56 protein-coding genes, 3 tRNA genes, 1 pseudogene and 1 riboswitch (1 of these 61 running past the window's edge) are annotated in these 55,800 nt (G+C 70.0%); of the genes and pseudogenes, 17 read left to right on the forward strand and 43 right to left on the reverse strand.

What is annotated here, in order from left to right:
• Positions 1–33: 33 nt before the first annotated feature.
• The 6 genes from SPF06_RS17585 (at position 34) to SPF06_RS17610 (ending at position 5,431) form a co-directional block, all read left to right on the forward strand.
• Positions 34–1,083: a LacI family DNA-binding transcriptional regulator gene (locus SPF06_RS17585; RefSeq protein ID WP_323280434.1), complete on the forward strand. Its 1,050-nt coding sequence runs from the start codon at positions 34–36 to the stop codon at positions 1,081–1,083.
• Between the two features lie 267 nt (positions 1,084–1,350).
• Positions 1,351–2,397, forward strand: coding sequence for a sugar ABC transporter substrate-binding protein (locus tag SPF06_RS17590; RefSeq protein WP_323280435.1), 1,047 nt, complete (start codon positions 1,351–1,353; stop codon positions 2,395–2,397).
• A gap of 102 nt (positions 2,398–2,499) precedes the next feature.
• Positions 2,500–3,564 carry an ABC transporter permease gene (locus SPF06_RS17595; protein WP_323280436.1) on the forward strand — a complete coding sequence of 355 codons (1,065 nt, stop codon included), beginning with the start codon at positions 2,500–2,502 and terminating at the stop codon, positions 3,562–3,564.
• A 6-nt stretch (positions 3,565–3,570) separates the two neighbouring features.
• Entirely contained in the window at positions 3,571–4,413 is an 843-nt protein-coding gene (locus tag SPF06_RS17600) for an ATP-binding cassette domain-containing protein (RefSeq protein ID WP_323280437.1), read from the forward strand.
• 184 nt (positions 4,414–4,597) lie between these two features.
• On the forward strand, positions 4,598–4,933 hold the full coding sequence (locus tag SPF06_RS17605; RefSeq protein WP_323280438.1) for a helix-turn-helix domain-containing protein: 336 nt from the start codon (positions 4,598–4,600) through the stop codon (positions 4,931–4,933).
• A gap of 120 nt (positions 4,934–5,053) precedes the next feature.
• On the forward strand, positions 5,054–5,431 hold the full coding sequence (locus tag SPF06_RS17610; RefSeq protein ID WP_323280439.1) for a hypothetical protein: 378 nt from the start codon (positions 5,054–5,056) through the stop codon (positions 5,429–5,431).
• A 29-nt stretch (positions 5,432–5,460) separates the two neighbouring features.
• On the opposite strand, the pseudogene SPF06_RS22165 reads toward SPF06_RS17610, so the two are convergent.
• Positions 5,461–6,009 (reverse strand): annotated as a pseudogene (locus SPF06_RS22165) (DNA-processing protein DprA); the annotation flags it as partial.
• Positions 6,009–7,586 carry a YifB family Mg chelatase-like AAA ATPase gene (locus tag SPF06_RS17615; RefSeq protein ID WP_428985792.1) on the reverse strand — a complete coding sequence of 526 codons (1,578 nt, stop codon included), beginning with the start codon at positions 7,584–7,586 and terminating at the stop codon, positions 6,009–6,011. The pseudogene SPF06_RS22165 and the gene SPF06_RS17615, both read right to left, overlap by 1 nt.
• Before the next feature lie 303 nt (positions 7,587–7,889).
• On the opposite strand from SPF06_RS17615, the gene SPF06_RS17620 reads away from it, so the two are divergent.
• Complete coding sequence (locus SPF06_RS17620; protein ID WP_323280441.1) at positions 7,890–8,948, forward strand: DUF998 domain-containing protein; 1,059 nt, start codon at positions 7,890–7,892, stop codon at positions 8,946–8,948.
• Positions 8,949–8,994: 46 nt separating this feature from the next.
• On the opposite strand, the gene SPF06_RS17625 is transcribed toward SPF06_RS17620, so the two are convergent.
• From SPF06_RS17625 to SPF06_RS17685, 13 genes are all read right to left on the reverse strand, one after another.
• Positions 8,995–9,354 (reverse strand): YraN family protein, encoded by a 360-nt coding sequence (locus tag SPF06_RS17625; protein ID WP_323280442.1) that lies wholly within the window; start codon positions 9,352–9,354, stop codon positions 8,995–8,997.
• 109 nt (positions 9,355–9,463) lie between these two features.
• The gene (locus tag SPF06_RS17630; RefSeq protein WP_323280443.1) at positions 9,464–9,787 is read right to left on the reverse strand and encodes a DUF2469 domain-containing protein; all 324 of its coding nucleotides are present in this window, start codon (positions 9,785–9,787) and stop codon (positions 9,464–9,466) included.
• Between the two features lie 7 nt (positions 9,788–9,794).
• The gene (rnhB, locus tag SPF06_RS17635; RefSeq protein ID WP_323280444.1) at positions 9,795–10,460 is read right to left on the reverse strand and encodes a ribonuclease HII; all 666 of its coding nucleotides are present in this window, start codon (positions 10,458–10,460) and stop codon (positions 9,795–9,797) included.
• 79 nt (positions 10,461–10,539) lie between these two features.
• Positions 10,540–11,295 (reverse strand): signal peptidase I, encoded by a 756-nt coding sequence (lepB, locus tag SPF06_RS17640; RefSeq protein WP_428985793.1) that lies wholly within the window; start codon positions 11,293–11,295, stop codon positions 10,540–10,542.
• On the reverse strand, positions 11,292–11,975 hold the full coding sequence (gene lepB / locus SPF06_RS17645) for a signal peptidase I (RefSeq protein ID WP_323280445.1): 684 nt from the start codon (positions 11,973–11,975) through the stop codon (positions 11,292–11,294). Before lepB (SPF06_RS17645) ends, lepB (SPF06_RS17640) begins: the two co-directional genes overlap by 4 nt.
• Before the next feature lie 54 nt (positions 11,976–12,029).
• The gene (gene rplS / locus SPF06_RS17650) at positions 12,030–12,389 is read right to left on the reverse strand and encodes a 50S ribosomal protein L19 (protein WP_323280446.1); all 360 of its coding nucleotides are present in this window, start codon (positions 12,387–12,389) and stop codon (positions 12,030–12,032) included.
• Between the two features lie 202 nt (positions 12,390–12,591).
• Positions 12,592–13,395 carry a tRNA (guanosine(37)-N1)-methyltransferase TrmD gene (trmD, locus tag SPF06_RS17655; protein ID WP_323280447.1) on the reverse strand — a complete coding sequence of 268 codons (804 nt, stop codon included), beginning with the start codon at positions 13,393–13,395 and terminating at the stop codon, positions 12,592–12,594.
• The gene (gene rimM, locus SPF06_RS17660; protein WP_323280448.1) at positions 13,396–13,971 is read right to left on the reverse strand and encodes a ribosome maturation factor RimM; all 576 of its coding nucleotides are present in this window, start codon (positions 13,969–13,971) and stop codon (positions 13,396–13,398) included.
• 160 nt (positions 13,972–14,131) lie between these two features.
• Positions 14,132–14,374 carry an RNA-binding protein gene (locus SPF06_RS17665; RefSeq protein WP_323280449.1) on the reverse strand — a complete coding sequence of 81 codons (243 nt, stop codon included), beginning with the start codon at positions 14,372–14,374 and terminating at the stop codon, positions 14,132–14,134.
• A 1-nt stretch (position 14,375) separates the two neighbouring features.
• Complete coding sequence (rpsP, locus tag SPF06_RS17670) at positions 14,376–14,783, reverse strand: 30S ribosomal protein S16 (RefSeq protein WP_323280450.1); 408 nt, start codon at positions 14,781–14,783, stop codon at positions 14,376–14,378.
• 185 nt (positions 14,784–14,968) lie between these two features.
• Positions 14,969–15,430, reverse strand: coding sequence for a hypothetical protein (locus SPF06_RS17675; RefSeq protein ID WP_323280451.1), 462 nt, complete (start codon positions 15,428–15,430; stop codon positions 14,969–14,971).
• Positions 15,431–15,568: 138 nt separating this feature from the next.
• Positions 15,569–16,456: a VOC family protein gene (locus SPF06_RS17680; protein WP_323280452.1), complete on the reverse strand. Its 888-nt coding sequence runs from the start codon at positions 16,454–16,456 to the stop codon at positions 15,569–15,571.
• A 65-nt stretch (positions 16,457–16,521) separates the two neighbouring features.
• Entirely contained in the window at positions 16,522–17,622 is a 1,101-nt protein-coding gene (locus SPF06_RS17685) for an amidohydrolase family protein (protein WP_323280453.1), read from the reverse strand.
• A gap of 32 nt (positions 17,623–17,654) precedes the next feature.
• Positions 17,655–17,762: riboswitch (TPP riboswitch) on the forward strand.
• 13 nt (positions 17,763–17,775) lie between these two features.
• Here SPF06_RS17685 and thiC point away from each other — a divergent pair.
• On the forward strand, positions 17,776–19,527 hold the full coding sequence (gene thiC / locus SPF06_RS17690) for a phosphomethylpyrimidine synthase ThiC (RefSeq protein WP_323280512.1): 1,752 nt from the start codon (positions 17,776–17,778) through the stop codon (positions 19,525–19,527).
• 66 nt (positions 19,528–19,593) lie between these two features.
• Here the strand turns inward: thiC and ffh are convergent, their stop codons facing one another.
• On the reverse strand, positions 19,594–21,174 hold the full coding sequence (gene ffh / locus SPF06_RS17695; RefSeq protein ID WP_323280454.1) for a signal recognition particle protein: 1,581 nt from the start codon (positions 21,172–21,174) through the stop codon (positions 19,594–19,596).
• Positions 21,175–21,247: 73 nt separating this feature from the next.
• Here ffh and SPF06_RS17700 point away from each other — a divergent pair, with 73 nt between their 5' ends.
• A complete protein-coding gene (locus SPF06_RS17700; RefSeq protein WP_323280455.1) occupies positions 21,248–22,774 on the forward strand; it encodes a glucose-6-phosphate dehydrogenase in 1,527 nt (508 codons plus the stop codon).
• Positions 22,775–22,825: 51 nt separating this feature from the next.
• On the opposite strand, the gene SPF06_RS17705 is transcribed toward SPF06_RS17700, so the two are convergent.
• The 4 genes from SPF06_RS17705 to SPF06_RS17720 all read right to left on the reverse strand — a co-directional run bounded on the left by SPF06_RS17705 (position 22,826) and on the right by SPF06_RS17720 (position 26,562).
• Positions 22,826–23,164: a P-II family nitrogen regulator gene (locus tag SPF06_RS17705; protein ID WP_323280456.1), complete on the reverse strand. Its 339-nt coding sequence runs from the start codon at positions 23,162–23,164 to the stop codon at positions 22,826–22,828.
• A complete protein-coding gene (locus tag SPF06_RS17710) occupies positions 23,161–24,561 on the reverse strand; it encodes an ammonium transporter (RefSeq protein ID WP_323280457.1) in 1,401 nt (466 codons plus the stop codon). The genes SPF06_RS17705 and SPF06_RS17710 overlap by 4 nt, the downstream gene beginning before the upstream one ends.
• A 280-nt stretch (positions 24,562–24,841) precedes the next feature.
• Positions 24,842–25,180: a P-II family nitrogen regulator gene (locus SPF06_RS17715; RefSeq protein ID WP_323280458.1), complete on the reverse strand. Its 339-nt coding sequence runs from the start codon at positions 25,178–25,180 to the stop codon at positions 24,842–24,844.
• A complete protein-coding gene (locus tag SPF06_RS17720) occupies positions 25,177–26,562 on the reverse strand; it encodes an ammonium transporter (protein ID WP_323280459.1) in 1,386 nt (461 codons plus the stop codon). Before SPF06_RS17720 ends, SPF06_RS17715 begins: the two co-directional genes overlap by 4 nt.
• Positions 26,563–26,762: 200 nt before the next feature.
• On the opposite strand from SPF06_RS17720, the gene SPF06_RS17725 reads away from it, so the two are divergent.
• Positions 26,763–27,974, forward strand: a complete 1,212-nt coding sequence (locus SPF06_RS17725; protein ID WP_323280460.1) for an MFS transporter — start codon at positions 26,763–26,765, stop codon at positions 27,972–27,974.
• Positions 27,975–27,983: 9 nt separating this feature from the next.
• Here SPF06_RS17725 and ftsY read toward each other — a convergent pair whose 3' ends face one another.
• From ftsY to coaD, 7 genes are all read right to left on the reverse strand, one after another.
• Positions 27,984–29,198: a signal recognition particle-docking protein FtsY gene (gene ftsY / locus SPF06_RS17730; protein ID WP_323280461.1), complete on the reverse strand. Its 1,215-nt coding sequence runs from the start codon at positions 29,196–29,198 to the stop codon at positions 27,984–27,986.
• A gap of 13 nt (positions 29,199–29,211) precedes the next feature.
• On the reverse strand, positions 29,212–32,808 hold the full coding sequence (gene smc, locus SPF06_RS17735) for a chromosome segregation protein SMC (RefSeq protein ID WP_323280462.1): 3,597 nt from the start codon (positions 32,806–32,808) through the stop codon (positions 29,212–29,214).
• Between the two features lie 81 nt (positions 32,809–32,889).
• A complete protein-coding gene (mutM, locus tag SPF06_RS17740; protein WP_323280463.1) occupies positions 32,890–33,849 on the reverse strand; it encodes a bifunctional DNA-formamidopyrimidine glycosylase/DNA-(apurinic or apyrimidinic site) lyase in 960 nt (319 codons plus the stop codon).
• Between the two features lie 2 nt (positions 33,850–33,851).
• Positions 33,852–34,577, reverse strand: a complete 726-nt coding sequence (gene rnc, locus SPF06_RS17745; protein ID WP_323280464.1) for a ribonuclease III — start codon at positions 34,575–34,577, stop codon at positions 33,852–33,854.
• 25 nt (positions 34,578–34,602) lie between these two features.
• Complete coding sequence (gene rpmF / locus SPF06_RS17750; protein WP_307965531.1) at positions 34,603–34,806, reverse strand: 50S ribosomal protein L32; 204 nt, start codon at positions 34,804–34,806, stop codon at positions 34,603–34,605.
• Between the two features lie 31 nt (positions 34,807–34,837).
• Positions 34,838–35,368 carry a YceD family protein gene (locus SPF06_RS17755; RefSeq protein ID WP_323280465.1) on the reverse strand — a complete coding sequence of 177 codons (531 nt, stop codon included), beginning with the start codon at positions 35,366–35,368 and terminating at the stop codon, positions 34,838–34,840.
• Between the two features lie 120 nt (positions 35,369–35,488).
• The gene (coaD, locus tag SPF06_RS17760) at positions 35,489–35,977 is read right to left on the reverse strand and encodes a pantetheine-phosphate adenylyltransferase (RefSeq protein ID WP_323280466.1); all 489 of its coding nucleotides are present in this window, start codon (positions 35,975–35,977) and stop codon (positions 35,489–35,491) included.
• Between the two features lie 51 nt (positions 35,978–36,028).
• On the opposite strand from coaD, the gene SPF06_RS17765 reads away from it, so the two are divergent.
• Both SPF06_RS17765 and SPF06_RS17770 read left to right on the forward strand, forming a co-directional pair.
• The gene (locus SPF06_RS17765; protein WP_323280467.1) at positions 36,029–37,225 is read left to right on the forward strand and encodes an aminotransferase class I/II-fold pyridoxal phosphate-dependent enzyme; all 1,197 of its coding nucleotides are present in this window, start codon (positions 36,029–36,031) and stop codon (positions 37,223–37,225) included.
• Positions 37,222–38,052, forward strand: coding sequence for a spermidine synthase (locus tag SPF06_RS17770; protein WP_323280468.1), 831 nt, complete (start codon positions 37,222–37,224; stop codon positions 38,050–38,052). The genes SPF06_RS17765 and SPF06_RS17770 overlap by 4 nt, the downstream gene beginning before the upstream one ends.
• Here the strand turns inward: SPF06_RS17770 and rsmD are convergent.
• The 4 genes from rsmD to thiL are packed head-to-tail and all read right to left on the reverse strand — an operon-like array spanning position 37,960 to position 42,878.
• Positions 37,960–38,610 carry a 16S rRNA (guanine(966)-N(2))-methyltransferase RsmD gene (gene rsmD / locus SPF06_RS17775; protein WP_323280469.1) on the reverse strand — a complete coding sequence of 217 codons (651 nt, stop codon included), beginning with the start codon at positions 38,608–38,610 and terminating at the stop codon, positions 37,960–37,962. The two genes, SPF06_RS17770 and rsmD, sit on opposite strands and share 93 nt — an antisense overlap.
• Positions 38,611–38,655: 45 nt before the next feature.
• On the reverse strand, positions 38,656–40,887 hold the full coding sequence (locus SPF06_RS17780; RefSeq protein ID WP_323280470.1) for an ATP-dependent DNA helicase RecG: 2,232 nt from the start codon (positions 40,885–40,887) through the stop codon (positions 38,656–38,658).
• Entirely contained in the window at positions 40,877–41,827 is a 951-nt protein-coding gene (locus SPF06_RS17785) for a DAK2 domain-containing protein (RefSeq protein WP_323280513.1), read from the reverse strand. Before SPF06_RS17785 ends, SPF06_RS17780 begins: the two co-directional genes overlap by 11 nt.
• Before the next feature lie 34 nt (positions 41,828–41,861).
• Complete coding sequence (gene thiL, locus SPF06_RS17790; RefSeq protein WP_323280471.1) at positions 41,862–42,878, reverse strand: thiamine-phosphate kinase; 1,017 nt, start codon at positions 42,876–42,878, stop codon at positions 41,862–41,864.
• A 54-nt stretch (positions 42,879–42,932) separates the two neighbouring features.
• Here thiL and SPF06_RS17795 point away from each other — a divergent pair, with 54 nt between their 5' ends.
• The gene (locus SPF06_RS17795; RefSeq protein ID WP_323280472.1) at positions 42,933–43,517 is read left to right on the forward strand and encodes a DUF3515 family protein; all 585 of its coding nucleotides are present in this window, start codon (positions 42,933–42,935) and stop codon (positions 43,515–43,517) included.
• Between the two features lie 33 nt (positions 43,518–43,550).
• Here SPF06_RS17795 and SPF06_RS17800 read toward each other — a convergent pair whose 3' ends face one another.
• The 6 genes from SPF06_RS17800 to leuC all read right to left on the reverse strand — a co-directional run bounded on the left by SPF06_RS17800 (position 43,551) and on the right by leuC (position 50,208).
• Positions 43,551–44,684 carry a D-alanine--D-alanine ligase family protein gene (locus SPF06_RS17800; RefSeq protein ID WP_323280514.1) on the reverse strand — a complete coding sequence of 378 codons (1,134 nt, stop codon included), beginning with the start codon at positions 44,682–44,684 and terminating at the stop codon, positions 43,551–43,553.
• Positions 44,685–44,712: 28 nt separating this feature from the next.
• The gene (locus tag SPF06_RS17805; protein ID WP_428985796.1) at positions 44,713–45,768 is read right to left on the reverse strand and encodes an NAD(P)H-dependent glycerol-3-phosphate dehydrogenase; all 1,056 of its coding nucleotides are present in this window, start codon (positions 45,766–45,768) and stop codon (positions 44,713–44,715) included.
• A 44-nt stretch (positions 45,769–45,812) separates the two neighbouring features.
• Positions 45,813–46,538 carry a lysophospholipid acyltransferase family protein gene (locus SPF06_RS17810; RefSeq protein WP_323280516.1) on the reverse strand — a complete coding sequence of 242 codons (726 nt, stop codon included), beginning with the start codon at positions 46,536–46,538 and terminating at the stop codon, positions 45,813–45,815.
• Positions 46,539–46,621: 83 nt separating this feature from the next.
• A complete protein-coding gene (gene murA / locus SPF06_RS17815) occupies positions 46,622–47,950 on the reverse strand; it encodes a UDP-N-acetylglucosamine 1-carboxyvinyltransferase (protein WP_323280473.1) in 1,329 nt (442 codons plus the stop codon).
• 171 nt (positions 47,951–48,121) lie between these two features.
• Positions 48,122–48,721 (reverse strand): 3-isopropylmalate dehydratase small subunit, encoded by a 600-nt coding sequence (gene leuD, locus SPF06_RS17820; protein ID WP_323280474.1) that lies wholly within the window; start codon positions 48,719–48,721, stop codon positions 48,122–48,124.
• Between the two features lie 44 nt (positions 48,722–48,765).
• On the reverse strand, positions 48,766–50,208 hold the full coding sequence (leuC, locus tag SPF06_RS17825) for a 3-isopropylmalate dehydratase large subunit (protein ID WP_323280475.1): 1,443 nt from the start codon (positions 50,206–50,208) through the stop codon (positions 48,766–48,768).
• Between the two features lie 120 nt (positions 50,209–50,328).
• Here leuC and SPF06_RS17830 point away from each other — a divergent pair, with 120 nt between their 5' ends.
• From SPF06_RS17830 to SPF06_RS17840, 3 genes are all read left to right on the forward strand, one after another.
• Positions 50,329–51,048 carry an IclR family transcriptional regulator gene (locus SPF06_RS17830; protein WP_323280476.1) on the forward strand — a complete coding sequence of 240 codons (720 nt, stop codon included), beginning with the start codon at positions 50,329–50,331 and terminating at the stop codon, positions 51,046–51,048.
• Positions 51,049–51,103: 55 nt separating this feature from the next.
• The gene (locus SPF06_RS17835; RefSeq protein ID WP_323280477.1) at positions 51,104–51,640 is read left to right on the forward strand and encodes a DUF1697 domain-containing protein; all 537 of its coding nucleotides are present in this window, start codon (positions 51,104–51,106) and stop codon (positions 51,638–51,640) included.
• A gap of 91 nt (positions 51,641–51,731) precedes the next feature.
• Positions 51,732–52,355: a VOC family protein gene (locus SPF06_RS17840; RefSeq protein ID WP_323280478.1), complete on the forward strand. Its 624-nt coding sequence runs from the start codon at positions 51,732–51,734 to the stop codon at positions 52,353–52,355.
• 87 nt (positions 52,356–52,442) lie between these two features.
• Here SPF06_RS17840 and SPF06_RS17845 read toward each other — a convergent pair.
• The 3 genes from SPF06_RS17845 to SPF06_RS17855 form a co-directional block, all read right to left on the reverse strand.
• A tRNA-Glu gene (locus SPF06_RS17845) sits at positions 52,443–52,515 on the reverse strand.
• Positions 52,516–52,579: 64 nt separating this feature from the next.
• A tRNA-Glu gene (locus SPF06_RS17850) sits at positions 52,580–52,652 on the reverse strand.
• A gap of 50 nt (positions 52,653–52,702) precedes the next feature.
• A tRNA-Gln gene (locus SPF06_RS17855) sits at positions 52,703–52,774 on the reverse strand.
• Between the two features lie 172 nt (positions 52,775–52,946).
• On the opposite strand from SPF06_RS17855, the gene SPF06_RS22170 reads away from it, so the two are divergent.
• Positions 52,947–53,126 carry a hypothetical protein gene (locus tag SPF06_RS22170; RefSeq protein WP_428985797.1) on the forward strand — a complete coding sequence of 60 codons (180 nt, stop codon included), beginning with the start codon at positions 52,947–52,949 and terminating at the stop codon, positions 53,124–53,126.
• On the opposite strand, the gene SPF06_RS17860 is transcribed toward SPF06_RS22170, so the two are convergent.
• From SPF06_RS17860 to SPF06_RS17870, 3 genes are all read right to left on the reverse strand, one after another.
• On the reverse strand, positions 53,123–53,917 hold the full coding sequence (locus SPF06_RS17860; protein WP_323280479.1) for an HAD family hydrolase: 795 nt from the start codon (positions 53,915–53,917) through the stop codon (positions 53,123–53,125). The two genes, SPF06_RS22170 and SPF06_RS17860, sit on opposite strands and share 4 nt — an antisense overlap.
• Positions 53,910–55,433 (reverse strand): glutamate--tRNA ligase, encoded by a 1,524-nt coding sequence (gene gltX, locus SPF06_RS17865; RefSeq protein ID WP_323280480.1) that lies wholly within the window; start codon positions 55,431–55,433, stop codon positions 53,910–53,912. The genes SPF06_RS17860 and gltX overlap by 8 nt, the downstream gene beginning before the upstream one ends.
• Before the next feature lie 66 nt (positions 55,434–55,499).
• Positions 55,500–55,800: the 3' end of a fumarylacetoacetate hydrolase family protein gene (locus SPF06_RS17870; protein ID WP_323280481.1), read on the reverse strand. 488 nt of this gene lie beyond the right edge of the window; the window shows 301 of its 789 coding nt (coding positions 489–789); its start codon lies beyond the right edge, outside the window — the gene reads right to left on this strand; it ends in the stop codon at positions 55,500–55,502.

Consider the following 55,800-nt stretch of genomic DNA (forward strand, 5'->3'; position numbering starts at 1 on the left):
GTGTCTCGCCCCGGCGAGTGCCATGATGATCGCGTGCCAGCCCGCCCGACCCCTGCATCCGCCATCACCCGCCCGACGATCTACGACGTCGCCCGCCGGGCCGGCGTCTCGAAGTCCCTCGTCTCGCTCGTGCTGCGCGGCGAGCCCCATGTGAGCGATGCACGCCGTCAGGCGGTGCTCGAGGCGATCGAGGAGCTCGGCTACCGTCCGAGCCGGGCAGCGAGCGCCCTTGCGAGCCAGCAGACCCGCTCTGTCGGGGTGCTGATCGACGACTTCCACAACCCCTGGTTCGTCGAGCTCCTTGCAGGCCTGCGCTCCGTCCTGGACCCGGCCGGGTACTCCGCGAGCGTCGCCGACCTCCAGCTCGAGGCGGCCTCGGGCCGGAACCCGGTGGACGGCTTCCTCGCCCAGCACGTCGATGCGCTCGTCATCGCCGCCGAGCCCGATCCGGGCCTGCTGCAGGGCGTTCGTGTGCCGGTGGTTGTGGCGGGTGTCCGCGAGCTTGGACCGGCGGTGCTGCCCGGGGCGGACGTGGTCGCGGGCGATGACGAGCGCGGAGGCGAGCTCGCCACTGCCCACCTGCTCGACCTGGGCCACCGGAACGTGGGGCACCTGACCGGCCGCGGCGGCCCCGCCGCCCACCGCCGGCGCGGCTACGAGAAGGCGATGGCGGCAGCCGGCCTGGAGCCCCTCGTCGTCGGAGCGGGCGGGGGGACCTCGGAGCAGGACGGCTACTCGGGCGCGCTCGAACTTCTGGACTGCCGTCCGCCGGTCACGGCGATTATTGCTGCGAATGATGTCATGGCCGTCGGTGCCCTGGCCGCCCTGCGGGAACGGGGGCTGAGGGCACCGGCGGACGTCGCCGTCGTCGGCTACGACAACTCCCCGCTGGCCGCCTACCACTACCTGGCCCTCACAAGCGTTGACCCCCGCAGCCGGGAGATCGGCGCCGAGGCCGCCCGCACGCTGCTCGCCCGCCTGCAGAACCCGGACGCGCCGAGACGCCATGCCCTCATCGAGCCCACGCTCGTGACCCGTCCGAGCACGGCAGGGACCCGGCGCAGACAACTCCACGAGCCCTAGCACGCCCCGCCCACCGCCCCAGGCGAACCCTCAAGCGGCGGACCCCCCACCACCCCCGCCCTTGCACAGGCCCGGCCCTCCGGCCGCCCACCCACGACCCCTTGCACCCCATCTGCACGCCTCTTTCTCAGAGCGCTCCAAATTGTATGGACAAAGTATTGACATCCAGCCGCCGCTTAGGTCATCGTGTGAGTGGCATCACACCGATGGCCATGATGTGGACCGCTCCATATCGGTGCGGTCGGCTCTGAGAAAAGGAAGTTGCTGATGACGATGAAGTCAATTGCCCGTGCGGCGCGGAACCGCCGGGTCCTGGCCGTGGCCGGGGTCCTCGCCGTGCTGGCGACGAGCGCGTGCTCCCAGTCCGGGAACTCCTCGGGCTCGACCAGCGGCGCCGCCGCCGGCGGCAGTGGCAAGGCCAAGATCTTCGTCATCGGCGGCAAGTCCGATGACCCGTTCTGGTCCAAGGTCAAGCGCGGCGTCGACGACGCGGCCAAGGTGGTCCAGGCCCAGGGCGGGTCGGTGACGTTCCTGGGCCCGCAGAACTACGACAACCTCGGCCCCGACGCGGCCAAGCTGATCGACTCGACGCTGAGCCAGGGCGCGACCGCGGTCATCGCCCCCGACTGGGTGCCCGACGCCGAGGACTCGGCCCTCAAGCACGTGACCGGCCAGAAGGTTCCGCTCTTCATCTACAACGCCGGGGGCCTCCCGGCCGCCGACAAGGTCGGGGCCGTCAACTACGTCGGCAGCGAGGAGTACACCGCCGGCAAGGCCGGCGGCACATACCTCGGGCAGCACGGCGCGAAGCACTCCCTGTGCGTGAACACCCTGCCCGGCTCGACGAACACCGAGGACCGCTGCCGCGGCATCGACGACGGCATCAAGGCCAACGGCGGGTCATCGACCGAGCTCCCGCTTCCCTCGTCCCAGTTCGGCAACCAGACCGCCGTGGCCCAGGCGATCAAGGCGGCGCTGCTGAAGGACTCGAGCATCGACTCGGTGGTCACGATCAGCACCTCCGACGCCGGCAGCGCGGTCAGCGCCGTCCAGCAGGCGAACCTCACGGGCAAGGTCAAGCCCGCGACCTTCGACATGGACACGGCAACCCTTAACAACATCAAGAACGGCACCACGCTGTTCGCGATCGACCAGCAGCCCTACATGCAGGGCTACCTCTCGGTGTCCATGGCCAACTCCTACGTCGCCTACGGCCTGAACCTCCCGCAGCGCCCGATCCTGACCGGCCCCGCGATCATCGACTCGCAGAACGTCGACCAGGCCCTCTCAGGCGAGCAGGCCGGCGTCCGCTAACGACGACGAGCCGGGCCCCGGAATGCCCCAGGGGCCCGGCTCCCGACCCCCGGACGCGTCAAAGCCGTCGCGTCCCCTGTACTTAAGGTGGTAGTCCAAACCATGGCAGTGAATACGACCCACGGCCCATCCGGGGTCTCCGCGAACCGCAAGACGCGGACCGCGTCGTCGCCGACCTCGCTCGGCTCGCTCCTCCGCCGGCCCGAGACCGGCGCGCTGATCGGGACCGTGGCAGTCTTCGTCTTCTTCGCCATCTTCGGCGGCGGACAGTTCCTCTCCAGCGGCGGCGCGGCCAGCTGGCTCAACGTCGCCGCCGAGCTCGGCATCGTCGCCATCCCTGTCGGGCTGCTGATGATCGCCGGCGAACTCGACCTCTCCGTCGGCTCGGTCATCGCCACGAGCTCGATGACCACGGCCATCGTCTCCGGCTACTGGGGCCTGCCCACCGCCGTCGGCATCATCGCCGCCCTCATCGTCGGAGGCGTCATCGGCTTCGTCAACGGGCTCCTGGTCACCCGCACCAACGTGCCCTCCTTCGTCGTGACCCTCGCGACCAACTTCGGCCTCGCCGGCACCACCCTCGGCTTCTCCCGCGTCATCACCGGCACCACGAGCGTCTCGCTCGCCCCCGAAGACTGGGCCAAGAGCATCTTCGGCACCCTCATCGCGGGCCAGTTCGAAGTCGCCATCTTCTGGTGGATCGCCGTCATCCTGGGCGTCGGATGGTTCCTGCACTTCGCCCCCCGCGGCAACTGGATCCTCGCCGTCGGCGGGGACACGATCAGCGCCCGCTCCACCGGCATCCCCGTGGAGAAGGTCAAGATCGGCCTCTACATGAGCTCCGCCCTCGGGGCCTCGCTCGTGGGCGTGATCCAGACCATCCTCTACAACGGAGCCCAGGTCGCCAACGGCCAGGCCTTCGTCTTCAACTCGATCATCGCAGTCGTCGTCGGCGGCGTCCTGCTCACCGGCGGCTACGGCTCGGTCGTCGGCGTCCTCCTCGGAACCCTCACCTTCGCCATCGTCAGCCAGGGCATCTACTACACCGGCTGGAACTCCGACTGGGCGGCCCTCATCCTGGGCATCCTTCTGCTCGTGGCGGTCCTGATGAACAACACCTTCCGGAAGATGGCCCTGTCCTCCGGCACCCCGAAGAAGAAGGCCTGACCCCCCATGACCGTTCCGTTCCTCAAGCTGACCGACATCTGCAAGTCCTTCGGCTCCACCCAGGTCCTCAACGACATCTCCCTCGAGGTCAAGCCCGGCGAGGTGCTCTGCCTCCTCGGCGACAACGGCGCCGGAAAGTCCACCCTCATCAAGGTCCTCTCCGGCTTCCACGAACCCACCTCCGGCACCATGGAGGTCGAGGGCGAGCCGGTGAAGTTCAAGAGCCCTCGGGACGCCAGCGACCGCGGCATCGCCACCGTGCACCAGTTCGGCGGCACCTTCCCCCTGATGAGCATCGGCCGATCCTTCTTCGTCGGCGCCGAGCCCAAGAGGGGTTGGGGTCCGTTCAAGCGCTTCGACAACAAGTTCGCCGGCGAGGTCGCCGTGCACGAGATGCGCAGCCTGGGCATCACCCGCATCACCGACGGCAACCGCCTCGTCGGCGGCCTCTCCGGCGGCGAGCGTCAGGCCCTGGCGATCGGGCGCGCGGTCTACTTCGGCGCCAAGCTGCTCATCCTCGACGAGCCCACCGCGGCGCTCGGGGTCAAGGAGGCCACCCACGTCCTGCGCATCATCATGCAGGCACGCCAGAAGGGCCTCGCCGTCATCCTCGTCACCCACAACGTCCTGCACGCGATGAAGGTCGGGGACCACTTCGCCGTCCTCATCCACGGCGCCCTCGCCGCCGACTTCCGCAAGGGCGAGCGCACCCGCGAGGAGATCACCGACCTCATGGCCGGCGGCGAGGCCATGGCCGAACTCGAAGCCGAAATCGCAGCCTACGAGACCGCCCACGAGGGCCACGCCCCCGAAGCCGGAGACCTCGAGAGGATGCTCAACGAGAAGTGAGCCGGCCCGTCCCGGAGCCGGGCCGGCAAACAGTCGGGCCCGGCTCCGAGAGACGGCCGCCGCAGAGGACGAGCCTGCAGCCATGAACCCCTTCCAGGACTCCGTAGGCCCCCGAAGAGGCAACCGGCCCAAACCCAGACTCCGGGTGACTACCCGTGGGCACGATGCAAGGAAGGAAGGCCGGATGCCCATTCTCGACCCGAGTCTGCTGGCCAGTCCCGCGAAGCTTCACCTGCTAGCCCTTCTCCTGGAGAGGATGGACACGGTCGGCGATCTGGCATCGGCGCTGGAGATCTCCCCGTCCAGTGTCTACCAGCACCTTGCCTGGCTCCACGGGCGGGGCTTTGTGACCAGCTCTGTCCAAGGGCGGAGGAAGACATTCGTCCTCGCCCCCACAGTCGATGAGAGAGCACTGCGGCACGCGCTGCTCAACGCAGCCCTGCAAGGCACCGCGATTCGCAGCGGCGGGGCCCATCTGGACCACCTCCGCGAGTGGGCATCGACTCCGAAGGCCTCCTGAGCGAGCCCCGACTGCGCACTTCGGCATTTCGCCCCATCCTCCGCGGCGCACGATCGGAAGCGCCGAGGCGGGGGCGGCGTATACCACTGCAACGAAGGCGATCGCCGAGGAAGGAGAATCGTGGATCCGACGCCGTCCGAAGCGACCAAGAGATCTCTGTACACACTGGAAGCGCTCATTCGCGTCGCGTCGACGGTCCATCGCGCCGCGGCTGCCGACCTCGAGCAGGCCCTGGCTCTCGGAAATCAGGACGAGGCCATCCCGGTGCTGCTCACTGGTGCCTCCATCCTGGCCCGGGCCGAGTTCGAAGACCGCCCAGAAGGCCTGAGCCTCGCAATCCTCGACCGCGCAGAGCAGATCCTGCACGACACCCTCCGACTTCCCCGAGACCGTACCGGATCCTTCGCTCCCGCATCCACCCTCGCCCCTCGTGGCCGGCCGGATGCAGCCGTCCCTCGGCGACCGCTAGCCATGCTGATGAAGCAACAACAGATTTGAGGTAAGTGAATGTTGACTCCCCCGCTCACGACCGTGATCCCGCGGTCCACGAGGCCCTTCGAGATCTCCCCGGCCACTTCGAGGCCGTACGCGGTGGCAGCCCGCGACCCAACCACGGCCACACTGCGCCTCAGCGCTGCGACGCGTTCTTCCCCGCGGACCCAGAGCGCGATCGGGGCTTGGACACCGAGGTCGTCGAATCCCTCCGGCCATTCCGCGTCCTCAGGGATGATGAGCCGACCTCCGAAGCGGGCGATGGTCTCGAGGTCGCGCTCCGGCGCGAGTTGGGGAACCCGACCTCGCCACCGCTCCTGAGCTGCCGAGACTCCTTCCCAGCGCTTGGCGCCGCACTCGACGGCCAGCTGCCCGATCTCGGCATCTCGGCCGGCCTCAAGGCGCGATCGGCCGGTCGCCACAGCAAAGGCGGCACCCGGACCGATCGTCGCCACGAGGGCGGCCCCGGTGACATCCCCCGGTTCGATGAGCCGGGTCAGCGCGGCGCGTGCGATCCGCACGTCCTCCAGTCCTTCGTCGATCGGAACCCCGAGGCCAGCTCCCCTGAACTGAACGCCTCCCATCAGCGACTCCCCTCGGTCGTCCGGAACAGCAATGCTTGGCCCACGTCGTCTCCGTCCGGCACGTCATGCCCAGCAAGGTCGGCGATAGTCCATGCGAGGCGAAGCACCCTGTCGTATCCTCGCGCCGTCAGAGTGCACCGCTCGAGCGCCTCCTCGAGCGTGCGGACGACCGATCGGGACGGCAGAAACGGCCCGCGGAGAAGGCGGCCGGGAATCTCGGAATTGGTGTGGAGGCCGTAGGGAGCGAGCCGTTCGGCCTGCCGCGCACGAGCCGTCTTCACGCGGGCCGCGACCACCGCTGAAGATTCGTGAGGTTCGTTCGCGGCCAGATCGTAAGGCGACGGCGGCCGCACGCCCACCTGGATGTCGACGCGGTCGAGGAGCGGCCCCGAGAGCCGGGCAAGATAGCGACGACGCACCTGCGGCGGACACGTGCAGAGAAGGCCCTTGCCCGACGACTGGCCGCACGGACAGGGGTTGGCGGCGAGCACGAGCTGAAATCGCGCGGGGTACGTCGCATGACCTGCTGATCGGTGTATCGAGACCTCACCGCTTTCGAGCGGCTGACGGAGCGAGTCTAGGGTGCGCCCCCCGAATTCGGGCGCCTCGTCAAGGAAGAGGACTCCCCGGTGGGCTCGCGAGGCCGCGCCGGGCCGCGGGATTCCCGAGCCGCCGCCGATGACGGCGACCTGGCTCGCGGTGTGGTGGGGGCTCTCGAATGGCGGTCGGCGCACGAGTTCCCTCGTCGCGCTCGGGAGCTTCGACAGCGAATGAATCGCAGTCACCTCCATCGCAGCCTCGTCGTCCAGGTCGGGCAGGATCCCCGGCAACCGCTCGGCCAGCATGGTCTTCCCCACTCCGGGTGGGCCGAGCATGAACAGGTGATGCCCACCCGCCGCAGCGACCTCGAGCGCAGCACGGGCGTCTGACTGGCCGGCAACGTCGCGGAGGTCGGGGCTCCCGCTCCCTGGGACCACCCCACCCTCGCTTTCGGAACCCTCGCGGCGTAGCCCGCCCTCGGCCCGATCCGAGTCTGGAACGGGCTCGGGAAGAACCACCTTGAGCGGATCCGCCCCGAGATCGAGTGCGAGCCCGCCGAGGCTCTCGTACTCATGGACCCTCGCCCCGGGGACAAGCCTGGCCTCGGGGCCGTTGGCGGCAGCCACGATCACATCGGGGTACCCGGCACGCACGGCCGCCATGACCGCCGGCAGGATGCCCTGAACTGGCCGCAGCCGCCCGTCGAGGCCGAGCTCGGCGATGAATACCGTATCGGCCGGCGCGCGAATGTCCCCCGCAGCGGCGAGGGCCGCGACCGTGATCGCGAGGTCGAACGCGGTACCCCGCTTCGGCAGGGCCGCAGGCAGGAGATTGACCGTGATCTTCCTCCGGCTCAACGGCACGCCCGAGTTCTGCGCCGCCGATCGGACCCGCTCCTTCGCCTCGGTCAACGCCGAATCCGGCAGCCCCAGCAGCACGAAGGCCGGAAGCGTCTGGCCGATATCTGCCTCGACCTCGACGAGATAGCCGTTGAGCCCTACGAGACCGACCCCGAGCGCCCGTCCGAACCCGCTCACGTGCACCGCCCATCCCACGCGGAACCGTGCCCCCGGTCTGGCACGATCTCCCCGAACCAACCCGCCCCCGGCGGTCTTGCGCCCTCGAATTCCCCCATGAATCCACCCTGCCTGACCGCACGCAGGGCCGTCGCGCCATGCAAGCCGCATGTGGACGACGCCCCGGAAATACCTCTGTGGAGGAACACAGGGAGCGCGCCGAACCCAGCGAGATTCGACAGCAAGCATCCAGTAGGCCGACGTTTTCGGTCACGTCCATGGGCCCTCTTGATATTTGTCCATCGAAGCGCGTTAATCGTCGCCATGAACCCCAAAGCCATCCTCGCGAGCATCTTCACGCCTTGGACGGCCGCCCGGTGCCCCGGTCCCGCCGACACCCGTCACATCATCGGGTCCTGGGCCGCGCGGAGCCTCCTGCTGTACTTCGTCATCGAGCGCGTCGCGGCCGTGGCATGGGTGGACCCGACGAAACCGCCGCCCTCCAACTACGTGACCTACGACTACGCGCAGTACTTCATCAGCGACCTCGGGGCGCGCGGCTGCCAGCCTCGGGATACAGGCAGCATCTACGCGCGCAACATCTGCTCGCCCCTCTTTCCCGTAATGGACCTCTCGCTTATCTTCCTGGGGATTGGGATCGTCATCGCTGCCGCTCTCATCACGTCCACGGTGCTCCGCGTCGGCGGCCACCATGAGCGGTTCAGGGAAGCGACCGCCCGCCCCGTCGGGGACGGCGCAGGCGGAGTCAGCGAGCTGCGGAGTATTGGCCGGCACGTCTTGGGCGAGCATTTCGGCCACCGGGTGGGCTGGCGTCATCACCTCACCAACGCCACTCGGTGCTTCATGGGCCTCGCCGGCGTTTCCCTCGTCGGGGTCGGCGCCTTCCCTGAGGACTACAACACCCCGATGCACGTGTACAGCACGGAGGCCTTCCTCGCCTGCTCGGTGCTCACGGTGCTGTTCGTCGCAGTCCTGTGGTGGACGCCGCGGCCGGTCGTCTCGCTCGCGATGATCGTTTCGGCAGGCTGGGCGACCTACGGAGGCGCCATGCTCCTGGCGCTCAGCTGGGGGTGGCTCGACCCCAACCATGCGTACCCCCGCGGATGGTTCGAGCGGTGCGTCGTCTACGGCTTCATCGTCGGGATGAGCATCCTCGGGCTCACTCTCGGCAGCGGCGCGAAAGCAGAGCGCCGTGCGAGAAGAGCCGGCCGCCACGCCCACGTGGCTACTGCCCCAGACGGGAACCTCGTGCTCTTCAGCAGTGGCGAAGGCGAGGGCAGCGAGCCAGCCTCGGAAACCGGGAGTCCCCCAGCTCCTCTGCCCGTCCCAGTCCTCGAAGGGTCCGACGCACGGGGCGTGTGATCCGGAACCCCGCAGCCCACTCGGCGGCGCAGTCGGCTGTACCCTCTCATGCAACGCCCCGCAGATGCTCGACGAGGGGCGTGTCAGCTCGCCCAATGCCGGTCACGGCGATGACGTCCACGCGCCGTCGCCGGTTCAGCAGGTCGCGCTCGCGCGCCCAGGCCGCGGCGAGCCTGACGATCCGGGCGAGCTTGCCGCCGTCGACCGCTTCAAACGGGTGACCGAACGCCCACGAGGACCTCGCCTTGACCTCGACGGCGACCAGGACGTCGCCGTCGAGCGCCACGAGATCCAGTTCGCCGCCGGTTCCGCGCCAGTTCCGGTCCAGCACCGTGAAGCCGATCGTCTCGAGATACGCCTCGGCGAGACGTTCGCCGCGCTGGCCCACCCAGTCCTTTGCCCTCATAGGGCCACAGTGCCAGCGTCGGCGCCCCGTTGCACCGGGCGATCAGCGCTATGTGGACGAACCGCCGCCCGGACGGCTGTGGAGGGCTATCGCGAGAAGGCAGCCTGGGTTACGTGCCCAGGCCTTCCTTCGGGAGGGCCAGGTCCTCGACCTTGGGCAGCTCCTCGACGTTCACGTCCTTGAACGTGATCACGCGAACGCTCTTGACGAAGCGCGCGCTCCGGTAGACATCCCAGACCCACGCATCCTGAAGGGTCAGGTCGAAATACACTTCACCGTCCGCGGACCGCGCCTGGAGGTCCACGTGGTTGGCGAGGTAGAACCGACGTTCGGTCTCCACGACGTAGCTGAAGAGCGAGACGACATCGCGGTACTCCCGGTAGAGCTGAAGCTCCATGTCAGTCTCATAGTTCTCGAGGTCTTCTGCGCTCATAGTCCTATCATCCATCACCGTCGAGGGCCTCGACCGCGGCCCGGTCGAGGTTCCAGCTCCGCCGGTGCCACACCGTGGGCCCGAAGGAGTGGAGGGCCGCGCGATGCTCAGGCGTCGCGTAGCCCTTGTTGACGGCCCAGCCGAAGCGGGGCTCCTGCACGCCGAGATCCACCATGATCGCGTCGCGCTCGACCTTCGCGAGAATGCTCGCGGCCGCGACGGCCTGGCACTTGAGGTCGGCCTTGATCATCGTGCGCACCGGGACGGTGGGCATGGGCGTCGCGTCACCGAAAAGGGAACCCTGCCCCCCGCGCCCGAGCCAGTCGTAGTTGCCGTCGAGGTGGACGACGTCGGGCACGATCCCCGCAGCTTCGATCTGACCCAGGGCACGCATGCCGGCAAGCCTCAGCGCCTCCATCAGCCCGACGTCGTCGATCTCATCGGCGCTCGCATGGCCCACGGCGCTCGCGAGCGCCCACGAGCGGACCATCGGGACGAGCTCGACCCGCCGCTCGGGCGCGAGCAGCTTGCTGTCGCGCAGCACGGTCCGCGTCCGCGCCGAGCGCACGTCGATCACGACGACCCCCACGCTCACCGGACCCGCGAGGGCTCCGCGGCCGACCTCGTCGCAGCCCGCGACGAGCGGCCCGAACTCAGTGGCGAGCCGCCGCACGTAACGGAGGGTCGGTACGGCCGGTGCGCGTCTTGGAGCGTCTCGCCGGTCGGGGGTGGCCTGGTCTAGCGCGGTCATGTTACTTGGGGCTCGGGACGGAGGAGAACGTGCTCGGGTAGTTGCCGAGCGCGCCGAGGCGGTTGAGCGGCCACGCGATGACGACGGCCTGGCCTTCGACGTCGCCTAGGTCGATGAATCCGTTGCCGGGTTCCTGCGCGTTGTGGTAGCGGGAGTCCGAGGAGTGGTTGCGGTTGTCTCCCATCACCCACACCTTGCCCGCCGGAACGGTCACATCGAAGGGGACGGGGCGCGGGATCTCCGCCGGGTTGACGTAGGGCTCGCTGAGCGCGACCCCGTTGACCGTGATGCGCTGCTGGGCGTCGCAGCACACGACGTGGTCTCCGGGGAGCCCGACGAGTCGCTTGATGAGGTGCTGCTGTGACGTGTCCGGGAGCAGGCCGATGAACTCGAGGCTCTCCTGGAACCAGTTCTGCCCTCCTTCAGAGGACGGCGGGAGCCAGCCCTTCGTGTCCTTGAACACGACGACGTCGCCGCGCTCGAGCGCGAAGTTCCTCGGGACCATGAGGTTCACGAAGATCCGGTCGTTCTCCTCGAGCGTCGGCACCATCGACTCGGACGGGATGTAGAACGCCTTGAAGAAGAACGTCTTGATGACGAACGAGAGCACGATGGAGATCACGAGGATGAGCGCGATCTCACGGAGGAGAGCGAGGAATCCGTTGCGCTTCTGCCTGCCCGCATACTCCGAAGTGTCTTCGTGGTGAGGAGCGGCGGAATCCGCGGCGTCCGATCCTGTTCCGGCCCCGTGCGTCACTGATGTCCCTCCATGGTGCTCATTTCCCCCAATCTATCAAGCGGCCACAGAATGGCGACCGGTTCGCCGATGACGCGGTCCGTGCGGATGAGCCCGCCGCCGGGCGCCCCGAGGAGCGAGCGGGAGTCGACCGAGTCCGAGCGGTGGTCGCCCAGGAGCCACAGCCTGCCCTGCGGGACGACGACGTCGAACGTGACCGTGCTCGGCGCGTCGCCCGGATAGACATACCGCTCGGCGAGCGGGGCCCCGTTGACGGTCAGATGCCCATCTGGCGTGCAGCACGCGACATGGTCTCCCGCGACGCCGACGACCCGCTTGACGTACACGGTTTCGTTGGGGACGACGCCGAGCCACTCGCCCACGCCCCACACGGCGTCCCCGAGCCAGCCTCGGCCGCTTTCGAGGGGCGCGAGCGAGCCGCGCCCATCGAAGACGACGACATCGCCGCGCGCCACCGAGCGCCCGGCGAACGCCGTGCGCGAGACGGCGATGCGGTCACCCGGCTTGAGGAGGGGCTCCATCGAACCGGAGGGAATGTAGTAGACGTCCACGATGAGTGCGCGGACGATCCCCCACACGAGGACGGCCGCGAGCACCCCGAGAAACGCCGAGCGCCAGCCCAGAAGCCTGGGCCGGCGCTCGGTCCGGGTGCCGCGTTCGGAGTCTGCTTGAGAAGTCACGAAACGTCTGCGGCTGAAGCGGTAAGGCCTGAGCGGCGATGCAATCGCCAGGTCTTACTTCGCGGCCGTGTAGTCGCGCTTCTCCTTGATCTTCGCGGCCTTGCCGCGGAGCTCGCGCATGTAGTAGAGCTTCGCGCGGCGGACGTCGCCCTTGGTCACAACCTCGATCTTGTCGATGATCGGGGAGTGCACCGGGAACGTGCGCTCGACGCCCACGCCGAAGGAGACCTTGCGGACGGTGAACGTCTCGCGGACGCCGTGGCCCTGGCGGCCGACGACGAAGCCCTGGAAGACCTGGATACGCGAGTTCTTGCCTTCGATGATGTTGACGTGCACCTTGATGGTGTCGCCCGGCGCGAAGGACGGAATGTCGGACCGCAGGGACGCGGCGTCAACCGAGTCGAGATTGTGCATTGTGCTTCTCCTGGCGACTGCCACAGGTCAATCGCTTCAGTCACGGGCCGCGGAGGCCCGGGGCTCTCACCCGCGGGCCGGCTGACCCGGCCGCGGGCCGCCCAGTCCGTTGACCGGCTCCCCTGTGGCAGAGTCCGGGCCCGGCGGGCGCAACGCTCTATTCTGCCATGCCGAGCCCCCGCCGGGCGAATCACGCGGCAATTCAGGGGCGCGCGAGGCGACCTTCGACGACGTCGTACCCGAGTTCGGCGAGCACCGCGCGCTCCTCACGGCCGAACTCGGACGGATCGGCCCCCTCGAGGAGCTCGGGGCGCCGCGCGGCCGTGCGACGCAGCTGCTGCTCGCGGCGCCACCGGGCGATGAGCCCGTGGTTGCCGCTCAAGAGGACCTCGGGCACGTCGTGGCCTCGCCACGAGGACGGCTTCGTGTACACGGGATACTCAAGGAGCCCGTCGGCGTGCGATTCCTCGACAAGCGATTCGGGGTTGCCGACGACTCCCGGAAGGAGACGGCCGATGGCTTCGACCATCGCCATGACGGCTACCTCCCCGCCGTTGAGCACATAGTCGCCGAGGCTCACGGGCCGCACCCGGAAGTGCCCACGCGCCCACTCGAGCACGCGTTCGTCGATGCCTTCGTAGCGGCCGCACGCGAACGTGAGGCTCGGTTCCTCGGCGAGCTCGTAGGCGAGCCGCTGCGTGAAGACCTCGCCCGCGGGCGAGGGCACGATGAGGGTGGGCAGGTCCGCGGCGGGAGTCTGCGCGGCAAGCTCAGCAAGCTCGGCAAGCACGGACTCGAGGGCCAGCGCCCACGGTTCGGCCTTCATGACCATGCCCGCGCCGCCGCCGTACGGCGTGTCGTCGACGGTCCGGTGCCGATCGAACGCGAAGTCGCGGAGGTCGTGGACCTCCAGGTCGAGGAGGCCCCCCTCCTGGGCGCGGCCGAGGAGGGAGAGGCGCAGGGGAGCGAGGTACTCGGGGAAGATGCTGACGACGTCGACGCGCACCTAGGCGTCGCCTCCGCGAGTCTCGCCCGGCGAGTCGTCGCCGCCGGCTTCGCGGTTGAGCTCGAACAGGCCGGTGGGCGGCAGGACGACGACGAAGCCGCCCTCGACGTCGACTTCCGGCACGATCTCCTCAACGAAGGGGACGAGGACCTCGCCGTCCGGTGTGTCCACCACGAGCAGGTCCTGGGCGGGCATGACCTGCAATGCGGCGACGGTGCCGACCGCGCGGCCGTCGACGCGCACCTCGAGCCCGACGAGCTCGTGCTCGTACCAGCCCTCCTCGCTCTCGTCGTCGAGCTCCTCGGTGTCCACGTACAGGGTGGTCCCCCGGAGCTCCTCGGCGCGGTTGCGGTCCGGCACCTCCTCGAACCCGAGCACGAGGATGTCCTTGTTCCACCGCGCCGAGCGCACGGTGAGCGTCCGCACGGCGAGGGAGCCAGGTGTGGCCGCCTCGACGTCGTACGCCAGCACCGCGCCCCGGTCGAAGCGCTCCTCGGGCGAGTCGGTCAGAACCTGGACCGTGACCTCGCCGCGGATCCCGTGCGGCTTGCCGATGCGTGCGACGCGCAGCTGCATCGATTCCCTTCCTCGTGCGGTGTGCTCGTGCAATTCCTGTTGCGGCCAGCCCTCCCGCGAGGGCGTGCCTTGAGGCCAAAAAGCTCCGGCCCCTCAGCCCTCCAATCGGGCGAGGGGCCGGAGCCTCATGATGGTGGGCAGCTGCTGCGGCCCGCGGGCGCTAGCGGCGGCGGTCGGTGTCGACGACGTCCACTCGGACGGCGTCCCCGTCCGCAAGCGCCGCCACGACGGTCCGCAGCGCACGTGCCGTGCGGCCCTGGCGGCCGATCACCCGGCCCAGGTCGTCCTGATGGACGCGGACCTCGAGAACGTCGCCGCGACGGCTGTTCTTCGCCTCCACCTGGACGTCGTCCGGATTGTCCACGATCCCCCGGACGAGGTGCTCGAGCGCGTCGGCCAGCAAGCTACTCAGCCTCGGTCGTCTCGGCCTCGGCCGGAGCCTCGTCGGCAGCCTTCTCGGCCTTAGGGGCCTCGGGGACGATCACGGAGCCCTTCTCGGGAGCCACGAACGGCTCCTTGCCCTTCGGGTACTTGAGGGTACCCTCCTGGCCCGGGAGGCCCTTGAACTTCTGCCAGTCACCCGTGACCTTGAAGATCGCGAGGACCTGCTCGGTCGGCTGGGCGCCGACGGAGAGCCAGTACTGCGCCCGCTCCGAGTTGACCTCGATGAACGAGGGCTCCTCGATCGGGTGGTACTTGCCGATCTCCTCGATCGCACGGCCATCGCGCTTGGTGCGCGAGTCGGCGACGACAATGCGGTAGTACGGCGCGCGCATCTTGCCGAAGCGCTTGAGTCGAATCTTAACGGCCACTTTTGTGGTCACTCCTGTTTCTGCACACGGATCGAGCCCACGCTTTCCGCTCCCGTGGGGCGGGCCGTACTCGGATGGGCTCTATTCGGACACGACGCGCGCGGAGAGAGGGGCCACGCGGATCGGGTACCCGACTATTGTGCCAGACTCGGCGACCGAATCGCGATTCCTCCGGGGAATTCGGATCACGAGCCCGCCCAGACGAAAAGCTCCTGGCGATCCGAGTCGTCGACGTCGGCCGCGAGCTTCGCGAGCTGCTCGACGTAGCCGTAGGCCTCCTGCGCGTCGAAGGGCAGGTCCTCCTGATCGACCCACGCCGCGGCCACGCGTTCGACCGCGTCCCCCTCGCCCTCGTCGGATTCGTAGGCGAGCAGTTCGGCGAGCGCGCGAATCATCGCGGGAGGGACAGCCAGGAGGGTATCGCTCGAGACGTCGACCATCGTGAGCTCGTAGTCGGCGCCCGCCGCGTGGACGGCGGATCCGACGAGCGTTCCGAGCTGCTCGATCTCATAGTCGGACACTCCGGGGATGCGGACGCCTTCTCCGTCCAGATTGGACGCCGACCCGGAGTCGAGCGCCAAAGCCCTCTGCAGGGCGTCGGCATGGGTCGAAACGAAGACTTCGGCGAATGGGCTGGGAGCTGACACGGTATCCCCCTTGAAAGGCGGGTGCCGATCGCCGGGCAGGCCCGGCGGCATCGGCGGCGAGACGGACAACGTGCCCGCGAATCCGCGGACACGTCGAGCGTAGCGCAGGAGCGGTCAGGCTGCACGAACCTGCTGGGGTCAGAGCGCCATGCGGATGGAATTGCGCCAGGGGTCCTCGAAGCGGAGCTCGAGGCCGGTGTGGTGTGTCGCAATGCCCGCGGCCTTGAGGCGGTCGGCGGCCGCGAGGATGTCATCGTGGGCGGGTACGTGGATGAGCACTTCCCCGAGGCCCAGCGTGTCCTTGCGCGGGCCCGCCCCGCGGCTGTTCCACACGTTCATGGCCATGTGGTGGTGATATTTGCCAGCAGAGACGAAGAGAGCCTGGCCGTGCCATCCAGCGGTCTGCTCGAAGCCGAGCGTCTCGACGTAGAAGCGATGCGCCGTGGGGATGTCGCCGACCTGGAGGTGCACGTGGCCGATGCCGGCCGCGGACTCGTGCTGGCCGTCGAGAGCCTGTTCCGTGAGGTTGGCGTTGAGGTAGGCCTGCGGCGGCAGCGGGAGGCTGTCCATGACGACCCGGCTCCCCTGCCACTCCCACGTGCTGCGCGGCTTGTCGAAGTAGAGCTCGACGCCGTTGCCCTCGGGGTCGGTGAAGTAGAAGGCCTCCGAGACGAGGTGGTCGGCGCTGCCTGCGAAGAGTCGCGGATCGTACCGGGCGGCCGTCGCAATCGCGGCTGCGAGGTCGGCTCGGCTCTCGAACAGGATCGCCGTGTGGAACAGGCCGGCCTCGCCGCGGCCCGGGATCTGGAGCCCCGCGGCGGGGCTCAGATGGATGATCGGGAGGCCATTGCGCCCGAGGAAGACTCCGCCCAGGGACTCCGAGATCGGCACGAGGCCGATCGCGCGCTCGTAGTAGTCGAGCATGAGGTTCATGTTGCCCACCTTGAGCATGACAGTGCCCATGCTCAGGTCCGCGGGCAGGAGGTCTTGGGCGCTGGCGGCAGGGACGGGGGCGGGCGTCGTCATGGGGGCTCCTCGGGTGGACTGACAACTTCAAGACTACATTTACTTGAAGCTTCAATCAAGGATTTCTATTCCCCGCCCCGGAGCGCTCGTCCCGCGCGCAGCACGCCACGCGGGCGGGAGAGCGTCGTCACGTCCCAGCGGGGGTCGGCGTCGAGCACGACGAGGTCCGCGGGCTCGCCCTCGCCGAGCGCCGGGGCGCCGAGCCACGACCGCGCTCCCCAGCACGCGGCGTCGACCGCTGCCTCGGCTCCCAGCGCCTCGGCGAGGAGCGCGATCTCCTCGGGAAGCCGGCCGTGCGCGATCACCGAGCCCGCATCGGTTCCCGCGTAGATTCGAACACCCGCTGCGTGGGCCTCGGCGATGCGCTCGAAGCGCCGCGCCCACAGGGCGCGCATCCGCGCGGCGTACGCGGGGAACTTCCCGTCGGCGCGCGCCGCGATGTCCGGAAAGGTCGCGACGTTGACGAGCGTCGGGACAATCGGGACGCCCAGCTCGGCGAGCCTCGGGAGATGGCGCGGCTGAAGGCCCGTCGCATGCTCGATGCAGTCGATCCCGGCGTCCAGCAGATCGTCGATCGTCGCCTCGGCGAAGGAATGCGCCGTCACGCGGGCCCCCTCGTCGTGCGCCGCACGGACGGCTTCGCGGACGACGGCGGCCGGGAACGCGGGGGCCAGATCGCCGGCCGAGCGGTCGATCCAGTCCGCGACGAGCTTGACCCAGCCGTCGCCGGCCTTGGCTTCGCGGCGCACCGCCTCGACAAGATCCTCGGGCTCGACCTCGACCGCGAGCCCGCGGAGGTAGCGTCGGCTGCGCGCGAGGTGCCGCCCGGAGCGGACGACGCGGGGAACGTCGCTGCGCGCGTCGAGCCACCGCGTGTCCGCGGGGCTCCCGCAGTCGCGCACGAGGAGCGTGCCGGCGGCGGCGTCGGTCCGCGCTTGCCGCAGGGTCTCGCCGTCGTCCGCCGCTCCCCCGGCCACGAGCCCGAGGTGACAGTGCGCGTCGACGAGACCCGGAACGACCCATCCCGCGAGCACGTTCGTGACGGGCCGCCCGGGCCGGACGTACGTCATGCGCCCGTCCACGATCCACCCCTCGGGGCGCGACTCTCCGCGCGCCGTGAGGATCGGCCCCATCAGGTGGACGACGTCATGAGCAGCATCCGTCATACCGCCCAGAGTAGCGGCCGTGCTAGCCTCCCTTTCGTCCACACGGGTGCCCTCGCAAGGGCTGAGATCAGGCTGGCGCGGCCTGCGACCGTCGAACCTGTCCGGGTCATGCCGGCGTAGGAAGTGAGGGCTCACACCTTGAGCACACCGGAAATGCAAGAACAGCACCCCGCCCACTCGCTCGCATTCCTCGAGGACGCCGAGCACGGCCTGCGGGTCCCCGTCACCGAGATCGCGCTCGACGACTCCCCCAACGGGCAGCCCAACGCGCCGCTGCGGGTCTACCGCACCGCGGGGCCGGGCAGCGACCCGGTCGTGGGGCTCCCGGCGTACCGCGCGTCGTGGATCGCGGAGCGCGACGACACGGAGGCATACGAGGGGCGCGAGCGGAACCTGCTCGACGACGGCCGCTCGGCCGTGCGGCGCGGCGCCGCCTCGGCCGAATGGAAGGGCGCGAAGCCCGTCCCAAGGCGGGCCAAGGACGGCCGCCGGGTGACGCAGATGCATTACGCGCGCCAGGGCGTGATCACGCCGGAGATGCGCTACGTCGCGCTCCGGGAGAGCTGCGACGTCGAGCTCGTCCGCAGCGAGGTCGCCGCGGGCCGTGCCATCATCCCGAACAACATCAACCACCCCGAGTCGGAGCCGATGATCATCGGCAAGGCGTTCCTCGTGAAGATCAACGCCAACATCGGCAACTCCGCCGTGACCTCCTCGATCGCCGAGGAGGTCGACAAGCTCCAGTGGGCCACCAAGTGGGGCGCGGACACGGTCATGGACCTCTCGACCGGTGACGACATCCACACGACGCGCGAATGGATCATCCGCAACTCCCCCGTGCCGATCGGTACTGTGCCGATCTACCAGGCGCTCGAGAAGGTCAATGGCGACGCCTCGAAGCTCACGTGGGAGATCTTCCGCGACACGGTCATCGAGCAGTGCGAGCAGGGCGTCGACTACATGACGATCCACGCGGGCGTGCTCCTGCGCTACGTGCCGCTCACCGCGAACCGCGTCACGGGAATCGTCTCGCGCGGCGGATCGATCATGGCTGGCTGGTGCCTCGCGCACCACGAGGAGAACTTCCTCTACACGCATTTCGACGAGCTGTGCGAGATCTTCGCGCAGTACGACGTCGCGTTCTCCCTCGGCGACGGCCTGCGCCCGGGCTCCACGGCGGACGCGAACGACGCCGCTCAGTTCGCCGAGCTCGACACGCTCGCCGAGCTCACCAAGCGGGCATGGACGTACGACGTGCAGGTCATGGTCGAGGGGCCGGGCCACATTCCATTCCACCTCGTCCGCGAGAACGTCGAGCGGCAGCAGGAGCTGTGTGACGGCGCGCCGTTCTACACGCTCGGCCCGCTCGTGACCGACGTGGCGCCGGGCTACGACCACATCACGTCCGCGATCGGCGCGACCGAAATCGCTCGGTACGGCACCGCGATGCTGTGCTACGTGACGCCGAAGGAGCACCTCGGGCTCCCGAACAAGGACGACGTCAAGACGGGCGTCATCACGTACAAGATCGCGGCGCACTCGGCCGACCTCGCGAAGGGTCACCCGGGCGCGCACGAGCGCGACGACGCCCTCTCGAAGGCCCGCTTCGAGTTCCGGTGGAAGGACCAGTTCTCGCTCTCGCTCGACCCCGCGACGGCCGAGGCGTTCCACGACGAAACGCTGCCCGCAGAGCCGGCCAAGACGGCTCACTTCTGCTCGATGTGCGGCCCGAAGTTCTGCTCTATGCGCATCTCGCAGGACATCCGGAACGAGTTCGGCTCGAAGGAAGCGCAGGAAGCCATCGTCGAGGTCACCGAGGGCATGAAGCAGAAGTCGGCTGAGTTCCTCGCCCAGGGCGGCAAGGTCTACCTGCCCGAGACAATCTCGGTCGGTTCGCCGGAGTAGACGTGCAATAGCCTGAACAGCACGAAGGGCCCGGTTCGCGCCGGGCCCTTCGTGCTCTGCGGGGCTCTAATTCCCGAGGAACTTCTCGAAGCCCTTCGGAAGATTGAGCGCGGCCGGATCGAAGTCCGGCTGGGCCTGCTGGCCGAAGGCCGAGCCTCCCTGAAGGGCGTTCGCGGCGCCCGCGGCGCGCTTCTGCTCCGCCTCTCGGAGCTGCTGGGCTGCCTTGGCGGGGTTACCCGAGCGCGCCTTCTTCTTGTTGTTCTTGCCCGTGGGCTTGCGAGACCCTCCGCCGGCTCCCGGAACGCCCGGCATGCCGGGGATCCCGCCGCCTTGCGCCATGCGACGCATCATCTTCTGCGCCTGGCCAAAGCGCTCGAGAAGCCCATTGACCTCGGAGACGTGCACGCCCGAGCCCTTGGCGATGCGGGAACGGCGCGAGCCGTTGATGATCTTCGGCGCAACGCGTTCGTGGGGCGTCATCGAGCGCACGATCGCCTCGACGCGGTCGATTTCGCGCTCGTCGAACTGTTCGAGCTGCTGCCGGAACTGCGCGGCCCCCGGCATCATCATGAGCAGCTTCTTCATCGAGCCCATCTTGCGGATCTGCTGCATCTGGGCGAGGAAGTCCTCAAGCGTGAAGTCCTCCTGGTCGGCGAACTTCTTCGCCATCCGGGCGGCTTCGCCCTTGTCCCAGTTCGCTTCGGCCTGCTCGATGAGCGTGAGGACGTCGCCCATGTCGAGGATGCGCGAGGCCATGCGGTCCGGGTGGAAGAGCTCGAAGTCGTCGAGGCCCTCGCCCGTCGACGCGAACATGACCGGGCGGCCGGTGACGGACGCGACGGACAGCGCGGCGCCGCCGCGTGCATCGCCGTCGAGCTTCGTGAGCACGACGCCAGTGAAGTCGACGCCCTCTTCGAACGCCTTCGCCGTGTTGACGGCGTCCTGGCCGATCATCGCGTCGATGACGAAGAGGACCTCGTCGGGATTCACAGCGGCGCGGATGTCTGCGGCCTGCTGCATCATCTCGGCGTCGATGCCAAGGCGGCCGGCGGTGTCCACGATCACGACGTCGTGGAGCTTCTGGCGCGCCTGCTCGACGCCGCCCCGGGCGACGCCGACCGGGTCGCCCGTGGGGGCCTCGAACTCGGACTGGACGCCGGGGTGCGGCGCGTAGACGGCGACGCCCGCGCGCTGGCCGACGACCTGGAGCTGGGTCACGGCATTGGGGCGCTGGAGGTCGGCAGCGACGAGGATGGGCGAGTGCCCCTGGCCCTTGAGCCACTTCGCGAGCTTGCCCGCGAGCGTCGTCTTGCCGGCACCCTGGAGGCCAGCGAGCATAATGACGGTCGGGGGATTCTTCGCGAGGCGGACACGACGGGTCTCGCCGCCGAGAATCGTCACGAGCTCATCGTTGACGATCTTGACGATCTGCTGGCTCGGGTTGAGCGCCGCGGCGACCTCGGCCCCGAGCGCGCGCTCGCGCACGCGTGCGGCGAAGTCGCGCACGACCGGCACGGCAACGTCGGCGTCGAGCAGCGCGCGACGGATCTCGCGGACGGTGGCGTCAACGTCGGCCTCGCTCAGGCGCCCCTTGCCGCGGAGGTTCTTGAACGTCGCAGTCAGTCGGTCCGAGAGGGAGTTGAACACGTGACGGAGTCGCTTTCGGTGATGGGAATCGGCCGCCCGGGGGCGGTTCTGCCGTTTCAAGGGTATCAATGGCATGCTTGGCACCGTGACGACGCAGACATCTGACCAGCAGCACGTCCGCCAGCCCCAGCCCGCGCCGTCGGCCGCCCCGGGAAACCCGCAGCCCGTGAGGAGCCTCCTCATCCTCGGCGCCTCGGGCGACCTCACAGGCCGCCTTCTCTTCCCAGGGCTCGCGCGCCTCATCGCAACCGGCCGCCATGAGGGCCTGACGATCGTGGGCGCGGGCCACGAGGACTGGAGCGCGGAGCAATGGTCCGAGCGGGTCCACGACGCGACTGCGGCCGCACTCGCGGAGTCGACGCCCGAAGGGCGGGCAGAGCTCGAGCGCATCCGGCAGGAGTCGCGCTATGTCCAGCTCGACGTCACGGCACCCGGCGCTCTCGCGGGTATCATCGCGGAACTCCCCGCACCCGCCGCGGTGTATTTCGCGCTTCCGCCCCAGATCGCCCAGAAGGCCTGCGAGACGCTGAACCCGCACGACCTGCCCGAGGGGACGCGCCTAGCCCTCGAGAAGCCCTTCGGCTCATCGGCCGCTTCAGCCGCAGCCCTCAACGAGACGCTCAGGGCGCTCCTGCCCGAGCAGCAGATCCACCGCGTGGACCACTTCCTCGGCAAGGGAACGGTCCTCAACATCCTCGGCCTGCGCTTCGCCAACAACTTCCTCGAACCCGTCTGGAACCGCGACCACATCGAGAAGGTCGAGATCTTCTTCGACGAGGACCTCGCGCTCGAGGGGCGCGCCGGGTACTACGATCGCGCAGGAGCCCTGCGCGACATGATCCAGAGCCACCTCCTGCACGTCATGGCGATCCTCGCGATGGACGCCCCGGCCCGACTCGACGAGCGCGATCTCCGCGACGCGATCAGCTCGGTGCTGCGCGCCGCGCGCGTCGAAAAGCCGTTCGATGCGACCACCCGCCGCGCCCGCTACGCCGCTGGGAGCATCGCGGGCCGCAGCATCCCGGACTACACCGCGGAGGAGGGCGTCGACGCGACCCGCGGAACCGAGACGCTCGCCGAGATCACCGTGACCCTCGCGAGCTGGCGCTGGGCTGGCGTGCCGTTCATCCTCCGCTCCGGGAAGGCCCTCGGGATGCGCCGCAAGGAGGCCATCGTCACGTTCAAGCCCGTCCCGCACCTCCCTGAAGGGTTCACAGGCGTCGACGAGCCGAATCGGCTGCGCATCGGCTTCGGCCCCGACGTCCTCCAGCTCGACGTCGACATCAATGGTCCCGGGGACGTCATGACGCTCAACCGCGTGACCCTCGACGCGGACCTCAGCGAGACCGACCTTCTCCCCTATGGCGAAGTGCTCGAGGGGATCCTCAACGCCGATCCGCTCCTCTCGGTGCGCGGTGACACGGCCGAGAACTGCTGGAGCATCGTCGACCCCGTTCTCGCCGCGTGGGCGGCCGACGAAGTGCCCATGGACACATATCCGGCCGGGAGCGCGGGACCGTCCGGGTGGGCCACGTCGGCGCCCGGCGAGGACGGGGCCGGCGGGCGCCTGAGCGGCCCGGAAACGGCGGGAGACGCGTGATCTGATCGTGCCCTGCCCGCAGCGCGAGCCCTGCCCGCAGCGCGGACCGGACTAGATCGCGTCGCGTCCGCGCTCGCCCGTGCGGACGCGGATCGCATCGTCCACTCGAACGGTCCAGACTTTCCCGTCTCCCGCGCGGCCGGTGTTCGCGGCGGTGATGATGGCGTCGAGGATATCGTCGGACTGCTCGTCCGTGGCGAGCACCTCGACGCGGACCTTGGGCACGAGGTCCACGCTGTATTGCGCGCCGCGGTAGACCTCGGTGTATCCCCGCTGCTGGCCGTAGCCGCTCGCGGTGCTGACCGTGAGCCCCTGGACTCCGTAGGATTCGAGGCTTTCCCGGACGGCGTCAAGTTTTTCGGGGCGGACAATCGCGGTAATGAGCTTCACGGACTCACTGTAGCCGCGCTGCCCGCGGTGACGAGCTCCGGCTCGCGCACGGATTCCCCACGAGGCTCGATGGGGGCCGGGCGGGCACCGCCGCCGGCCTTCGTCCCCAGCGGATGGAACGCGCGGCCCGCCTCCGCGTCCGAGTGGTACGCCGTCTCGGCGTGGATCGCGAGGTCGACACCGGCCTCCTCGACGTCTTTCGAGACGCGGAAGCCCAGAGTCGCCTTGACGGCGAGGCCGATAGCGAGGGCCACGGCGAACGAGTACCCGAGCACGGCACCGGTTCCGAGGGCCTGCTTGCCGAGAAGGTCGAAGCCGCCGCCATAGAACAGGCCCTGGCCCGGAACCGGCGCCCCCGGACTCGCCGCGAGGCCGATGAAGAGCGTCCCGACGATGCCGCCCACGAGGTGCACGCCGACGACGTCGAGCGAATCGTCGTAGCCGAACCGGTACTTGAGGCCGACCGCGAGCGCGCAGACGGCGCCCGCTACAAGGCCGAGGACGATCGACCAGAGCGGCGAGAGCGATGCACACGACGGCGTGATCGCCACGAGGCCGGCGACGGCGCCCGACGCCGCGCCGAACGAGGTCGCGTGGCCGTCGCGGAACTTCTCCACGACGAGCCAGCTCAGGACGGCGGCGCACGGCGCCACGAGCGTGTTGATCCATGCAAACGCCGCCTCGCCGTTCGCGCCCAGGGCCGAGCCCGCGTTGAAGCCGAACCACCCGAACCACAGGAGGCCGCAGCCGAGCATGACGAGGGGGAGGCTGTGCGGGCGGTGATTCGGATCCTTGCCGAAGCCGAGGCGCTTGCCGAGCACGAGCGCGAGGGCGAGGCCCGCAGCACCCGCGTTGACCTCGACGGCGGTGCCGCCCGCGAAGTCGATGAGGCCCAGGTGGTTGAGCCAGCCGCCCACAAACGTTCCGTCGGCGGCCTTCTTCCCGTCGAAGACCCAATGCGCCACGGGGAAGTACACGAGCACGGCCCAGAGCGCGGCGAACACCATCCACGAGCCGAACTTCGCCCGGTCCGCGATGGCCCCCGAGATGAGCGCGACCGTGACGGTCGCGAAGACGCCTTGGAAGCCGACGAACGCGAGCTCGGGGACCGTCCCGACAAGCGGCAGGTCAGTGCCGGTCGAGAGCAGGCCGTGGAGTCCGAACAGCTGGAACGGATTGCCCACGAGACCGCCGAACGCGTCCGGGCCGAACGACATCGAGTACCCGACGGTGATCCACAGGACACCCACGATCGCGAGCGCGCCGAAGCTCATCATCATCATGTTGAGCATCGACTTCACGCGGGTCATGCCGCCATAGAAGATCGCGAGGCCCGGAGACATGAGGAGGACGAGGGCCGCGGAGATGAGGACCCAGGCGGTGTCGCCAGCATTCATGTGTCGTTGCGCCTTCCGGGGGCAGAGTTGCTTTCTGCCGTCCAGATTCCCGGGGCGGTGTTTCAGACTTCAGGCGGCGATGTTGCTCTCGTGTTACAAGATTCCCACCGATGTAAAGAGCACGTCACCGAAACGTTAACACGATGTTTCATCCGCTTGTTTCCGGGGTTTTCGCGAGGTGCGCACACGCCGCACAAAACAGCGGACGACGGCGGGGAGTCCCGCCGTCGTCCGCTTGCCTCTTGTGCCTGACAGCTTCGCTGCCACGCGGTGATCTTCGTCAGATCGCGGCTGCCCCTCGCTCGCCGGTCCTGACCCTGATCGCCTCGTGGACGTCTACCGTCCACACTTTGCCGTCTCCGGCACGGCCCGTGTTGGCCGTCGTGATGAGCACATCCAGGATGTCGTCAGTCTGCTCGTCGGTCGCGAGGATCTCGACCCGAACCTTCGGGAGGAGATCGACGCTGTACTCGGCGCCGCGGTACACCTCGGTGTAGCCGCGCTGCTGGCCGTAGCCGCTCGCCGTGCTGACCGTCAGTCCCTGCACCCCATAGGACTCGAGGCCCTCCCTGATGGCCTCAAGCTTCTCAGGCCGGACGATCGCCGTGATGAGCTTCATGAAGTAACCTTTCCTGCCTTGGAGGACTCGGTCAGCAGATCGTCCGCGTTGAACCCGGAGATCTCGTCCGCGGCGGCCTTCGAGCCGAGCGGGTGGAACGCGCTCCCGGAGGACGTCGAGGAGTAGGCGGTCTCGGCGTGGATCGCGATGTCGACGCCCGCCTCTTCCGCCTCGCTCGTGACGCGGAACCCGATCGTCACCTTGATGAGGAGGCCGATGAGGAGCGAGACGATGAACGAGTAGCCGAGCACCGAGCCGGCACCGATGGCCTGCTTGCCGAGGAGGTCGAAGCCGCCGCCGTAGAAGAGGCCCGTGCCGGCCGACGGGGCGCCCGGGCTGGCCGCAAGGCCGATGAAGAGCGTGCCGATGACGCCGCCGACGAGGTGGACGCCCACGACGTCGAGCGAGTCGTCGTAGCCGAACTTGTACTTGAGGCCCACCGCGAGGGCGCACACCGCACCGGCGAGGACGCCGAGGATGATGGCGTACAGCGGGGAGATCGCGGCACAGGCCGGCGTGATGGCGACAAGGCCGGCCACGGCGCCCGATGCGGCGCCGAGCGAGGTCGCGTGGCCGTCGCGGAGCTTCTCGACGATAAGCCAGCCGAGGGTCGCGGCGCACGGGGCGACGAGGGTGTTGATCCACGCGAACGCAGCCGTGCCGTTCGCGGCGAGGGCCGAGCCGGCGTTGAAGCCGAACCAGCCGAACCACAGGAGGCCGGCGCCGAGCATGACGAACGGGAGGTTGTGCGGGCGGTGGTTCGGGTCCTTGCCGAAGCCGCGGCGCTTGCCGAGCACGAGGGCCAGAGCAAGGCCTGCCGCACCCGCGTTGATGTGGACCGCGGTGCCGCCGGCGAAGTCGATCACGCCCATGCCATTGAGCCAGCCGCCGATGAAGTTGCCGTTCGCGTCCTTGTTGTTGTCGAAGACCCAGTGCGCAACCGGGAAGTAGACGAGGACCGCGAAGAACGCCGCGAAGACCATCCACGAGCCGAACTTCGCACGGTCGGCGATCGAGCCCGAGATGAGCGCGACCGTGATGATCGCGAAGACCGCCTGGAAGCCGACGAACGCGAGCTCGGGGATCGTCCCCGAGAGCGGCATGTCCGAGCCGGTCGAGAGAACGTGGTGCAGGCCGAACTTGTCAAGGTTGCCGACGAGGCCGCCGAACGCGTCCACGCCGAACGACATCGAGTATCCGATGGTCGCCCACAGGACCCCGACAAGGGCGATGGCGCCGAAGCTCATCATCATCATGTTCAGGACGGACTTCGCGCGGGTCATGCCGCCGTAGAAAAACGCAAGCCCGGGCGTCATCAGCAGCACGAGGGCTGCCGAGGCGAGCACCCAAGCGGTGTCGCCCGCGTTGAGGGTGGGGGTCATGGAGTTGCCTTTCGAGGGGGGAACGGGATCCTCAGGCCCGTCGGCGCCACATCGCGGCCGCCGTCCGAACCACTGACATCAGATTGCGCCCCGGGTGTTTCATCCGCTCGCGACCAAAATTGCCCTCGTGTTACAACTTCATCCCGCGCGTTAAGCACTCGTCACCGACGTGTTAACGCGGTGTTTCGTAGAGTTGATCTGTGCCCGTTCGTGCCTTCCGCGGCGCAGCCTCCCGTTCGCTGTCCGTACGCCCTGCCGTTCCCCGCGACGTCTGGGTGCTCGTTGTCGCCGCCTTCGCGATCGCGATCGGCTTCGGCATCGTGGCTCCGGTCCTCCCCCAGTTCGCGACGAGTTTCGGCGTCGGTGCGACGGCGGCGTCCGTGATCGTGAGCGTGTTCGCGTTCGCCCGGCTCGTGCTCGCGCCGACGGCCGGAGCGCTCGTCGACCGGCTCGGCGAGCGCCCCGTCTACGTCATCGGGGTCCTCACCGTCGCCGTCTTCACGGGCTCATGCGCGTTCGCGGGCGACTATTGGCAGCTGCTCCTCTTCCGCGGCCTGGCGGGAATCGGCTCGACCATGTTCACGATCTCTGCCTCCGGCCTGATCGTCCGGCTCGCTCCGCCCGAGGCACGCGGGCGCGTGAGCGGGCTCTATGCCTCCTCGTTCCTCCTCGGCAGCATCGCAGGGCCGCTCGTGGGCGGCCTCCTCGCGGGCTGGGGCCTCCGGGTGCCGTTCCTGGTCTACGCGGGCACGCTCGTCGTCGCGGCGTCCATCGTCGGGCTCCTCCTCGGTCGCGGCCGAGCGGCACGGACCGAGAGCAGGCTCCCACCGCTGCGGCTCGGGGAGGCGCTCGCGCTCCCGCCCTATCGGGCCTCCATTGTGGCGAACTTCGCGAACGGCTGGGCCACCTTCGGCATCCGCATGGCGCTCGTCCCCCTCTTCGCGGCCGCGGCGCTCCGCGCGTCGCCTGCGACTGCGGGGCTCGCGCTCACGCTCTTCGCGCTCGGCACCGCATTGGCCCTCACGTTCTCCGGCCGGCTCGTCGACTCGTGGGGCCGCAGGCCGCTCGCCCTCGCGGGCCTCGTGGTAGCCGCCGCTGGGACGGGCTTCATGGGCCTGAGCGACTCCGACGTGGTTCTCTACGCGCTCTCCGCCGTCGCCGGGTTTGGCTCGGGCCTCCTGAGCCCCGCCCTGCAGGCCACGGTCGCCGACGCGATTGGGCGCGACCGCAGCGGCGGCGCCCCGCTCGCCGTGTTCCAGATGGTCTCCGACGTGGGGAGCATCGTCGGGCCCCTGCTCGCGGGGCTCCTCGCGGACAGCGTGGGCTACGGCTGGGCGTTCGCGGTCTCCGGTGCGTGCCTCGTCGCCGCGATGCCCGCGTGGGCCGCGTACCGCCGTCGCCCGCTCAACTAGGAAGGCACGTCACCCCTCGCTGAGGATCGCGTCGACGAAGCCCTCGACGTCGAACGGAGCGAGGTCGTCCGGGCCCTCGCCGAGGCCTACGAGCTTGACCGGAACGCCGAGCTGCTTCTGGATCGCGACGACAATGCCGCCCTTCGCGGTGCCGTCGAGCTTCGTGAGCACGATGCCCGTGATGTCGACCACCTCGGAGAAGACGCGCGCCTGGTTGAGGCCGTTCTGTCCCGTCGTCGCGTCGAGGACGAGGAGCACCTCGTCGACCTCGGCCTGCTTCTCGATGACGCGCTTGACCTTGCCGAGCTCGTCCATGAGGCCGACCTTGTTCTGGAGGCGGCCCGCCGTATCGACCATGACGACGTCGGCCTCCTGCTCGATGCCGGCCTTGACCGCCTCGAACGCGACGGACGCGGGATCGGCGCCGTCGACGTCGGACTTGACGGTGGGGACCCCGACGCGGGCGCCCCACGTCGCGAGCTGCTCGGCGGCCGCGGCCCGGAACGTATCCGCGGCGCCCAGGATGACGTCCTTGTCTTCGGCGACGAGCACGCGCGCGAGCTTGCCGACCGTGGTCGTCTTGCCCACGCCGTTGACGCCCACGACGAGGACGACGGCGGGCTTCCCGGCCTTGCGGTCGATGCTGAGCGAGCGTTCGAGAGTCGGATCGACGAGCTTGATGAGCTCTTCGCGGAGCATCGCGCGGACCTCGTCCGGCTTGCGGCTGCCCATGACCTTGACGCGGTCCTTGAGGGTGTCGACGAGCTCGAGGCTCGGCTCCGTGCCGATGTCCGCGAGGAGGAGCGTCTCCTCGACCTCGTCCCAGACGGCATCGTCGATGCTATCGCTCGCGAGGAGCGCGAGGAGTCCCTTGCCGAACACGTTGTTGCTCTTGACGAGCCGCTCGCGGAGGCGCTGGAGGCGGCCGGCAACGGGGGCCGGCGTCTCGGTCGGGACCGCCTCGACGACCACGTCGTCGTGGATCTCCGCGGGGGCCTCGGCGGGTTCGGCGAGAGAGCCGGGCGCCTCGGCGAGCGCGACCGGCGCCCCCGAGTCCTCTCCCGCGGGCCCGCCCTGAGCGGGCGCGAGGTCGTTGGCGTCCCGGGTCCCCGGGTAGCGGACCTTCGAGCGGCGTCCGCGTACGAGCCCGATGATGGAGCCGGCGACAACGAGGAGCACGATCACGGCGATGGCGAATGGCAGCAGGGCGGAGAGGTCTGTCACGAGACCTAGTCTGTCATGACGCGCTTTCGGCCCGCTCGAGCTTCTGGCTCACGACCGTCGAGACGCCGTCGCCGCGCATCGAGACGCCGTACAGCGCGTCGGCAACCTCCATCGTGCGCTTCTGGTGCGTGATGACGATGAGCTGGCTCGATTCCCGCAGCTCCTCGAAGATCGTGATGAGCCGCCCGAGGTTGGTGTCGTCGAGGGCGGCCTCGACCTCGTCCATGACGTAGAACGGCGACGGTCGGGCCTTGAAAATCGCCACGAGCAGGGCGACGGCCGTGAGCGAGCGCTCTCCGCCGGAGAGGAGCGAAAGCCGCTTGATCTTCTTTCCCGCGGGCCGCGCCTCGACCTCGATGCCGGTCGTGAGCATGTCCTCGGGGTCCGTGAGGACGAGGCGCCCTTCGCCGCCCGGGAAGAGCCGCCCGAAGACGCGCTCGAACTGCGCGGCCGTGTCGGCGTATGCCTCGGCGAAGACCCGCTGGACGCGGTCGTCGACGTCCTTGATGATCGCGAGGAGGTCGCGGCGGCTCGCCTTGAGGTCCTCGAGCTGCTCGTTGAGGAAGCGGTGCCGTTCCTCGAGCGCCGCGAATTCCTCGAGCGCGAGCGGATTGACCTTGCCGAGCGCGGCGAGATCCCGCTCCGCTTTCTTGAGCCGTTTCTCCTGCTCGGCCCGCACGAACGGCGCCCCGCCTACGGGCTTGCCGTCGTCGTCGACCTCGACGCGGAGCGCGGCCCACTTGTCGCCTGCGTCGTCGGCGACGGGGATCGGGAGGTGGGGGCCGAATTCGTCGACGAGCTGCTGGGCCGAGAGGCCGAGCTCCTCGATCGTGCGGTCTTCGAGCGCCTCGAGGCGCAGGCCGAGTTCGGCGCGGGCGAGCTCGTCGCGGTGGGCTGCGTCGCTCAGCTCCCCGAGCTCCTTCGCGAGCACGTCCGTCGACGTCCGCAGCGCCGAGAGGCGCTCGTCGAGCGCCGCGCGGCGCTCCTCGGCGGCATCGCGTTCCTCGGCGGCCTCCTCGACGGCTCGGTCCATCGCGGCGACGCCAAGCAGGGCCGCGCGCGCGACGGCTTCGGCCCGCTCTGCCCTCCGCGACCGCTCTGCGGCCCGGCGCTCGGCCTCGGCGGCGGCGAGGCGTTCGGCGGCGGCGGCTCGTTCGAGCGATTCCGCGCGTGCCTCGAGCGCGCGGTGCTGCTCCTCGGCCGTGCGCAGTGCGAGGCGGGCCTCGAGCTCGGCCGCACGCGCCGACGTCGCCCGCTGCCCGAGCCGATCCCGCTCGTCAGCCGAGGGCTCATCGTGCTCGTCCTCCATCTCGTCCGCCTCCTCGGCGGAGTCGAGCCGCTCAGCGGCCGTCGCAAGCGCTTCCTGCTCGGCCTCGAGCTGCGCCTGAGCGGCTGCGAGCGAGGCCGAGAGACGCTCGTCCTCCGCCGCGGCCCCCCGCAGCTGCGCGCCGAGGCCCGCGAGCCGTTCGGCGACTGCGGCGAACCTCGCGTCCGAGTCGTGGAGCGCGGCCAGGGCGGCATCGGCCCGCTGGGTCGCCTCGCGCACGCGGTCGCGTGCGCCCGCGAGCTCGAAGCCGGCCCGCTCGTGCTCGGCGTGCGCGGCGGCGAGGGCACCCTCGGCCTCGGCGACCTGGGCTTGGAGTTCGAGGGTGGACGGCGCCCCGGGCGAACCCCCGCGCACCACTGCGGCGCTGAAGACGTCGCCGCGGCGCGTCGCAACCGTGAGCTCGGGGTGGTCGGCGAGGATGGCGCGCGCCTGCGCTGCGTCCGCGGCGCCGACCGCTCGGGAGAGGAGACGCCCGACGGCGCCGCGCACCCGCGCGTCGGGCCTCACGACCGCGTCGAGCCAGCATGCGCCCACCGGAAGCTCGGGCCGATCGGCGAGGGCGCTCTCGGGCGCTGGAGCTCCCGCGATGAGGAGCGCGGCCTGCCCCGCGTCGTCCGCGCGGAGCCTCTCGAGCGCGCGGTGCGCCGCGCCGTCGTCGTCCATCGCGAGCCCCTCGGCGACGGAGCCGAGCACGGCCGCGACGGCCGCCTCGAAGCCCGGCTCGACGGCGACGAGTGCCGGCACGGGGCCCAGAACCCCTTCGCCGAAGTCGCGGACCGCGCCGCTCCCGTCGCGGCCACGGAGCCCGGCCCGCAGGGCGTCGAGGCGGGCCTCGAGCGAGCGGCGGGCCGTCTCGGCATCCCGGCGGCGTTCTTCGATCGCCGCGAGCTCGGCCTCGGCGGCCTCCTGGGCCTCGGCCGCCTCCTCGTAGTCGGCGTCGAGGCCCTCCTCGCCTGCCTCGACACCCGCGACCTGGGACTCGAGGCCCGTGAACTCGAGTTCGGCCTCGCGCCGGCGTTCTGCCGCGGACGCGAGCGAGGCGCGAAGGCGCCCGATCTCACCCTCAGCCGCCTCGACCCGGCTTCGCGCGGCACCGACCGCGCCCGCGAGCCGCGCGAGGCCTTCGCGCCGGTCCGCGGAGGCCTTGAGGCGCGCTGTGTGCCGGCGATCCTCGGCAGCAGCCGCCTCTTCGGCCTCGGCGCGGGCGTCGGAAGCCGCCTCGAGCGCCTCGGCCCTGACCTCGAGGGCCTCCGCGAGCACCGCCAGTTCGTCGCGGGCCTCTTCCGCCTGCCGCTCAAGGTGTTCGGGGTCGCGCCCGGACGGCACGGGCTCCGACGTCCCGAGCAGGCGCCGCCGTTCCTCGGCGACGTTCGCGAGCGAGCGCAGGCGCTCGCGCCCCGAAGACAGCCTGTACCACAGGTCGCGCGCCGCGTTGAGCCTGGGCGTCGCGATGGCGGCGGCGCGTTCCGCCTCGGCCTGCTCGCGCCGGGCCGATTCGAGCTCGCGCTCCACGTCGGCGCGGCGGGTCGTGAGCGCCGACTGGTCGGCGCGGTCCTGCTCGAGCGCGTCGCGAAGCCGCACGACGTCGTCGGCCAGGAGCCGCGCCCGCGCATCGCGCACGTCCGCCTGGATTGTCTGGGCGCGCCGCGCCACTTGGGCCTGGCGGCCGAGGGGGCCCAGCTGACGCCGGATCTCTCCCGTGAGATCGGCGAGGCGCTGGAGGTTGCCCTGCATCGCGTCGAGCTTGCGGACCGTCCGCTCCTTGCGGCGGCGGTGTTTGAGGATGCCGGCGGCCTCCTCGATGAACCCGCGGCGGTCCTCCGGGGTCGCGTGGAGGATCCGGTCGAGCTGCCCCTGGCCCACGATGACGTGCATCTCGCGGCCGAGCCCCGAATCGCTCAGAAGCTCCTGGATGTCGAGGAGGCGGCACGGATCGCCGTTGATCGCGTACTCGGAACCGCCGGTCCGAAAGAGGGTGCGCGAGATCGTGACCTCGCTGTAGTCGATCGGGAGGGCGCCGTCCGCGTTGTCGATCGTGAGCGAGACGTGTGCCCTGCCGAGCGGCGGCCGGCCCGACGTCCCCGCGAAGATGACGTCCTCCATCTTGCCGCCGCGCAGCGTCTTCGCGCCCTGCTCGCCCATGACCCAGGAGAGCGCGTCCACGACGTTCGACTTGCCCGAGCCGTTCGGACCGACCACGGCGGTCACGCCCGGCTCGAACTCGAACGTCGTCGCCGAGGCAAACGACTTGAAGCCTCGGATCGTCAGCGTCTTGAGGTGCACGGGCTCAGCAATCTCCTCTTGGCAGTCATGCGGGTTCCGCGGCTTTCCGCCATTCTGCCACCCCTCGGCGACGGTTCCCGGCTACCATCGGGCGTTGCGCGGGGCCCGCTGGCAGTGCGGGCAGCGGTACGACGAGCGGTTCATGAACGATTCGCGGACGATGATGCTCGTCCGCCCCTCGGCCGCGCAGCGCGGGCACGCGCGGCCGGCCTGGCCGTAGGCAGCGAGGGATCGGTCGAAGTAGCCGGACGCGCCGTTCACGTTGACATAGAGGGAGTCGAAGCTAGTGCCCCCCGCGTCGAGCGCGCGTTCCATGACCTCGACGACGGCGCGCACGAGCCTGGCCGTCTGCGGGCGGGTGAGGGTCTCCGTGGGACGCGCGTAGTGCAGCCGCGCGGCCCACAGGGCCTCGTCCGCGTAGATGTTGCCGATGCCCGAGACGAGCCGCTGATCGAGGAGCGCGCGCTTGAGCCCCGTCCGCCGGGCCCGGAGGCGCTCGTGGAACGCCTCGACCGAGAAGAGCGGATCGAGCGGATCCCGCGCAATGTGGGCCGCCTCCCGAGGGATGAGCGGAAGGAGGACGGCGCCGCTGCCGCCCGGCCCGCCGTCGTCCGTCGGCACGAGAGGCACGACGGCGAGGCCCCCGAAGATGCGCTGGTCGACGAAGCGGAGCTCGGGCGGGAGCCCGTGGGCTTCCGCGAGGGTGAGGCGCACCTTGAGGTGCTTCTCGTCAGGCTGGTCGGAGTCCTCGATGAGGAGCTGGCCACTCATGCCGAGGTGAGCCATGAGGGCCGTGTGGGGAGGCTGGGAGGATGGGGCTCCGCCGTCCGACCCGTCCGCCAGGGGCAGCCAGAGGAACTTGCCGCGGCGCACCGCGGCGAGCACGACGGCGCCCTCGAGCTGCCCGCTGAAATCCTCCGGACCGAGCCCGTGACGGCGCACCGACCGCGCGTCGAGCACCTGGGCCGATTCGATGCGCCGGCCCACGACCCACGTCTCGAGGCCGCGGCGGACAACCTCGACCTCGGGCAGCTCTGGCACGCCTACGCAGCCCCGTTGGCGCCCTCGGCGCCTCCGACCATGCCGTTCCCGTCCGGGCAGAGGACCTTCCACGCGTCGGCGGCCGAGTGCTGCTCGGCTTCCTTCTTCGAGTTCCCCGTGCCTGAGCCGTACGCGATTCCGCCGATGAGGAGCGTGGCCGTGTAGCTGCGCGCATGGTCCGGGCCCTCGCCCACCACGGCGTAGTGGATGTTCCCGAGCTGGCGGTTGGCCGCGAGCTCCTGGATGTGCGTCTTCCAGTCGGTCCCGGCGCCGAGGACAGCCGCGTCCTCGAGGAGCGGGCCGACGAGGCGCACGACGAGGCGACGCGCCTCCTCGAGGCCGCTCGACATGTAGGTGGCCCCGATGAGGGCCTCCATCGTGTCGGCCAGGATGGAGGACTTGTTCTTCCCGTTCGTGACCTTCTCGCCATGGCCGAGGTAGATGCACTCGCCAACGCCGAGGCGGCGCGCAATGCCGGCGAGGGCCCGCGTGCTCACGACGGCGGCGCGCCGCTTGGCGAGCTCGCCCTCTGAGAGGTCGGGGTACGTCCGGAAGAGGTGGTCGGTGACGGAGAAGCCGAGGATCGAGTCGCCGAGGAACTCGAGGCGCTCGTTCGTCGGGATCCCGCCGTTCTCGTACGCGTATGAGCGATGCGTGAGGGCAAGACGAAGCGTCTCGGCGTCGATGTCGACGCCGAGACGCTTCAGAAGCTCCTCGCGAGCACGCATATCGAGCGGTCCGGTATTCGGCCGATCAGACGTCGGCGACCTTGCGGCCCTTGTACTCAAGGAAGAGCTCGGTGCCGGCAGAGTCGGTGACAACCTTGGCCTGGTGCGGGAGGCTGTACGTCACTCGACCGTTCTCGACGGTCTTGATCAGGTTGGGTGCAGTCGCCTTCCACTGGGAGCGGCGGGCGCGGGTGTTCGAGCGGGACATCTTCCGCTTGGGAACTGCCACGGCTAACTCATTTCTCTCTTAGGGCCAACACTTATTCATCGCTGTGCCGGTCGGGCCTGATCAGCTCGGCCAGAGCCGACCACCGCGGGTCCAGGACCTCGTGATGGTGGCCAGGCTCGTCTGCCAGGCGGATGCCGCATTCGGGGCAGAGCCCCGGGCAGTCCTCCCGGCACACCGGCTGGAACGGCAGCATGGTCACTACTGCGTCCCGCAACACCGGCTCAAGATCGATGGAATCGTGCTCGACTCGACGTTGCTCTTCATCGTCTTCTCCCTCCAAGGGCTCCGCGCCCTCGTAGGAGAAAAGCTCTTGCACATCGACCTCGAGGCCGTACTCGATGGGATCCAGGCACCGCCCGCACTCGCCGACCACGTCGACGCGTGCGGATCCCGATACCAGGATCCCCTCGTGGACCGCCTCGAGCCTCAGATCGAGGTCCACGGGGGACCCCTCTCTGACGCCGATGAGCGCCACACCGAGATCACTCGGTGCGGGCACATGCTCCTTCAGTGTCCGCATCGTGCCCGGGCTGCGCCCGAGGTCCTTGACGTCAATAGCCAAGGGCGAACGTCCTTCGCGCTTAATGAGAACTCCTGTAGAACATAGACCGACAAACAATCCTAGCCTGTGGCGCGCGGAGTCCCAAACCCGGCGCGCCCCGCGTCGCGCGCACCGGACCGGCTACGGCGAGCGACGCGGCGTGGTCGCGTCGAGCCTCGCGAGTACCGAACGTGGCACGAATTCGGAGACGTCTCCCCCGAGGTCGTGGACCTCCTTGATGAGCGTCGAGGACAAGTGGACGTAGTGGGCCTCGGCCGGAAGGAACACGGTCTCGACCCCGGTCAGCTGGCGGTTCATGATGGCCATCGGCAGCTCGTAGTCGAAATCCGAGGACGAGCGGAGCCCCTTGACGATCGCCGATGCGCCGCGCTGGCGGCAGTATTCGGCCAAGAGCCCCTCGCCCATCGGCTCGACGATGATCCCGCTGATCGCTCCGAGCGTGCGTCGGGCCATCTCGATGCGCTCATCGATGCTGAAGCGATACCTCTTGGCATAGTTGGTCGAGACGGCCACGACCACCTCGTCGAACTGATTCGCGGCACGGGCGATGACTTCGAGGTGGCCGTTGTGGATCGGGTCGAAGGAGCCTGGGCAGACGGCGCGTCTCATGCTGCCAACATACTGCAACGGCGCGGCCTGACAGCTGGATAGCATGGGCGAATGACTTCCCCCTGGCAGCGCACGGCGGCGGGCGCGAACCTCTTGGGCGCGGACGGGCGCCTCGGCGTGACGATCTTCGAGGAGATGACGGGACTCGCGGTGAGCCGCGGCGCGATCAACCTCGGCCAGGGCTTTCCCGACGAGGACGGCCCCGAGGAGATGAAGGAGGCCGCGCGGCGCGCGATCTCCGAGGGCTCGAACCAGTATGCGCCGGGCAAGGGGCTCCCGATCCTGCGGACTGCGATCGCGGCGCACCAGAGTCGGTTCTACGGGCTCGAGCCGGACCCCGAGACCGAGGTCCTCGTCACGACGGGCGCCACCGAGGCGATTGCCGCGGCGATCCTGGCCTTCGCCGAGCCGGGCGACGACGTCCTCACGTTCGAGCCGTTCTACGACTCCTACGGGGCGATGATCGGGCTCGCGGGCGCCAACCATGTCACGGTCCCGCTGCACGCCCCGCACTTCCAGCCCGACCCCGCAGAGCTCGAGGCCGCCTTCAGCCCAGCGACGCGCATCGTCGTCCTCAACAACCCCCACAATCCGACGGGTGCGGTCTTCGGCCGCGACGTCCTCGAGCAGATCGTGCGCCTCGCGGCGCGTCACGATGCGATCATCGTCTCCGACGAGGTCTACGAGCACCTCGTGTTCGGCGAGCCGCACGTACCGATCGCGACGATTCCGGCCGCCGCCGAGCGGACCCTCACGATCTCCTCGGCCGGCAAGACGTTTTCGTTCACAGGCTGGAAGGTCGGCTGGGTGTCGGGGCCCGAGGAGCTCGTCGCGCGGGTGAGGACGGTCAAGCAGTTCACGACGTATAGCTCGGGGACGCCGTTCCAGACGGCTGTCGCGCTCGGCCTCGGCCTGCCCGACGCGTTCTTCGCCGGCGCGGCCTCGACCCTTCGGCACAAGCGCGACATCCTCGCCGACGGCCTGCGCGCGGCGGGACTCACGGTCTACGTGCCCGACGGAACGTACTTCATCACGACGGACACCGCCGCGCTCGGCTTCGACGACGCCCTCGACCTCGCGCGCCGGCTCCCCGAGCTCGTGGGCGTGGCCGCGATCCCGGTCTCCGTGTTCTGCCACGACGAGGGCGCGAAGCGGACCCGGTCCCTCCTGCGCTTCGCGTTCTGCAAGCGCGAGGACGTGCTCGAGGAGGCCGCGGGCAGGCTCGCGCGGCTCGGCGGGCTCGTGTGAGCCCCCTCCGCACGGGGGCCGCGGGCGACGGCGGCACGAGGGCGAGCGCGTCGCGCTACCTCGCGGGGGCGGGAACCCACGCCGAGATCGCGCCGGACCCGCTCATCGACGGCGCATTCGTCCTTTCGATCGGCGGCGCGGAGCAGTCCCACGTCGACCTGGCCCGGCCCGATCACGTGTTCTACGCGTACCTCCGGCGCATGGCCAACGTCCTCGACCTTCTGGCCCCTCCCGGCGCTCCGCTGCGCGTGCTCCATCTCGGGGCAGGCGCTCTCACGCTCGTGCGGTATGTCGAGGCGACGCGCCCCGGATCGCGCCAGGCCGCCGTCGAGCTCGAACGCGAGCTCCTCGGCTTCGTACTCGAACGGCTGCCGCTTCCCATCGGCACCCAGCTCGCGGTGCGCATCGGCGACGCGCGCGGCGAGCTGCCCGCATTCAGCGGAGAGCCCCGGTTCGACGCCGTCGTCCTCGACGTCTTCTCGGGCCCCGAAGCACCCGCGCACATTGCGCATCGGGACTTCTACGCCGAGTGCGCGGCCCTCCTCTCCCCACGCGGGGCCATGCTCGTGAACATCGGCGACGATCCGCCGCTCACGCTTGTCCGGTCCCAGCTCGCCGCGATGCGCACGGTCTTCCGCGAGGTCGCGGCCCTGAGCGAACCGGAGATGTTCGAGGCGCGGTACCCGGGGAACATTGTCGCGGTCGGCCTCAGCGCCCCTTGGCCCGACGGCTGGTCAGAAGCCCTCGCCGCGGCCGGCCCACACCCCACCGCCCTCCGGCGCGGTGTCGATCTGGACGGCCTCGCCGGGGGCACGGGCGGGAGCTAACTCGGCGAACCACAAGTGCGTCTCGCCGTATTTCCGGTCGGCGAAGTGGGCGAGGGCCGCCGGCCACGCGGGCTCGGGCGAACGCGCAGAGCGTTCGACGACGACGAGGGCGTCCGGCGCGAGACGCGGCGCAACCGCGGCGAGCACCGAGGCGAGCTGCTCCTCGCTGAGCGGGTACGGCGGGTCCATGAGGACAAGGTCCCAGTGCTCCCCAGGAGGAACGCGCTCGAGGAACGCGCTCACTTTGGCCCGGCGCACGGTCACGGCCCTGCGGTTGAGGGCATCGTTGATCGTGCGGGCGTTCCGCTCGCACACGTGCGCCGCCTTCGCCTCGGACTCGACGAGCTCAACTGTCGAGGCCCCGCGGCTCGCGGCCTCGACCCCGAGCGCCCCTGAGCCCGCGTAGAGGTCGAGCACGCGCGCACGGCTCAGCATGCCCAGCGAGTCAAGCCTCGAGAAGAGCGCCTCCTTGACGCGGTCCGTCGTCGGCCGCGTGGCAGAGCCGGGGACGGCCACGAGCGGCACGCCGCCCGCGATCCCCGAAATGATCCTGCTCATGCTGCCCCTCTCCGCGTGGTCCCCCGCATGCCATGCCCCGTCCGATCAGCCACGTTCGAGGAACACCTCCCTCTCAGGGTCGAGATAGTCCTCGATCGCGGAGGCGAGCGCAGGATGCCGCTCGAGGTCGGGATCGTCGGCCACGATCTCGATCGCGTCCTCCCGCGCGCTCGCGATGACTTCGGCGTCACGGAGCACGCGCAGGAGCCGGAGAGTCGAGCGCCGGCCCGACTGGCTCGCACCCAGGATGTCCCCCTCGCGGCGGAACTCGAGGTCCTTCTGGGCCAGCTCGAACCCGTCGGTGCTTGCGGCCACCGCCGCGAGGCGCTCGCGGCTCGGATGCCCGGGCTCGAGCCGGGTCACGAGGAGGCACGTGCCCGGGTGGCCGCCGCGGCCGACGCGCCCGCGGAGCTGGTGCAGCTGGGCGATGCCGAAGCGGTCTGCGTCGAGGATCACCATGAGGGTCGCGTTCGGGACGTCGACCCCGACCTCGACGACGGTCGTCGCGACAAGCACTCCTGTCTGCCCCGTCGCGAAGGCCCGCATCGCGGCGGTCTTCGCGTCGGCGTCGAGCCGCCCATGGAGCACGCCGATGGCCACGCCCTCGAGCGCGGGCTCGGCTTCGAGCTGTGCGGTGATGTCCGCGACCGAGACGGCCTGCTGCTCGGGAGCCGCGAGGGCCGTGCCGCCCCACGTCGCAGCGTCGAGCGCTTCGAGATCGCCCTCATCCCCGGCTCCCGCGCCGATCGTGGGGCACACGACGTAGACCTGCCGACCGGCGTCGACCTCTTCACGCGCGCGCTGCCAGACCCGGCGTTCCCACGACGGGTTCTCGACGAGCCCCACCGTGTGGGTCGCGATCGGCGAGCGTCCCCGCGGAAGCTCGCGCAGGACGGACGTCTCGAGGTCGCCGAACACGGTCATCGCGACCGTGCGCGGGATCGGCGTGGCGGTCATGACGAGCAGATGGGGCGTCGCGAGGCTCTTTGCTCGCAGGGCGTCGCGCTGTTCGACGCCGAAGCGGTGCTGTTCGTCGACGACGACGAGGCCGAGGTCCGCGAACTGGACGTTCTCCGAGAGGAGCGCGTGGGTCCCGACGACGATGCCGGCCTGCCCGCTCGCAGCGGCGAGGAGGCTGCGCTTCTTCTCCCCCGCCGACTGTGATCCGGTCAGGAGCGCGACCTCGACGCCGAGATCATCGGCGCCGCCGAGCAGCCCGTCCCGCACGAGGGGGCCGAGCGTCGCGCGGATCGACGCGTAGTGCTGGGCAGCGAGCACCTCGGTCGGGGCAAGCAGCGCCGCCTGGCCGCCGTCGTCCACCACCTGGAGCATCGCGCGGAGGGCGACGACCGTCTTGCCCGAGCCGACCTCGCCCTGGAGGAGGCGGTTCATCGGGTGGCTCGCCGCGAGCTCGCGGGCGAGCAGATCGCCGACTTCGCGCTGCCCGGCCGTGAGCTCGAAGGGAAGGCCGCGGTCGAACGCGTCCAGCAGCCCGCCGCGCCGCGCGGGGCTCGGCCGGGACGGAAGCGCGGCGTGCTGGGCGCGTCGGCGCGCGAGCGCGGTCTGGAGCACGAGCGCCTCCTCGAACCGGAACCGCCGCTGCGCCGAGCGCCACGCGGCGTCGGACTCGGGCTCGTGGATCATGCGGTACGCGTCGGCGACGGGCGGGAGGCGGTACTTCTCGCGGAGCGGCGCGGGAAGGGCCTCGGGGAGCGACGCGAGGTCGATCTGCCCGAGGAGCGTCCCGACGGCCTTCGCGATCGTCCAGCTCGGCACGGACGCCGTGGCCGGATACACGGGAATGGGGCACCCCGCGAGCCGGGCGGCGGCCTCGGGATCGAGATCCTCGGGATCGAGGAGGTCGTAGATCGGGTTCGTGAGCTGGAGGCGGCCGCGGTAGACGCTCACACGGCCCGAGAACATCGCGACGACGCCGCGCGTGAGCTGCTTCGAGGCCTTGAAGCCATTGAAGAACGTGAGCGAGAGCGTGCTGGGACCATTCGTCTGGCCCGGGCGGTCGCTCACGAGAACCTCCGTGATGCTCCCCTTGCGCGTGGCCATGCGCCGGTTCGACGACGAGACGACCTGTGCGACGAGCGTCACGTCCTCGTCGAACGGGAGCTCCTGGATCGGCGTGAGCTCGCCCCGCGCCATGTAGCGCCGGGGAAAGTAGCCGAGGAGGTCGCCCGCCGTCGCGAGGCCGAGCTGATCCGCGAACTTCTTCGCGCCCTTCGCACCGATGAGCCGATCGAGTCGCGTGGTGCGGTCAGCTCGCATGGTCGGAATGGAGCTCGGTGAACGAGACGCGTTCGGGCTCGCCCCGACGCTTGATCTCGGCGAGCACCGTCTCGGGGTCCCGCACGTGGACGTGGACCCGCCACCGGACGCAACCCGAGTCCTCGTCGAGCGGGCCGAGCGGGCTCATGATCACGGAGTCGCCGAGCTCGTCGAGCCGATGCCGCAGGCCAGCCGCATCGAGGGGGCTCAGCGTGATCGTGCACATGAGCTCAACGCCCTCCGCGGGGGGCTGGGTCTCGTGGATGTGCGGATCCTCGACGCGGTAGCCGTGAAGCTGGTCGAGGAGCTGGTCGGTGAGGCCGACGCCGAGCACGGCCGAGCGGAGGGCGCCGAGGACGAGCAGGAGCCCCACGGCCCCGGCGTCGACGACCCGCGCTTCGTGCAGCATCGCCAGCTGCCCTTCCGTGCTGACGACGGCGGCGAGAGCGGCTTCGACGACCGCGTCGAGGGTCTGCGCGAGCGCCGCGTTGCTGTGGCTCGCCTCGTGCTGCCCGTCGGGCCCCGAACTCGCGCCGGCCGCGGCGTCGGCGGCCGCGGCGAGGACCGAGAGCATCGTCCCCTCGACGGGCTCGCTCAGCGCGGACCATGCCCGGATCTGGCTCCGGTGGAGGGCTTCGGCGAGGAGGGGCCCGCTGAGCCGGGACTGGCCGGCAAGCGGAACGGAGAACGCATCGAGGAAGACGGCGAACAGGGTGCCGGAGTTGCCGCGCGCCTCCTCCATGGCCGCGTGCCCTGCGGCGCCGATGACGGCCCCGAGATCGGAGCTGTCGCATTCCTGCGCCGCCTCGGCCGCGGCGCGCGCCGTGAGGTAGAGGTTCGTGCCGGTGTCGCCGTCGGGCACGGGAAAGATGTTGATCGCGTTGAGCCGGTCGCTGTGGTTGGCCAGCACGGTCTCCGCCATGCCGAGCCAACGGCGCATGGCCGCAGCGTTGGACGCCGTCTTCGCGGCGTTGCTACCAGGCAAAGTGGTCCCATCCCCTCGAGGCCGCCGGGTGCCCTCCCACGAACACGCCGGGCGTCCCGCCGTCGGCAGGCAAAACCGAGCCTATCGCAGCGAAGCCGTGCGGAAGCTGTGCGTCGGCGGGGAAGGCCGCGAGCAGGCCGTGGTCCTCTCCGCCGCCGAGCACCCACGCGAGCGGGTCGGCGCCGAGGAGGGCGGCCGCGGAACGCAGGGGCTCGGCCCGTGCTCGGAGCGCGTCCAGGTCGAAGTCGAGACGTACTCGGCTCGCCTGGGCGAGGCGCAGCGAGTCCCGCTCGAGCCCGTCCGAGAGGTCCATGAGCGCGGTCGCGCCGGCGAGCGCCGCGGCCGGGCCGGCGTTGAGGGGCGGGACTGGCCGGCACTGGAGCTCGACGAGCCCGCGGAGCGCGCCGTCGAGCGTTTCGTAGGCTGGTCCCTCGTCGAGGAGCGCGAGCCCCGCTGCCGCGTGTCCGAGCGAACCGGCGACGGCGAGCACGTCCCCGGGGTGCGCTCCGCTGCGCAGCACGGGGCTGCGCCCGTCGAGGCTCCCGAGCACAGTGGCCGTGATTGAGAGCTCGCCTCCGCGGCCGAGATCGCCGCCCGCGAGGGCGCAGCGCGTCGCGCCGAGCCCGCGCACGCCCGCCGCGAGCCCATCCGCGAGATCCTCGACCCACCCGACGGGCGTCGCGGGCGGGAGCGTGAGGCTCACGACGATGCCCGTCGCGACGGCGCCCATCGCGTTGATGTCGCTCAGGTTCTGGGCCGCGGCCTTCCACCCGACGTCGAATCCCGTGTGCCGATACCCGTTCGGCCAGACGAGGCGGAAGTCGGCGTCCTGCGTCTGTGTGTCCGTCGAGACGACGACCCGGCCGTCGGGGGCGGCGAGGACGGCGGCGTCGTCGCCCGGGCCGAGCAGCGCCGCGGCACCCCCCGCGAGCCGCGGGAGGATCCGGTCGAGGAGTTCGCCCTCGCTCAGCTCTCCGACGGTCAGGGGCAGGGGGGACGTGCGCACGCCACCAGCCTAGTAGGCTGGAGAGGACCCCCGTACGTGTCCCGAAGGATCAGCATGCCCCGCGCCGCCGTGTTCCTGCGCGCCTCGGCCGTCGGTTCCGCCGCTGCCCTCGCCGCGTCGCTTGCGGCATGCAGCGCTCCCGTCGCGGTCGATCCGGCGCCCGACGCCGCCAATCCGGCGTGCGCCCCCGAGATGATCGCCCTCCCCGACTCGCTCGGCACCGCGGCTCTCCGCAAGACGACGAGCCAGGCCACGGCCGCGTGGGGGGACCCGGCCGCCGTCGTCCTTCGGTGCGGCGTGCCGACCCCCGGGCCGACGACCGACCGCTGCGTGACCGTCAACGGCGTCGACTGGGTCATCCGGGACGCGTCGACGCCCTCGACGGCGCCGTCGCCGCGCCCCAGCGCCTCGGGCCAGCCCAGCGCCTCGGCCTCCGCGCCTGCCGGGGGCACGGGCGCGGAGAACGGCACCTACATCCTCACGACCTTCGGGCGGAAGCCCGCGACCGAGCTGCTCCTCGACTCGTCGAAGATCAGCTCGGCCACCGTCCTCGCGACGCTTTCGGGGGCCGTCTCGAAGGTCCCGCAGACCGCGAAATGCGTGGGCCAGGCCGAGGTCGCCCAGCTCCCGAACGGCTGACCGCCCGCGCCCGGCCGAGGCCCGGGAAGCGGGTCAGCGCAGGCCGGTCGGCCGCTCGAGCGCGAGCTGGATGAGCTCGTCGATGAGGTCGTGGTACGAGAGCCCGCTCGCCGCCCACATCTGCGGGTACATGCTGATGGGCGTGAAGCCCGGCATCGTGTTGATCTCGTTGATCACCAGCTCGCCGTCCGGCGTGTAGAAGAAGTCGACACGGGAGAGCCCCTCGGCGGACACGGCGTCGAACGCACGGGCGGCCTGCTCGCGCACGCGCGCGATCACGTCCTCGGGAAGGTCCGCTGGGCAGCTGAGCGCGGCGGCGTCGTCCTCGACGTACTTGGCCTCGAAGTCATAGAACGCGTGCTCGGCGCCCTGGACGACGATTTCGCCGGGGAGGGACGTGCGCGGGGCCCCTGACCCGCGGCCTTCGAGCACGCCGCACTCGATCTCGCGGCCGGCGATCGAGGCCTCGATGACGATCCTGAGGTCGTGCCGGCGCGCCTCGGCGACGGCGGCGTCGAGGTCCTCGGGACGCTCGACGCGCGTGATCCCGACCGAGGAGCCCGCGCGGCAGGGCTTGACGAAGACCGGGTAGCCGAGGCGCGCGACGGCGTCACGCACCGACTGCTGGTCGCGGCGCCATTCCTTGTCGGTCACCGCAACGTAAGGCCCGACGGCGAGGCCCGCGGCCTCGAACGCGATCTTCATGAAGTGCTTGTCCATGCCGACGGCGGACGCGAGGACGCCCGCGCCGACGTACCGGACGTCGGCGAGCTCGAGCAGGCCCTGGACCGTGCCGTCCTCGCCGAACGCGCCGTGCAGGAGCGGGAAGACGACGTCGACCTCTCCCAGCTCGCGCGGGACCTCGTTGGGCTTCGTGACGACGAGGCCCGCGCGGCCGGGGCTGCTCGTGAGCCGCACGGTCTCGCTCCCGGGACGGACCTCGGGCATCTCCCCCGCGTTGAGGGCCCACTGCTGCCAGTCGCCGTTCGAGAGGACCCACTGGCCGTCCTTGGATATGCCAATGGGAAGGACCTCGTACTTGTCGGGATCGATCGCGTTCATGACGCCCGCCGCCGTCACGCAGCTCACGGCATGCTCGCTCGAGCGGCCGCCGAAGAGGAGCGCGACGCGGATCTTGCGCCCCGCGTCCGCGGGCGTCACAGGGATCGGCTCGGGAGTTGCAGGCTGGGACACGCTATTCGCCTTCCGACTTGAGCTCCCGCGCGAGCAGGGCTGTTTGAAGCTGGTCAATGCCGATGCGGCCTGCGAGCACGCCGACGACGGCCTCGGTGATGGGCATGTCGACGCCGACGCGGCGCGCGAGATCACGGACCGCGGGCGCGGACTTGATGCCCTCGGCGATCTGGGTCATGCGGGCCCCCACTTCCTCGACGCTCAGGCCCTGCCCGAGGAGGGTTCCGGCGGTGTGGTTGCGGGAGAGCTTCGACGCGCAGGTCGCCACGAGGTCGCCGAGGCCTGCGAGGCCCGCGAGGGTCTGGGGGTCCGCGCCGAGGGCGACGGCGAGGCGCGTTGTCTCCGCGAGACCGCGGGTGATGACGGAGGCCTTCGTGTTGTCCCCCATGCCCTTGCCGTCGCAGATCCCGACACACAGGGCGATGACGTTCTTGACGATGCCGCCGATCTCGGCCCCCACGACGTCGGTGGACGTGTACGGGCGGAAATAGGGCGCGGTCGAGGCCCGGGCGATCTGCTGAGCGAGCGCCTCGTCGGCGCACGCGATGACGGACGCAGTCGGCTCCCTGCGCGCGATCTCCATCGCGAGGTTCGGGCCCGACAGGACGGCGATGCGCTCCGGCGGCACCCCCGTGACCTCGGCGATGACCTCGCTCATCCGCAGATCGGTGCCGACCTCGAGGCCCTTCATGAGGGACACGACGGCGGCGTCTCGCGGGATGAGGCCCCGCCATCTCTCAAGCTGCTCGCGGAGGGACTGCGCGGGGACCGCGAAGACGACGAGCTGCGCCCCCGCGAGGGCGACGGCGGGATCCGTCGTGGCCGTGATCGCTCCGGGCAGTTCGATCTCGCCGAGATAGCGGCCGTTGCGGTGGCGGTTGATGTCCGCAATGGTCTCGGGGTTGCGCCCCCACACCCGGATGCTGCGCTCGATGCCGTGCGATTCAGCCGCGTCCGCGAGGACCTTGGCAAAAGTCGTCCCCCAGCTCCCGGCGCCGAAGACGGCGACCGACGTGATGTCGCTCGGCACGCTCGCGGGGCCAACGGCGTCGCGCACGGCGTCTTCCGCCTGGGCGTGTCCCACGCCGGTGAGGTCTGCGCTCACGCCGGGACTCCGCCGTCGTTCGCCGGGCCTTTCGCGCCGCGCTCGACATCCCGACCGTGTTTGCTCTGCTGGTGCGCCGATGGATCCCAGCGCTCAGCCGGCGGCTCCTCGCCCCGCAGTTCGGCGAGGAGAGCCGTGATGGCCGCCATGATCTTCTCGGTCGCGGCGACGAGCGTCGCCTTGTCCAGCGGGCGCCCCTCGAACTCGCTCAGATCCACGGGATCCCCGATGAGCACGCGGACGCGCTTGCGCGGCCACACGTAGAGCCGCTTGGCGTAGCGCGGGAAGAGCTCCTGCGCACCCCAATGCGCGATCGGGACGACGGGCGCGCCCGTCTTGAGCGCGAGCCGCGCGGCGCCCGTATGGCCCTTCATGGGCCAGAGCGCGGGATCCCGAGTGAGCGTGCCCTCGGGATAGATGAGGATGGCCCCGCCCTCGTCGAGCACCTCACGCGCGACCTCGAGGGACTGCCCGGCGCCCGTGCCGCTGCGGTCCACGGGGATCTGCTTCGTGTGCCGCATGATCGGGCCGAGCACGGGCGGCTTGAAGAGGCCGGCCTTCGCGAGGAAGTGCGGCGGGCGCCCGAGGTTGTAGAGCATGTGCCCGACGACGAGCGGATCGATCTCGGTGCAGTGGTTCGGGCACGCGATGAAGCCCCCGCTGCCGGGAAGATTCTGGAGCCGCTCGGCGCCGAGCCACGTCTTGCCGAGAAGCGCGTTCATCGTGGGCCGCACCACGCCGGCGGCCAGCGCGAAGGCCACGCGCTCGCCCGCGGACTCGCTCGCCCGAGCCTTCGAGGAACCAGTCACGCGGCCTCCTCCTCGTGGTCGAAATCGGCCCCGAGGCCGCCGAGCTTCTCCGTGAACCGCTCATAGCCGCGCTTGATGACGTCGACGCCCGTCGCCCGGGACGTGCCCTCCGCGGCGAGCGCGGCGATGATGTGGCTGAAGCCGCCCCGCAGGTCGGGGACGTCGAAGTCGGCTCCGTGCAGTTCGCTCGGGCCCGAGATGACGGCCGAGTGGAGGAAGTTCCGCTGGCCGAAGCGGCACGGGACGCTGCCCAGGCACTCGCGGTAGACCTGGATTGTCGCCCCCATGCGGCGGAGCGCCTCGGTGAAGCCGAAACGGTTCTCATATACGGTCTCGTGGACGATCGAGACGCCCTCCGCCTGCGTGAGCGCGACGACGAGCGGCTGCTGCCAGTCCGTCATGAAGCCGGGGTGCACGTTGGTCTCGACGACGAGAGGCGAGAGCTTCCCGCCCTTGTGGTAGAACCGGATCCCGTTGTCGCGGATGTCAATCCCGCCGCCGAGCTTCCGGAACGTGTTGAGGAACGTCATCATGTCCCGCTGGAGCGCGCCCTCGACGAAGATGTCGCCCTTCGTGACGAGCGCGGCGGAGGCCCAGGACGCCGCCTCGTTGCGGTCGGGAAGGGCCGTGTGGTCGTAGCCGCCGAGCGACGGGACGCCCTCGATGCGGATCGTCCGATCCGACTGGATGGAGATGAGCGCGCCCATCTTCTGCAGGACCGCGATGAGGTCGACGATCTCGGGCTCCGTCGCGGCACCCGTGAGCTCGGTGATGCCTTCGGCCTTGACCGCGCTGAGGAGCACCTGCTCGGTCGCGCCGACGCTCGGGTACGGGAGCGAGATCTTGGCGCCCTGAAGGCCCTTCGGCGCCGTGATGCGAATGCCCACCGAGCCCTTGTCGACGACGGCGCCGAACTGGCGGAGGACGTTCAGGTGGTAGTCGATGGGCCGATCGCCGATGCGGCAGCCCCCGAGATCCGGGATGAAGGCCTCGCCGATCGCGTGGATGAGGGGCCCGCAGAACAGGATCGGGATGCGCGAATCACCTGCGTGCGCGTCGATGTCCGCTGAATGGGCCGTGCGCGCGTTGGCCGGATCGAGCGTGAGGTCCCCCGTCGCGGGGTCCCGTGCGATGTCGACCCCATGCAGGGAGAGCAGGCTCGTGACGACCTCGACGTCCTTGATCTCCGGAACGCTCCGGAGCACGGACGGCTCGTCGCCGAGCAGAGCCGCGACCATGGCCTTCGGCACGAGATTCTTGGCCCCCCGGACGGCGACCCGTCCCGAGAGCGGCACGCCGCCGCGGATGGTCAGGACACTGCTCATATGGTTGCTTCCTCTACTGCTCGCCTGTCCCCCAACAGCCCGGCCTCGGACCCTGCTAAGCATAGAAGCTCCCCCGCGGAGCGGCGAAACAAACAAGAAGCGAGGAAGAAGGCAGCACGTCGCGTGCCGCCCGCGACGGCGGGCGGCACGCTGTCGCTCAGGACCTCGCGCTCAGGACTTCGCCGGGAGGGTGGTGGGCTTGAAAGAGGGCCGCGAAGCCTCATACGCCGCGATGTCGTCCTCGTGCTGGAGCGTGAGGCCGATGTCGTCGAGGCCCTCGAGCAGGCGCCACCGCGTGTAGTCGTCGATCTCGAACGGCGCGACGATGTTCCCGCACGTGACCATCTTGGCCGCGAGGTCCACCGTGATCTGGGTGCCCGGGTTGTTCTCGAGCTCCTTCCAGATCAGCTCGACGTCATCCTGCGCGACCACGGCGGCGACGAGCCCCTGCTTGCCCGAGTTTCCGCGGAAGATGTCCGCGAAGCGGGACGAGATGACGGCCCGGAAGCCGTAGTCCTTGAGCGCCCACACGGCGTGCTCGCGGGACGAGCCGGTCCCGAAGTCCGGCCCGGCGACGAGGACCGAGCCGCGGCTGAACGGCTCCTGGTTGAGGATGAAGGACTCGTCCTTGCGCCAGCTCGCGAAGAGGGCGTCCTCGAATCCGGTGCGCGTGATCCGCTTGAGGAACACGGCGGGGATGATCTGGTCGGTGTCGACGTTGCTCTGGCGCAGCGGGACGCCGATGCCGGTGTGGGAGGTGAACTTCTCCATGGTGTGTGTCTCCGTAGATTCTCGGCTCGGGCGGGCCCGGCAGGTCAGGCGGCGCTGCTCGCGGCGGCGTCGGCGGCGGGCAGCGGATCGAGGTCCGACGGCGACGAGAGCGTGCCGCGGACGGCCGTCGCGGCGGCGACGACGGGTGAGACGAGGTGGGTGCGGCCACCCTTGCCCTGGCGCCCTTCGAAGTTGCGATTCGACGTCGAGGCGCACCGCTCGCCCGGGGCAAGCTGGTCGGGGTTCATGCCGAGGCACATCGAGCAGCCCGCGAACCGCCATTCGGCGCCGAACTCCGTGAAGACCTTGTCGAGGCCCTCGGCCTCGGCCTCGAGACGCACGCGAGCTGAGCCGGGGACGACGAGCATGCGCACGTTCGGGTCCTTCTCGCGACCGCGGATGATGTCCGCGGCGGCGCGGAGGTCCTCGAGCCGCGAGTTCGTGCACGAGCCGAGGAACACGGTGTCGACCCTGATGTCCTTCATGGGGGTGCCGGCTTCGAGGTCCATGTAGGTCAGGGCCCGGCGGGCAGCCGCCTTCGCGTTCTCGTCTGCGAACGAGTCAGGGTCGGGCACCGCCTGCGAGAGCGAGACACCCTGACCGGGGTTGGTGCCCCACGTGACGAACGGCTCGAGCTCGTCGGCGTCGAGGAACACTTCGGCGTCGAACACGGCGTCGTCGTCGGTGTGGAGCGTGTTCCAGTACTCGACAGCTGCGTCCCAGTCCGCGCCCTGGGGCGCGTGCGGGCGGCCCTTCATGAACGCGTAGGTCGTCTCGTCGGGGGCGACCATGCCGGCGCGGGCGCCGGCCTCGATCGACATGTTGCAGATGGTCATGCGCGCCTCCATCGAGAGGGCGCGGATCGCGGAGCCGCGGTACTCGAGGACGTAGCCCTGCCCGCCGCCCGTGCCGATCTTGGCGATGACGGCGAGGATGATGTCCTTCGAGCTCACGCCGGGCTTGAGTGTCCCCTCCACGGTGATGGCCATCGTCTTGAACGGCTTGAGGGAGAGCGTCTGGGTCGCCATGACGTGCTCGACCTCGGACGTGCCGATGCCCATCGCGAGAGCACCGAACGCACCGTGGGTCGACGTGTGCGAATCGCCGCACACGATCGTCAGCCCCGGCTGGGTCAGACCGAGCTGGGGGCCGACGACGTGCACAATGCCCTGCTCGCGGTCCCCGAGCGAGTGCAGGCGGACGCCGAACTCCTTGCAGTTGGCGCGCAGCGTCTCGATCTGGGTGCGGCTCGTCGGATCGGCGATCGGCTTGTCGATGTCGAGCGTCGGGGTGTTGTGGTCCTCCGTCGCGATCGTGAGGTCCGGGCGGCGCAGCTGGCGGCCGGCGAGGCGGAGGCCCTCGAAGGCCTGCGGGGAGGTCACCTCGTGGACGAGGTGCAGGTCGATGTAGAGGAGGTCCGGCTGGCCCGCTTCGCCCTTGCGCACGACATGCGCGTCCCAGACCTTCTCGGCCAGAGTGCGTCCCATGGCCAGCTCCCTTCGTTCTTGTACGGCGCGATCGGCGCCTCTCACAGTCCAGCAGGGAGTCCGCATGGTGGGCTACTCTGCCGACTTGCATCTCAGATATTGAGACGGCAATATCAACCTATGGACAATTCTAGTGGCGTCGGCGTGATCGACAAGGCCGCGATGGTGCTCGATGCGCTCGAGGCCGGACCGACCACCCTCGCCCAGCTCGTCGCCGCAACCGGCCTCGCGCGCCCGACCGTTCATCGGCTGGCCCTCGCCCTCGTCCATCACCGCCTCGTGGCGCGCGACATCCAGGGGCGCTTCGTGCTGGGCTCCCGCCTCGTCGAACTCGCTTCCGCCGCCGGGGAGGACCGCCTCATCGCCGCTGCGGGCCCGATCCTCGTCCAGCTCCGCGACGCGACGGGCGAGAGCGCCCAGATCTTCCGCCGCCAGGGCGATTCGCGCGTGTGCGTCGCCTCCGCCGAACGCCCGGTGGGCCTGCGCGACACCATCCCCGTCGGCACCCAGCTCACCATGAAGGCCGGCTCCGCGGCCCAGGTCCTCGTGGCCTGGGAGGATCACGACCGGCTCCTCGAAGGGCTCAACAACGCGCGCTTCACCCCCACCGTGCTCGCAGGCGTACGACGGCGGGGCTGGGCCCAGTCCCTTGGCGAACGCGAGCCCGGGGTCGCCTCGGTCTCCGCGCCGGTGCGCGGCCCGTCCGGCCGCGTGATCGCCGCCGTCTCGATCTCGGGGCCGATCGAACGCTTGACGCGCCAGCCCGGCCGTCAGCATGCTGAGGTCGTCTGCAGCGCCGCCCGACTCCTCACGGAAGCCCTGCGCAAGGGCAATGACTGAGTCGAATCGCACCCACTCCACCACCCACACCCACCCCAGCACCCGAGGAGATTTCATGACCGCATACGCCGTCTTCCTCCGCGGGGTCAACGTGGGTGGGATCAACCTGCGGATGGCGGACGTCAAGGCCGCCCTCGCCGAACTTCCCGTATCCGGCGTCTCAACCCTCCTCGCGAGCGGCAACGCCGTCATGCGCTCCGACCTCCCGGCGGGCGAGCTCAAGGAAGCGGTTCAGGCAGCGCTGCGGGCGCGGTTCGGCTATGACGCGTGGGTCATCGTCATGACCGCCGACGACGTCGACGCGATCGTCGGCGCATGCCCCTACCCGCACGACGACGAGGACGCGCACACCTACGTGACGCTCGGTTCCGATCCGGCCGTCCTCGACGAGCTGTGGACCCTCGCCGCGCAGGACGATACCGAGCACACGCGACTCTCCCCCATCGCCACAGCCTGGCGCGCGCCCGTGGGCGGCACACTCGAGAGCCCGATGTCGAAGGCCACGGCCAAGGCCAAATACAAGGCCACAACCACGACGCGCAACCTGCGCACGATGCTCAAAGTCCAGGCGGCCGCGCGCAAGCTCGCCTGACCGAAGCTGGTCAAGAATCAAGCTGATCGGGAATCAAGCTGGTCAGGAATCGAGAAGCGGCGGCGTAGGGGCCGTGGCTAGCGTGGTGGCTATGGCAATCATCGAATCAGTCACGATCGAGGCAGCCGACCCGACGGCCGCCGAACGCTTCTACGCCGCGGCCCTCGGCCCGGCCGTGCCGTTGCACGTACAGGCCTCGGAGGCCGCCACGAGCGGCTTCCGGGGGTTCACGCTCTCGCTCGTCGTGGCGCAGCCCGGCAACGCGGACCTCTTCCTCGACGCCGCCCTGCGCACCGGCGCGACGCCCCTCAAGCCGGCCACCAAGACGTTCTGGGGATACGGCGGAGTCGTCCAGGCCCCCGACGGGACGATTCTCAAGGTCGCGACCTCGGCCAAGAAGGACTCGGGCCCGGCCCGCCGCGAATTCGATCAGTTCGTCCTCTTGCTGGGTGCGGCGGACGTCACGGCCAGCAAGCGCTTCTACGCCGAGCGGGGCCTCTCCGTCGCCAAGAGCTTCGGGCGCACCTACGTCGAGTTCGCGGCAGACGGGCCAGTCAAGCTCGGGCTCTATGGGCGCCGCGCCCTCGCGAAGGATGCAGGAGTCTCCCCCGACGGAACGGGGTCGCACCGCCTCGTGGTCAACGGGCTGGCGGCGGCCTTCACGGATCCGGACGGGTTCGCCTGGGAGGCTGCGTCGACGGCTGTGAACCGCTGACGGCGTCGCTTGGTGAGCCCGCGACCCGGGCATGGCGGGAAATGGGAAGAGCGCCCCGATCCGAAGATCGGGGCGCTCTTCCTGCAGTGACCCCAGCGGGATTCGAACCCGCGTTACCGCCGTGAGAGGGCGGCGTACTAGGCCGCTATACGATGGGGCCGCGCACTGCGCTTCCCCGAAGGGAAGCTTGAAAGGAGGCCCGGCGGAAAACCGCGGACCATCCGTGACCCCAGCGGGATTCGAACCCGCGTTACCGCCGTGAGAGGGCGGCGTACTAGGCCGCTATACGATGGGGCCGTGTACTTTACCTGACCGTCAGGCCGCCACTCGCTCGCGGACATCAGGAGCTGGGATACCAGGACTCGAACCTAGAATGACGGTACCAGAAACCGTAGTGTTGCCAATTACACCATATCCCAAGGCGTGATTCGGGTTTGGCGACCCTCGAACCGCTGTCCGAGTTCCTCCGTGCCCCTCAGCACGAGTTATTACTTTACTGGATCGCCGGGCAGCCTGCCAAATCGCCACAAGCGCCTCGACCCGTGGTGTTGAACATCGGTGCCTATCTTTCCGAACCCCGCCCTGCAGCGCATGCGAGGCGCCCACCGCGTCGGGCGCGGTGCCGAACAATCTCGCGGACGGCGCACGCAGCTCGCCTCGGGAGCGTCCCGCCTCGCGGCCGGAGCCCAACAGCTCAAGGGCTACCCGGGATCCAATCCATCAGGGCACGCATGCGGCCGGCGGTCCTCCGGGCCTGAGTGTCCCGGCTAGACCAGCCCGATCAGGGCGGGAAGCTCCCGCAGGCTCGCGATCTGCTCGGCGACCGCGTGGGCAGCGTCCTCGGGGACTTCCCGCCCGGCACGATTGAGCCAGATGCCCCGCAGGCCGGCTCCCGCAGCACCGACGACGTCATGGTGCGGGTTGTCGCCGACGTAGACAGTGTGCTCGGCCGCGGTGCCGAGAAGGCGGAGGCCCTCGCGGAAGATCGCCGGGTCTGGCTTGGCGACGCCCACGGCGTCGATGCCGACGAGCACGCGGATCCGCGCGAGCCCGGCGTGGTCGAGCTTCGCGCGCTGGTAGTCGTGCACGTTGTTGCTCACCGCGCCGTAGACCACCCCCGCGGCGTCGAGCTCGTCGAGGAGCGGCACGACGTCGTCGAACGCGCGGACGTAGCCCGGCTGGGCCTTCTCATAGGCCGCGAGCCACGAGGCCGCGGCCGCCGTGTCCGGGAACGCGGTCCCGACGGCCGCGAGGCAGCGCTCGGCGCGCAGCACGCGCTGCTCGGCGAACGTGATCTCGCCCGCGACGTAGCGGTCGTAGATGTCGTCGGAGCCGCGCGTGAAGACGGCGCAGAACGCCTCCCACTCCGCTTCCGAAAGCGATGCGTACGGGGCCGTCGCCTCGCGCAGTGCGCGGTGCATCGCCCACTCGAGGTCCACGAGCGTCTCATCGATGTCGAGGAGCACGCCGGCGACGGGGGTCGCTGTAACCGGGGCCATGCCCGGCATCATGCCCATCCCGACGGCCTTCGCTGGGGCGTCAGCCACGGAGCGGTCAGCCACGGAACGCCTTGAGCCGCGCGAGCGACGAGTCCTTGCCGAGGATGACCATCGACTCGAAGAGCGGCGGCGAAATCCTCCGGCCCGAGACCGCCGTGCGCACGGGGCCGAAGGCGAGCCGCGGCTTGATCCCGAGACCGTCGACGAGCGCGGCACGCAGGGCATCCTGGATCGCCTCGGCCGTCCACTCCCTGAGCGGCTCGAGCGCCGCAATGGCCGCGTCCACGACCTCGGCGAGGTTGTCGGGGAGGCCCTTCCGCGCGTCGTCGTCGACCTCGATCGCCGAGTCCTCGGCGAAGAGGAAGCCGAGCATGCCCGGCGCCTCGCCGAGCAGCGTGATGCGCTCCTGGACAAGGGGCGCCGCCTCGGTGAGGATCTGCTCCTCGCGCGGCGTCAGGGTCTCTCCCACGACGCCGGCTGCCCGCAGGTACGGCACGAGGCGGTCACGGAAGTCGTCCGCCGCAAGGAGACGCACATGGGTGCCGTTGATGGCCTCGGCCTTCTTCTGGTCGAAGCGCGCGGGGTTGGGCAGGACGTCCGCGATGTCGAAGTTCTCGATGAGCTGCTGGACGGTGAAGATGTCCTCGTCCGCCGAGAGCGACCACCCGAGGAGCGCGAGGTAGTTGAGCAGGCCTTCGGGGATGAAGCCGCGGTCGCGGTGGTGGAAGAGGTTGGACTGCGGGTCGCGCTTCGAGAGCTTCTTGTTGCCCTCCCCCATGACGTAGGGGAGGTGGCCGAAGAGCGGCATGTAGGAGGCGACGCCGACGGCGTGCAGGGCGTGGTAGAGCGCGACCTGGCGTGGCGTCGAGGAAAGCAGGTCCTCGCCGCGGAGCACGTGCGTGATGCCCATGGCCGCGTCATCGACCGGGTTGACGAGCGTGTAGAGCGGCGAGCCGTCGGCGCGCACGACGACGAAGTCCGGCACGCTTCCGGCCTTGAAGCGGATCTCGCCGCGGATGAGGTCGTCGAACACGACGTCGGCCTCCGGCATGCGGAAGCGCAGGACGGGCTCGCGGCCCTCGGCGCGGAACGCCGCGATCTGCTCGGCGGTCAGATCGCGGTCCGAGTTGTCGTAGCCGAGCTTCGGGTCGCGGCCCGCGGCGCGGTGGCGGGCCTCGATCTCGTCCGGCGTCGAGAACGACTCGTAGAGGAAGCCCGCGTCCTTGAGCTTCGCCGCGACGTCCTTGTACAGGTCGAGTCGCCGCGACTGCCGGTACGGCTCGTGAGGGCCGCCGACGTCGATGCCTTCGTCCCACGTGAGGCCGAGCCACGTGAGCGCCTCGACGATCTGCTCGTAGCTCTCCTCCGAGTCCCGCTGCGCGTCCGTGTCCTCGATGCGGAAGACGAAAGTGCCGCCCGTGTGGCGCGCGTAGGCCCAGTTGAAGAGGGCCGTGCGCACCATGCCGACGTGCGGGGTGCCCGTCGGCGACGGGCAGAAGCGCACGCGCACGGGCGTGTCCGGGGTAACGGAGGGGATGACGTCAGCGACGAGCGGCGCGGATTCGGTGGAGGAAGTCATAGTGACCCCATTCTAGGCCGTGGGGCTCTGCTTCCCGTGAGGTTGAGGCCTCTCGGCCGCCTCGCCTCAGCGGCGCACGACGGGGTTCGAGAGCGTCCCGATCCCCTCGATCTCGACCTCGATGCGGTCGCCCTCGCTCACGAGGCCGACGCCCGCAGGCGTGCCAGTCATGATGACGTCCCCCGGAAGCAGGGTGAAGGCCTGCGAGACGGCCGCGACGAGCTCCCGCACCCCGAAGACCATGTCCGCGGTCGTGCCGTCCTGCACCACATCGCCGTTGAGCCGCGTCACGAGGGAGAGGTCCTCGGAATCGAGCTCGGTCTCGATCCACGGTCCGAGCGGCTTCGAGGTGTCGAAAGACTTCGCC

This window comes from Sinomonas terricola (genome assembly GCF_034931225.1).
Taxonomy (GTDB): domain Bacteria; phylum Actinomycetota; class Actinomycetes; order Actinomycetales; family Micrococcaceae; genus Sinomonas; species Sinomonas terricola.

Coding starts and splice junctions, on each gene's coding strand:
- rnc (WP_323280464.1), bottom strand. CDS start 34,577: ATGCGTGCTCGCGAGGAGCTTCTGAAGCGTCTCGGCGTCGACATCGAC.
- murA (WP_323280473.1), bottom strand. CDS start 47,950: ATGAGCAGTGTCCTGACCATCCGCGGCGGCGTGCCGCTCTCGGGACGG.
- SPF06_RS17785 (WP_323280513.1), bottom strand. CDS start 41,827: ATGCGCCGTTGGCTCGGCATGGCGGAGACCGTGCTGGCCAACCACAGC.
- SPF06_RS17840 (WP_323280478.1), top strand. CDS start 51,732: ATGGCAATCATCGAATCAGTCACGATCGAGGCAGCCGACCCGACGGCC.
- thiC (WP_323280512.1), top strand. CDS start 17,776: ATGCAAGAACAGCACCCCGCCCACTCGCTCGCATTCCTCGAGGACGCC.
- SPF06_RS17780 (WP_323280470.1), bottom strand. CDS start 40,887: ATGCGAGCTGACCGCACCACGCGACTCGATCGGCTCATCGGTGCGAAG.
- SPF06_RS17685 (WP_323280453.1), bottom strand. CDS start 17,622: ATGACGGATGCTGCTCATGACGTCGTCCACCTGATGGGGCCGATCCTC.
- coaD (WP_323280466.1), bottom strand. CDS start 35,977: ATGAGACGCGCCGTCTGCCCAGGCTCCTTCGACCCGATCCACAACGGC.
- SPF06_RS17835 (WP_323280477.1), top strand. CDS start 51,104: ATGACCGCATACGCCGTCTTCCTCCGCGGGGTCAACGTGGGTGGGATC.
- SPF06_RS17680 (WP_323280452.1), bottom strand. CDS start 16,456: ATGACGACGCCCGCCCCCGTCCCTGCCGCCAGCGCCCAAGACCTCCTG.
- rimM (WP_323280448.1), bottom strand. CDS start 13,971: ATGCAGCTGCGCGTCGCACGCATCGGCAAGCCGCACGGGATCCGCGGC.
- SPF06_RS17600 (WP_323280437.1), top strand. CDS start 3,571: ATGACCGTTCCGTTCCTCAAGCTGACCGACATCTGCAAGTCCTTCGGC.
- SPF06_RS17795 (WP_323280472.1), top strand. CDS start 42,933: ATGCCCCGCGCCGCCGTGTTCCTGCGCGCCTCGGCCGTCGGTTCCGCC.
- SPF06_RS17625 (WP_323280442.1), bottom strand. CDS start 9,354: ATGAGGGCAAAGGACTGGGTGGGCCAGCGCGGCGAACGTCTCGCCGAG.
- SPF06_RS17620 (WP_323280441.1), top strand. CDS start 7,890: ATGAACCCCAAAGCCATCCTCGCGAGCATCTTCACGCCTTGGACGGCC.
- rplS (WP_323280446.1), bottom strand. CDS start 12,389: ATGCACAATCTCGACTCGGTTGACGCCGCGTCCCTGCGGTCCGACATT.
- leuD (WP_323280474.1), bottom strand. CDS start 48,721: ATGGAGAAGTTCACCTCCCACACCGGCATCGGCGTCCCGCTGCGCCAG.
- SPF06_RS17765 (WP_323280467.1), top strand. CDS start 36,029: ATGACTTCCCCCTGGCAGCGCACGGCGGCGGGCGCGAACCTCTTGGGC.
- SPF06_RS17810 (WP_323280516.1), bottom strand. CDS start 46,538: ATGAACGCGCTTCTCGGCAAGACGTGGCTCGGCGCCGAGCGGCTCCAG.
- SPF06_RS17710 (WP_323280457.1), bottom strand. CDS start 24,561: ATGAATGCTGGCGACACCGCCTGGGTCCTCATCTCCGCGGCCCTCGTC.
- SPF06_RS17595 (WP_323280436.1), top strand. CDS start 2,500: ATGGCAGTGAATACGACCCACGGCCCATCCGGGGTCTCCGCGAACCGC.
- SPF06_RS17720 (WP_323280459.1), bottom strand. CDS start 26,562: ATGACCCCCACCCTCAACGCGGGCGACACCGCTTGGGTGCTCGCCTCG.
- rsmD (WP_323280469.1), bottom strand. CDS start 38,610: ATGAGCAGGATCATTTCGGGGATCGCGGGCGGCGTGCCGCTCGTGGCC.
- SPF06_RS17715 (WP_323280458.1), bottom strand. CDS start 25,180: ATGAAGCTCATCACGGCGATCGTCCGGCCTGAGAAGCTTGAGGCCATC.
- leuC (WP_323280475.1), bottom strand. CDS start 50,208: ATGGGACGCACTCTGGCCGAGAAGGTCTGGGACGCGCATGTCGTGCGC.
- SPF06_RS17590 (WP_323280435.1), top strand. CDS start 1,351: ATGACGATGAAGTCAATTGCCCGTGCGGCGCGGAACCGCCGGGTCCTG.
- SPF06_RS17605 (WP_323280438.1), top strand. CDS start 4,598: ATGCCCATTCTCGACCCGAGTCTGCTGGCCAGTCCCGCGAAGCTTCAC.
- SPF06_RS17630 (WP_323280443.1), bottom strand. CDS start 9,787: ATGAGCGCAGAAGACCTCGAGAACTATGAGACTGACATGGAGCTTCAG.
- SPF06_RS17830 (WP_323280476.1), top strand. CDS start 50,329: ATGGACAATTCTAGTGGCGTCGGCGTGATCGACAAGGCCGCGATGGTG.
- SPF06_RS17700 (WP_323280455.1), top strand. CDS start 21,248: ATGCTTGGCACCGTGACGACGCAGACATCTGACCAGCAGCACGTCCGC.
- SPF06_RS22170 (WP_428985797.1), top strand. CDS start 52,947: ATGCGAGGCGCCCACCGCGTCGGGCGCGGTGCCGAACAATCTCGCGGA.
- gltX (WP_323280480.1), bottom strand. CDS start 55,433: ATGACTTCCTCCACCGAATCCGCGCCGCTCGTCGCTGACGTCATCCCC.